Origin of the sequence: Amycolatopsis sp. NBC_01480, from assembly GCF_036227205.1 — a bacterium.
Taxonomy (GTDB): Bacteria; Actinomycetota; Actinomycetes; order Mycobacteriales; family Pseudonocardiaceae; genus Amycolatopsis.
Genome location: NZ_CP109442.1, coordinates 167426 through 224086 on the forward strand (window position 1 = coordinate 167426; position 56661 = coordinate 224086).

Consider the following 56661-nt stretch of genomic DNA (forward strand, 5'->3'; position numbering starts at 1 on the left):
GACGTGCAGTGAATTGATCACCGCGCCGGCCCCGGTCTGCATCCCGCAGCCCAGCGGCCCGGCCAGGGTGAGCGGCAGATCGTCCGGGAGCCGCACGGTGTTGCGCTCGTTGGCGATCGCATACCGCGCGAATGAGGACTGGCCGAAGAAATGCCCGTGTACACCGCTTCCGGCATACGCGTTGCTGCCGTCCAGGCGGGCGGCGCCGAACGAGAGCCCGAAGCCGTGCTCGCAGTTGGCCGGCGCGCCGGCCCGGCAGGAACGGCAATGGCCGCAGGACGGGAACGTCAGCCCGACGTGGTCGCCGGGCACGACGTCGCGCACCGCGGCACCGACCGACTCGACGATCCCGGCGCCCTCGTGCCCGAGGATCACCGGCAGCGGGACCGGGTACTCCTGGTTCCGGCTGTGCGCATCGGTCTGGCAGACGCCCGTCGCGACGATGCGGACCACCACCTCGTCGGCCCGCGGTCCGGACACACCCACCGTGCGGATGCGGAACGGCCCGCCTTTTTCCTCGACGACAGCGGCTTCGAAAGTCAATTCCGGGGAAACCACCGGCTCGTCACCTTCTTCCAGTCACCGGGATTACGACCGGATTCACCGGTCCAGACCTCGGCGACTGTACCCACGAGCCGGAAAAAGCGGTACACAGCAAAATAAACGCTGTCAATTACTGCGATTGACGATGCCAATGACTCGCGCGGTGATACTCAAGTGCGCGCGTTCAAACGCTCACTCATTGGCAATTTCGATAACTGCGATGAAAGATTCAGTGCGCCGCGACGCGAGCGAGGATTCGCTCGGCACGCAACAAGACCGGCCGGTCGACCATCTGTCCATTGAGGACGACAACGGACCCGTCGCCGGTAGAGGCGGCCAGGACGTCACGCGCCCACTGCACGTCGGCGTCCGAGGGGGTGAAGGCGCGGTTCACGGGGTCGACCTGGCGCGGGTGGATACACAGCTTTCCACTGAACCCCAGCGTGATCGCCGCCTCGATGTCCGCCGTCAGCGCACCTTCGTCGTCGAGGGTGGTGGTCACGCCGTCGATCGGGGCCGGTCGGCCCGCGGCCGCGGCGGCCAGGACGACGGCGGACCGCGCGTGGCGGAGTGCGTCCTGGGAGCGGTGGTCCACGCCCAGTTCCGCGGCGAGGTCCACGCTGCCGAAGGCGGCGCGGATCACTGCCGGCGCACCGCACAGGTCCACGCTCCGGGCAATGCCCAGCGCCGTTTCGAGCAACGGGATGATTGCCACGTCCGAGAGCTGCCCGAGCACGTCGGGATCCTCGGCCTTGGGCACCATCACCGCGGTCGCCAGCACACCGGCCACCGCAACGTCCTCGGTGAACCACGGCGTGTCCGCGGCGTTGATCCGCACCACCGCCTCGTGGCCGGCCTCCAGCCAGGCCAGCACGTTTTCGCGGGCCTCGGCCTTGAGTTCGGCGCCGACGGCGTCTTCCAGATCCAGCACGACGACGTCGGCACCGGCGGCTTCGGCCTTGGCGAATCGATCCGGGCGGTGGCCCGGGACGAACAGGAAAGACCGCGCCGCCGCTACATTCACGTTGCCTCGCTCCTCAGCGTCCCGGTGGCGGTCTGGCGGCCGTAACGGTCCCGCACCGCCGTTGTGACCGACTCCGGCCCCACTTCGGCCGACACGATCATGCCCTGCTGATCGAACAACGGCGAGACGAGCCGGTATTCGAACACGAGATCACCCGTGCAGCCGCGGGCGCGGGCGGCCTCGGCCATCGCGAGCGCCTGCAGCGGGCCGTGTGTGAGCAAACCCGGATATCCCTCGACACCCCGCGCGTAATCACGGTCGAAGTGGATGCGGTGGGCGTTGTAGGTCAAGGCGGAGAACCGGAACAACAGGGTCGGCGTGATCTCGATCGGCCATTCGCCGTCCGCCGGGGGAGTTTCCGCGCCGTCCGCCGGAGCGGTCACCGAGCCGGTCGCGGGGCGGTACACAATGTCCTGCTCCTCGTCGACGACGATGCGCCCGGACTGCAGGATCTGGTGCCCCACCGTGACGAAGGTCAGCGGTCCCGACCGGCCTTGTTTGTCCTGAGTGGACAGCACCGCCGAACGCCGGGTGGCGGGTTCGCCGCACCGCAGCGAGCCCCGGGCGCGCACGCGGCCGCCCGCCCACATCCGCCGACGGCCCGGCGCGGGCGGCTCCAGCACGGCGTTGCGCACCGGATGGCCGTCCGGGCCGAGGTCGGCCTGCGCGGGCCGGTCGAGCAGGTAGAACCAGTGCCACAGCAAGGGAAGGCCCTCGCCGGCGTCGAAATCAGGGACGGGTACGTCCAGCAGCGCGCCCAGCGCGCGGGCGGGCTCGGGCTGGATCAATTCGGTGTGCTCGATCATCGCTGGAACTCCGCCCGGATCGCCTCGGTGTGCTCGCCCAGCGCCGGGACCGCGCCCATCACCGGCTCCCAGCCGACGACCGGCGGGAGCAGGGCGTCAACGGTGCCGCCGGGGATGTCGACGCGGCGCCACCGCTGCCTCGCCGCGAGCTGGGGGTGCCGGGTGAACTCGGCGGGGGTGCGCAGCCGGGCGTTGGCGATGCCGGCCCGGTCCAGGAGGTCGACCACTTGCACGGCGTCGAGCGTCTTGAACACCGCCTCGATGATCGACGTGAGCTCGTCGACGTGCGCGACGCGCTCGTCATTGCTGCGAAACCGCTCGGCCAATTCCGGCTGGCCCAGGATGTCCCGGCACAGCACCGTCCACTCACGATCGTTCTGGACGCCGAAGAACACCGAGCCGTCCCGGGTCCGATGAGGACCGTAGGGGGCGATCGACGGATGCCGCGCGCCGGTCCGCCGCGGTTCTTCGCCGCCGTCACGGGAGAAGTAGGCCGGCTGGCTCATCCACTCCCCCAAGGCGTCGAGCATCGCCACCTGCAGGCTCGCCCCCTGCCCGGTGCGTTCGCGGTCGTACAACGCGGTGAGAATCCCGCTGTAGGCATACATTCCCGTGGCGATGTCCGCGATGGAGATGCCCGCCTTCGCCGGGGCGTCCGGCGTGCCGGTGGACGAAACCAGGCCGGTCTCGCATTGCACAAGCAGGTCGTACGCCTTCTTCGAGCGGTACGGCCCGGTCGAGCCGTAACCCGAGATCGAGCAATGCACCAGCTCGGGCCGCGCCGCCCGCAGCGTCTCGGCGTCCAAGCCCAGCCGTTCGACGGCGCCGGGCACGAGGTTCTGAACGACCACGTCCGCGCGGTCCAGCAACGCGTCGAGCAACCCGCGGTCGCGCTTGATGTCCAGCTCGACGCTTTCCTTGCCCCGGTTGAGCCACACGAAGTAGCTCGACTGGCCGTGCACGGTCCGGTCGTAGCCCCGCGCGAAATCACCGGCGCCCGGACGTTCGACCTTGATCACCCGGGCGCCGAGGTCCGCCAGCTGCCGGGTCGCGAACGGCGCGGCGACGGCCTGTTCGAGCGCGACGACCGTGATGCCGTCAAGCGGGTGGTGCATCACCGGGCTCGCAGGCTGTGCCGCTTGACCAGCTGCCGCGCGATCACCGTGCGCTGGATCTCGTTGGTGCCCTCGCCCACGATCATCAGCGGCGCGTCCCGGAAATACCGCTCGATGTCGAACTCGGTCGAATAGCCGTAACCGCCGTGGATGCGCATGGCGTTCAACGCGACCTCCATCGCGGTCTCGGACGCGAACAGTTTCGCCATCCCCGCCTCCATGTCCGCACGCTCGCCCGAGTCGTAGCGGCGGGCGGCGTAGTGCACGAGCTGCCGGGCGGCCTCGAGTTTCGTGGCCATGTCGGCGAGGTAGTTGCCGATCGACTGGTGCAACCAGATGGGCTTGCCGAAGGTCTCGCGTTCCTGCGCGTACCGCAGCGAATCCTCGAGCGCGGCCCGGCCGACGCCGAGGGCCCGGCAGGCCACCTGGATCCGGCCGATCTCCAGTCCGCGCATCATCTGCGCGAAGCCCTCGCCCTCCTCGCCGCCCAGCAGCGCGGACGCCGGCACCCGGAAGTCGTCGAACGCCAGCTCGCAGCTTTCGACGCCCTTGTAACCGAGTTTGGGCAAGTCGCGGGACACGTGGAAGCCGGGGCCCGGCTCGACGAGCAGGATGCTGATGCCCCGATGGACCGGCTGGGCGGCGGGATCTGTCTTGCACAGCAAGGCGATCAGCCCCGAACGGCGGGCGTTGGTGATCCACGTCTTCGACCCGTTCACCACGTACTCGCCGCCTTCGCGCCGGGCGGTGGTCCGCAGTGCCTGCAGGTCCGAACCGCCGCCGGGCTCGGTCAACGCCATCGTCGCGCGGAGTTCGCCGGTCGCCATCCGCGGCAGGTAGGCGTCCTGCTGCTCCCGCGTGCCGAAGGCCACCAGCAGCTTGGCCACGACCGTGTGGCCGCCCATCGCGCCGGCCAGGCTCATCCAGCCGCGCGCGAGCTCCTCGGTGACCGCCGCGTAACACTGCGCCGAAACCTGGGCCTGGCCCCACGGCTCCGGGATCGCCAGGCCGAACACGCCCATCGCCTTCATCCGGTCGATCAGCTGCTCCGGGTAGGTGTTCGCGTGGTCCAGGTCCTGCGCGACCGGCCGGACCTCCTTGTCCACGAACTCGCCCACCAGCGCGACGATCTCGGTTTCCTCCTGGGTCAATCCGTCCATCACGACGCTCCCTTCCCGATCTATCATGAAGTGGAATGACCCTTCGAGGGAAATAGCAATCTGTGATGCCCCCATGCTCGGGCGGGATGGGACCGATGGACCTCAAGCAGCTCAAGGCGCTGGTGACCGTGGTCGAGACCGGCAGCGTGACCCGGGCTGCCGAGCTGCTGCACCTGGTCCAGCCGGCGGTGACCCGGCAGATCCGGGCGCTCGAGCACGAACTCGGGGTGCCGCTGTTCGACCGGACGCACCAGGGCATGCGGCCGACGAAGGCCGGCGCGTCACTGGCCGACCGGGCCCGGCGGGCGCTGACCGAGCTCGACCGGGCCCGCGCCGAGCTGACGCCGGCCACCGGGGCGGTCACCGGGATCGTCACCGTCGGACTGCTCGAAAGCGCGGCGGAACTGCTGGCCGAACCGTTGGCCCGCGCGGTGCTGCGCGACCACTCCGGCATCGAGCTGCGCGTTCAAACGGCGTACTCCGGCCACCTGCAACAGTGGCTCGACGACGGCGATCTCGACCTGAGCCTGCTGTACAACCTGACCGGCTCGCCGTCGCTGAACGCGACGCCGCTCGTCCGCGAGCAACTGTGGGCGGTCGCCCCGGCCGACTGCGGCCTCGATCCGCAGGAGCCGGTGCGGTTCGCCGAGGTCGCCGCGCACCCGATCATCATGCCGTCGCCGGGCCACGGACTGCACGCGCTGATCACCGGCGCCGCCCGGCGCGCAGGCGCCGAACTCGACACGGCGATCCAGACCAACTCGATGAGCCTGCAGAAACAGCTCGTCCGCAGCGGCCAGGGCTGGACCATCCTGCCCGCCGTCGGCATCGCGGGGGACCTCGACGGCAGCACCCTCAGCGCGGCGCCGTTGTGCGCGCCGGAAGTCCGCCGTTCGATCGTGCTGGGCACCCCTCGGACGGGTCGGGTGCCACCCGCGGTCGAAGTCGTCGCCCGCGCGCTGGTCGACCAGATCCGCGCGGCCGTCCACGGTGGACGGTGGCCCTCCGCGGTGCTGCAAGACGAACAGTGACGCCGGGCTCTGCCCTAGGGTCGAGGCATGCGTGTTCTTTTCACCGGAATACCCGTGTACGGGCACCTGCTGCCGATGCTGCCGCTCGCGGTGGCGGCGCGGGCTGCCGGGGACGAAGTTGCTGTCACCACGGCGGATTCGATGGCCGGCGCCGTCGGGGATCTGGATTTCTTCGCGGCCGGCGCGACGAGTGCGGAGTTGCGCGCCGAGCACGAGCGGCGGTCCGGTGAGCCGAGCCGGAGTTCGCTGTCCGACGTCGCCTGGCTGGTCGGGTTGCTCGGCGGCACGCGCGTCGACCTGTCTTACGACGCGGTGCTCGCCGTGGCGAAGGAGTTCCGGCCGGACCTCGTCGTCGCGGATTTTGTCGACGTAGTGGCCCCGCTGGTCGCCGCGGCGGTGGGTGTGCCGTGGGCCAGACACAACGTCACGACTTCGATGCCGCCGGAATTCACCCGGGCCTGGCTCGACGAATTGGCCGCCCGGGCCGAGGCCATGGGGCTGACGCTGGCTCCCCGGGTGGCGTGCCTGGAACCGTTGCCGCCGGTGCTGCGCACGGGCGACGAGGTGGCGGCCGAGGACGAGATCGCGGTGCGCCCGCAGCCCTATCGGCCACCGGGTGCCGAGCCGCGCGCCCCGCTGGGTGACGGCCGGACCCGGGTGTTGCTGACTCTCGGCACAGAGGCGGACCCGGCCGTGCACCTGCGGCGCCTGCTGACCGGACTGTCCGAAGTGGACGCCGAAATCCTGGTCACCACCGACGCCGTACCGGCCGCCGCGCACGTTCGTTTCGTCGGCTTCACCCCGCTGGCCGACCTGCTCGAGGACGTCGACGCGGTCATCACCGCGGGCGGTGCCGGCACCGTCGCCGGGACGCTGAGCCGCGGCCTGCCGATGGTCATCGTGCCCATGGTCTACGACCAATCCCTCGTCGCCGACCGCACCGCCGTGACCGGCGCCGCGCTCGTCGTACCGCCGGAGGACGCGGAAAGGGTCCTCGGCAAGGCCCTCACCACCGTGCTCGACGACCCGGGCTATCGGGCCGCCGCACGTGCGGTCGCGGCGCGGATCGGTGAGCTGCCTTCGCCGGGCGCCGCGTGGACGGAGCTTCGGCGCCGGGTGGCCGACTGAGCCGGATCCGGGCTGTGCCTCGGCGCCACGACCTGCTCCCCTCACCGGCCGAGCCGACGGTCTTCCGCTTCGATCGCCGAGCCAGTCACCGAACCGAAGGTGATCCACCCCGAGCAGCCCAGCCGAACACCGCCCACCCGGCAGCCAAGCCGGAGGCGACCCACCCCCAGCAGCCTGCCGAACGCCACCCACCGGGGCAGCCAAGCCGGAAGCGACCCACCCCCAGCAGCCAGCCGAACGCCACCCACCGGGGCAGCCAAGCCGGAAGCGACCCACCCCCAGCAGCCAGCCGAACGCCACCCACCGGGGCAGCCAAGCCGGAGGCCCCCACCGCGAGGTCAAGGCAGCGGTCAAGCCAGCGATCCCCGCCCCGCTGACCGAGCCGAAGACCGCCACCCCACTGGCCAAACCAGTGGCAGAGCCCAAGGTCGTCCGCTCGATGACCGTGGCCGAGTCGACAGCCGTCGACCTCGCTGACCGAGCCGGTGACGGAGTCTGAGATCGCCGCCGTCCGCCGAGCCAGTGGCCAAGCCGCAGGTCACCCACCTCAAGGTCGTGTCTGTGGCAGAGCCGGAGAGCGTCAACCTCGCTGGCCGAACCGAAGGCCGTGGCCGTCGCGTTGAGGTGGCCGCTCAGTCGCCGGCGGCGTCCACCGCCGCGCAGATCGGTTCGAGGCCAGCGATCAGCTCGTCGAGTTCGGCCACGCTGAGGACGTCGTACGCCGGTGCCGCCAGTTCGTCGGTCAGGGTCTCGATTCGTTCCCTGGTCGCGCGGCCGGTGTCGGTGAAGCCGCCGGCGGCGTTGACCAGGCCGCGGTCGCGCAGACCGTCGATGACGGCGGCCAGCTGGGGCTTGGGCAGGTGGTGGATCCGGCCGAACTCCTCGGGCCGCATTCCGTGGGCGAGCGCGCACAGGACGTGGGCCTCGGTGCCGCCGATGCCGTGGGCGGCCAGGGCGATGTTGTGGCCGTCCCCGCGGTGCTCGCGCAGCAGCGTCGCCGCGTGCCAGAGGCGGGCGACCGGCTCCTCGGGAACGGCGAGCGCCCGGAGGCCGGCGTACAGGGCCCGGCCCTCGATCGGTGCGCTGACCGCGGCGCGAGTGGCGAGGTCGGCGGCCCGCGCCAGGCCGGACGAGTCGGCGAGGTCCCCGATCATCTGACGCAGGGCGGCGGCGCTCCCCCGTTCACGCACGGCGATCGCCTCCTCCGGGGTGGTCTTGCCCCAGACCCACGGGATGTGGCGCGCGACCTCACCGTCGGCGAAGTTGTAGAAGACCGCGTGCACCACCTCGGCCGGGGCCAGCCCCAGCGGCGCCGCGCGGCCCGCGAAGTACCCGTCCCAGTAGTTGCGCATGCCGAGGGCCAGGAATCCCTCGTTCGGGATGCCGGAGAAGGTGACGGTGCCGATCGACTCGGTGAACTCGGACATCCGGTGGGTCTTCGCCTGGGGGTGCGACATCGGTCGGCCTCCTGTGGTCGTGGCCGCGCCCTCGTGGGCGGCCCCTCACCCTGGCTACGAACGACGCGGCCCGGATCCGACAACTCCATCAGAAAATCTCCCGGAGGGGTGGACCGCGCCTTTCCTGCGCCCGCCGTCAGCTGGTCCGGTAGCGGGTGGCGAGTTCCGGGCTCTGCCCGGCGAAAGCGGCCAGATCGGCGTGGAAGACGGCGTCGAGGAGGCTCGCGTCCTCGACGCCGGGAGCGCAGACGACCTCGCCGAGTTCCAGCCCTCGCAGCGCGGCGGTGACGAGATCGCCGGCACTCATCCGCGGGACGGCGCTCAGGTCCATCCCCTGGCGCTCGTGGAATTCGGTGGCGACCACACCGGGACACACGACCTGGACCTGGACGCCGGTGCCTTCGAGTTCGGCGCTGAGGGTCTGCGACATCGCGACCAGGTGCGCGAGAGTCCCGGCGTAAACGGCGCGGCGGGGCATCTGCGAATGCGACGCGGGCCCGCTGAACGCGATCATGCCCGCCACGTTGATGATGGCGCCCCGGCCCCGCTCCACCATGCCGCCGACCGCGGCGCGGGCGAGCAGCGTCGGCGCGAGGACCTTGACGTTGACCAGTTCGCGGGCCTTTTCGGCGGGCAGCTCGGCGAGCGGCATGTAATGGGCGACGCCCGCGTTGTTGACCAGCAGGTCCAGCGGCTCGCCGGAGCAGACCTCGGCGACGGTGTTGATGCCCGCGTCGGTGGAGAGGTCGGCGGCCAGGGTGCGGACCTTGACCTGGGTGTGGGCGGCGGCGAACTCGGCCAGCCGCTCCTGCCGCCGGCCGACGACCACCAGGTCGTAACCGTCGTCGGCCAGTCGTTCGGCGAAGGCTTTGCCGATTCCGGAGGTGGCCCCGGTGACCAGTGCCAGCTTGCTCATGCGGAGTGTTCCCTTTCGATGGCCGGGGATGAATGTCCACTATGGATTGTTACTGGGAGAGAATCACTTCTGCGCGCGCCGATCCCGCTCACCGGCGGTCAAGTCGCGGGGCTCGGCCGGGGCCAGCAGGGCGGAACCGAGCAGCGCCAGCTTGTCGGCCGAATCGGTGCCGGGGTCCGGGTGGTAGACCGCGAGCATCAGCCCCGGCGCCTCACTGACCGCCAGCTTCTCCCGGTTCAGAGTGAGGGCACCGACCTGAGGATGGTCGAACCGCATGCTCGCCCCGCGCCGGCTCGCCACGTCGTGGCGTGCCCACAGTTGCCGGAACCGCGGGCTGGCAAGGGAAAGCTCCCCCACCAGCTCGATGAACCGGGGATCGTCGATGGTGGTGCCGACGGACTGGCGGAACCCGGCGACCAGGCCCTGCGACGCCAGCTCCCAGTCCACGAACAGGGCCTGCTCGGCCGGATCGAGGAACACGTCACGCAGCCGGTTCGCTCCCGCCACCAGGCGCGGCGAGAGCGCCGCGGCCAGCGGGTTGGCGGCGAGAACGTCGAGATAACGGCCCTCGACGAACGCGGGCAGCGAGACCGCCGTCAGGAACTTGACGATGCCCGGCGGGACCTTCTCCTTGCGGGGCCGCCGCGGACGGGCCGGTTTGGGGCCGGCGAGGCCGATCAGGTAAGCCGTGGTGTCGTCGTCGAGCTGCAGCACGCGGGCGATGGACTCGAGAACCTGCCGCGAAGGATTGCGGTCGCGGCCCTGTTCCAGGCGCAGGTAATAGTCGGCGCTGATCCCGGCCAGCATGCCGACCTCTTCGCGCCGCAAGCCCGGCACCCGCCGCACCCCGAGCACGGGAATGCCCGCCTGCTCCGGGGTGAGCAGCTCACGGCGGGCGCGGAGGTAATCGCCCAGCAGATTCGGCTCGTCGGTCATATTCTCACGATAATCCGCGTGACCGGCGCTCGCCTGGTCCTCTCACCCCCAGGATCACCGGGGCACTGGCACGGGGCGCTGGCGGCCGGAAGGATTACCGGCAGCGCATCACGGAGAGAGGGACGCAATGGCGTGTTGCACGTGGCCCGTGACGGCGGCGTCAAGCGGGTTGTCCTGACCTCGGCGTTCCACGCGGTCGCTTATGGCTACGCGCATACGGACCACGAATTCACCGAGGACGATTGGACTGTCCTCGATGGACCCGGCGTCACTCCGTCCACCAAGAGAAAAACGCTCGCCGAGCGCGCCGTATGGGACTTCATCGCCGCCGAGGGCGGTGCGACGGAACTCGCCACGATCCTGCCCGTCGCGGTCATGGGACCGGCGATGGGTGTGGATCCCGATCGTCGACGTCCGCTGCACACATTCACGCCCGTTGCCGCCGGGCAGCGTTTCCTCGTTTCGAGCGGGCCGGCGATTTCGCTCAAGCAGATCGGCGCCGTCCTGAAAGGAAATCTCGGCGACGCGGCGCAGCGCGTGCCGAGCCGGTCCATTCCGGACATCGCGGTCCGGATCGCTTCGGTGTTCCTCAAGGAATTCCGTTCGGTGGTCCCGGATCTCGGCTTCGCGCGGAAGCCGAGCAGCGAGAAGGCCCGCCGCGTGCTGGGCTGGCAGCCGCGCAAACCCGAGGAGGCCATCATCGCGACCGCCGAAAGCCTGGTGAGAAAGCAGCTCGTCAAGGCGTAACCGGCTGGGTTCGGCCGGGGCCGGTGCGGTTGACTGTGCCGGTGGAACTGCGTCAGCTGCGTTACTTCGTGACGGTCGCCGAGGAGCTGCACTTCGGCCGGGCCGCCGGGCGCCTGCACATCGTGCAGTCCGCGGTGAGCCAGCAGATTCGCCGGCTGGAGCGGGAACTGGGGGCCGAGCTGTTCGACCGCACGCCGCGCACGGTGCGGCTGACGCCGGCCGGGCGGTTGCTGCTGCCCGAGGCCCACGCGGTGCTGGCCGCGGCGGACCGGGCCAGGGCCGTGATCGCGGACGCGGCCGGGGCCAACGGCGCGACCCTGCGGCTGGGCACCAGCGACGGGCTGGGCGATCACCTGGACCAGGTCCTGGCCGCGTTGGCCGGGTACAGCGTGGAACTGGTGTCGGCGCCGACCCGGGCCCGGCTGGATCAGGTGCGGGCGCACGAGCTCGACGCGACGTTCGTCCGGGGCATCACCGAGAGCCCCGGGCTGCGGCTGATCCCGTTGTGGCTGGACCAGCTCACCGTCGCGCTGCCGATCGACCACCCGCTGGCCGACGCCGCTTCGGTCGATCTGGCCGAGCTGGCCGGTCTGCCGCTGCGGCTGGCCGGGCATTCCCGCAACGCGCCGCTGCACGACCTGGTGCTGTCGGCCTGCCGGGAGGCCGGGTTCACGCCGGTGTTCGGCCCGCCGTTCACGACGATGCAGGACACCCTGGCCGCGGTCGGCTCCGGTCCGGCGAGCTGGACCGTGGCCTACGAGTCCCACGCGCGCCGGCTGCCCTCACCGCGGGTCGCCTTCCGCCGGACCACGCGGCCGATCCGGATGCCCACCCTGCTCGCGGTCTCGGCGAGCAGCCCGCCGTGGTGCCTGGACGAGCTGCTGCGCGCCTGCGATCACGATCGCTGATCGCTGCGATCCCGGACTGCGCCTTGGTCGCGGCGGGTTCTTCGGCTGGACTGGTGCCAGTCCGAAAACCCCGTGACACCAAGGAGAACGCCAATGCCGATCGTCACCGTCCAGCAGGGTCCGCGCACCGTCGAGCTCAAGCGCGAGCTGGTGCAGCGGATCACGGACGCGTTCGTGGAATCCCTCGCCGTGCCGGCCGAGTCGGTGCAGGTGTGGATCCAGGAAGTCCCGACCGACAGCTGGGGCATCGCGGGCAAGCTGACCGCGGACAAGTGAGGTTTCGCCGCGCCACGGCGAACGCGATCCGCCGTGGCGCGGCGAAGCTCAACCGGCCTCGATGGTCAGCTCGACCTGGCTCACGTGGGTGGCGACCTCGGGCTCGGGATCAGCGGCCAGCGGCAGGTCGACGACCACGCAGGCGGACCGGCCGTTCGAGTCGTTCAAGGTGCCGAGGCGGGTGCCTCGGGTGAGGCCGACCATCACCGACGCGCAGCGGGCCGGGGCGTCCGCCGACGAGGGCACCACGGCCGGCCAGTAGCCGTCTTCCGCGATCCAGGACACCGGCTCCCCCGCGTACCGCACGTCCGTCAGCAGGCCGGGGTGGTGTTCGACGAAACGCTGCACCGCGCGTCGCGAAGGGGCGGGCTGCTCGGGGCGCACGCCGAGGGCCAGGTCGACCATCGCCGGTTCCAAGGCGCGGCCGGTGGCCAGGTGCCACATCATCATGATCGCGTCGCCGGGGAGGCGGGCGGCGATCTCCATCAGCACCGGGCGCCCGTCCTGCAGGCGGAATTCCGCGTGCGTGATCCCGCTGCCGAACCTCAGCGCCTTCAGGATCGCGGTGTTCGCCTCGACCAGCGCGGCCGACTCGGCGAGCGGCACGTTCGCGGGGCTGGTGTGGCCGATTTCGGTGAAGTACGGGCCGCTGTCCTCGTTGGTCAGCTTGCCGGTCACGCCGCTCCACACCACCTCGCCGCGGTGGACCAGCGCCTCAACCGAAAACTCCCGCCCGGTCACGAGTTCCTCGACCAGGATCGTCTCGTCCGGCTCGTAGACGGACAACGCGGCACGCAGCTCGGCCTCGTTCGCGACCCGGAAGACGCCCGAGCTGAACATCCGGCCTGCCGGCTTGACCACGCACGGGTACACGTCGGACTTCGCGGAATCCCGTGCGTGCGGGGCGAAAGCGCGCGACGCCGGGCTGTGGTCACGCAGGATGACGCGCTGCATCACCTTGTCGCGGCACACCCGGGCCGCCCACGCGCCGGGCCCGGGCAGGCCCAGCGCCTCGGCCAAAGTCCCGGCGGGATCGACGAAAACCTCGCCGCTGCAGATCACCCCGCGCACGTCGAAGTCCTCGACCCAGTCCTGCACCGAGGCCAGCACGCCGTCGATGGCGGGGCCGGGCAGCTTGCGGACGGCCGCGATCCGCGACAGCGGGTGCGCCGGGTCGCCGATGTACGCGGTCAGCTTCGCCAGGTCGGTCGACGGCCCGACGATGACCAGCGGCGTCAGCCCGCGCCCGGCGATATCGGTGATCAGGCTGTGCTGGCGGGCCAGCGCCGCGATGTCGCTCATCACGATCAGCGCGGGGCGGCGGTCGCCCTCGAGATTCACCACAGGTCCTCCAGTCGATTTTCGTGCGGTGCGGTCCGGCTCGGTTGTTCCGCCCCAAAACCCGCTGCCGCCCATCGGCGGTGGCGGCCGGGGTCGGCCGGTGAGCTACGGCGCCGGCGGAACGCGGCCCTCACGGCGGAGTCAGCTCGCGCGTCGGCTCGGCGGGCGCAGCGGGACCGGCAGACGCCGCGGGTTCGGCGGCCGCAGCGGGTTCGGCGCGCCGGCTGAGCCGGGTGCCGATGCGGAACTGCGCGGCGGCCGCCACCGCGCCGACGACCAGGCAGCCGATCCAGAGCGGGGCCGCGCCCCAGGCATTGATCACCGCTCCGCCGACCAGCGGCGCCACCACCAGCGAGCCCGTCCAGGCGACCTGGAACAGGCCCTGGTACCGGCCGCGCAGGTGCTCCGGCGAAATCCGCGCCACGATGGCGAAACTGGTCGGGGTGTTGCCGATCTCGCCCAGGGTCCACACGACGATGGACGCCCCGTAGATCCACGGCGAGTGGCCGAGCAGCAGGACCGAGTAGCCCAGCCCGATCAGCGCCGACGAGCCGGCCAGCACCCGTGATTCCGGGAAACGCTTGTACAGCCGGGTGAGCGGCAGCTGCGCCACCGCGATCACGATCCCGTTGAGCGCGGCCACCTGGCCGAACGTGCTGGGCGAGAACCCGTCCCGGCCCATCGCGATCGGCAGGCCGCTTTCGGACTGGTAGAGGATCGTGAGCACCAGGAACTCGGCGATGACAAACGCCACGAAAGCGCGATCTCGCAGGACGGCGCCGAACCCGCCGCCGCTGTTGCCGTCCGCGTCAGCCGGCGCGGGTGTCCGGCCGCGGCCGGGCACCCGGAGCGCGACGAGCAGGGCGCTGATCAGCATGGTGGCGCCGTTGAGCCAGAACAGCGCGGTGTAGCCGGTGAACACGACCAGGCCGACCGAGAGCATCGCGACGGAGTACCCGAGGTTGATCGCCCAGAAGTTGAGCGAGTACGCCCGGGCCTGGTCCTTGCTGGGCACCACCTCGGCGATCAGCGCGTTGTGCGCCGGCCGCGTCGCGTTGTTCACCACGCCGACGACAAAAGCCCCGACCAGCAGGGTCCACGGCGAACGGGCGTACGCGAGCAGGACCATCGCGACCGCAGTGGCGGCCTGGGCGCCGACCAGCGTCGGCCGGTGGCCGAGCCAGTCGGCCAGGATGCCGCCGAACGGCCCGGCCACCAGCGACCCGATCCCGATCGCCGCCACGACCGCACCGGCGAACGCCGCGTTGTAGTGCAGCTCGTCGGTGACGTAGAACGCGAGCAGCGGCATCACGAAACCGCACACGCGGTTGATCAGCTGCGCGGCCCAGAGCCACCAGAAACCGGACGGCAGGCCGCCGAACGTCGCTCCGGCCGACGATCGCGCCTTGGCCAGCGGCCTGAATCGCATACGTTCCCCTCCGTGGTGAAGCTGTTGACCCCAGAAGCGTTTTTCGGGCTACAGCTTAAGCGGAGCGGTACGGCGCGTCATCATCGCGCGCATGAGCAACCGCTGGAATTCACCCGGCAGCAGCATTCGTCCGGTGAGCGCCAGATACTGCTGGCTCAGGTCCGGGTTCGCGCTGATAGTCTTGAACATTCGCAGCCGCGACGCGGCATTTTTGTCGACCAGGGAATCCACGCATATTCCTTCGGCGTGCGGCAGCAGGACCTCTTCGAGCTGCTGCCGGTATTCGGCCAATCCGGCGACCAGCCCGGTCTTGTCGAGTGACCGGCCGGTGAACGAGCGCGCCAGCAAATCGGCCGAGACCAGCGCGAACCCGCAGCCGACGCCGCTCATCGGGTCCAGCGACAGCGCCGCGTCCCCGACGAACGGGATCGAGCCGGCCACTGCCTGGCGGATCTGGCTCGGGTAGTCGCTGTAGCCCAGCAAGCCGTCCTCGAGCACCGCGTCGCCCATCGACGGCGCGTCCGGCAGGCTGTCGAAATATTCCAAAAACTGCGGCAGCCGGCCTTCTGTGCTGCCCCAGCCCTCGACCCGCGACTTCTCCGCGAAGAGCACGAGCTGGGTCCGGCCGTCGACCAGCGGGTAAACGCAGGCCAGGTCCCGTTCGTTCATGATGAACACCGAACGGCGGTCCGGCCGGGTCGTGATTCCGGAGAAATAACCGAACAGGGCCGCGCGCTCGTTCGGCCGCGATTCGGCCGGGTTGCCGAGTTCCTTGGCCAGCCGCGAACGGCGCCCGTCCGCGGCCACCACCAGCCGGGCCCGGAAGACGCGGGACCCGGTTTCGTCGCGGGTGTGCAGGCTCCAGCCGAAATCGTCTTCTTCGATTTTCTCCACGCTGGTGCCGTCGGCGAACTCGACGCCCTGCTCGCGCGCGGCCGTTCGCAGGGCCGGGTCGAGCACCCGCCGTTCCAGGTTCAGCGCGAACAGATCCTGGTCGCCGGGAAGATAATTGCCCGGCCCCTCCACGAGCCCGCCCGGCGTGACGAAAACCGCCTTGGTGGGCACCGAGTAATCGGCTTCGTAGAGGTGGGCCAGCCCCAGCTCGGCCAGGACCGGCACCGCGTGCGGCTGGATGAAATGCGTGCAGAGCCGCTTGTAGAACCGGTCGTCCATGGTCTTCTTGTCGAAGACGGCGACCCGGTGCCCCAGCTGGCGGAAGCGGATCGCGGCCGTGCAGCCGGCGATGCTCCCGCCCACCACGGCGACGTCCAGCTGCGAATCGTCGGAAATCGGGGTACTCACTGCTCGTCCACCTTCTCCTCAGCCGGCACAGCCGCAGTCGACCTGGTCGTGGGCCTCGCGGTGCGCGGCGTGCCCCTCGGTCGGGTAGCCGTCGCGCTTCCACCAGTCCAGGCCGCCGATCAGCTCCTTGACCCGGAAGCCCGAGGTGGCGAACTTGATCGCGGTCTTGGTGGAGGCGTTGCAGCCGATACCGTCGCAGTAGGCGACGTACAGCGGTTCCTTGGAGTGCCCGTCCAGCAGCTCCTCGGAGATCGAGCGGTGCGGGATGCTGATCGCGCCGGCGATGTGCTCGTGCGCGTACGCCTCGGCACTGCGGCCGTCGACGACCACCAGCTCCTGGCCTTGGTCGAGCGCGGTCTTCAGATCCGCGGAGTCGATCTCGTAGGCGAGTTTCTCCTGGTAGAAGTCCAGCTGCGAACGTAACTCCCGGGACATGTCACTTCCGTTCGGGGTCGGGGCTTCGGCGGCGGCGAAGCGTTCGGCGAGCGCGTAGAGGTCGCCCAGCGTGCTGGGGGTGACCAGCGAGTCCGCGTGCTCGCCCAGGTCGACGCCCCAGTCCTCCATGAGCGCGACCAGGACGCCGATGGTCAGCAGCGAGTCGAGGCCGAGGGTGTTCAGCGGCGTGTCGTCGGGCAGTGGCTCGAGGTCCACCGGAGTGCCCAGCGCCGCCTCGAGGTTCTCGGCGATCTGGTCTTTCACCGCTACGGGCATTACTCCCCCTTCGCTACGGGCTCGGCGGCCCCGTCGGCCGCCAGGACGAAATGACTGGAGGCCGACTGCTGCGCCGCGACCGTGAGCCGATCGATCAGGGCAGATGCGTCGAACTCCGTGACCGGCGACCACGCGATCAGTGCTGGTCGCAGGTACTGGGGCAGATCGGGCAGGAGCGCCTCGACCTCGGCCACGGCCTGATGCTCTTGGGCCACAACAACAAGAGCGAGGACGTCACGACGGTTGCGCGGGACGATGGCCGCCACAGCCCGTTCGACGCCGGGGCACGCCAAGGCGACCCGCCGAAGCTCAGCCAGGTGTGTACGACGGCCCGCCAGCGACACGATCTCCGGGTCGTCGTGCCGGTGGAACACGATCTCGCCGTCCGGGTCGTAGCTGCAGATGTCACCGGTCCGGAAGTAACGCGTCCCGTCCGCCTCCACCACGAGACGGGCGGTCTCCCCGGGGTGGTCGAAGTAGCCGAGCATGACCTGGTCGCCGCCGACCCAGAGTTCGCCCTGTGCCCCGGGTTCGTGGAGTTCGGCCCCGTCCTGCACGATCTTCGCGCGCATGCCCCGCAGCGGCCGTCCGACGGGGTACGCGCGGTCCGGATCCCCTTGCGGGACCTCGTAATTCAGGCAGAAGACGGTGGCCTCCGGCGGGCCGAACGCGTGCACGATCCGGGCCTGGGGCAGCTGGTGCTTCCACATGGCCAGGACGCCGGGAGCACAAACCTCGGCTCCGGTCAGCACGACCTCGATGGCGGGCAGCTTGGCCCGGGTGAGCTGCCGCCCGTCCCCGGTGATCATGGCCAGCAGCATCGAGACCGCGACCAGGTGCGTGATGCGCTCGCGGCCGAGCACCGCGCGCATGATCGCGCCGGCGGGCAGCCCGCGGAACTGGTGCACAAAAGCACCCAGCGACAACGGAAGCAGTGTGTCCAAGAAGGACACATCAACGTGGAACGGCGCCAGGCTCAGCACCCGGGACGCCGACGCGTAACGGAGAACCTCGTTCTGGTTGCGGAAATAGGCGAAGAGCGCGGCTGGACTGTTCTCGACGCCTTGGGGCTCGCCCGTCGGGCTGGAGGCGAAGATGATGTACGCGGGCTGCTCCGGCTGATGGGCCACGGTGGTGTGGTCCACAACTGGCCCGGCGAGGATCGCGGCCAGCTGAGTCCCGTCCAGCTGGACGGCGGGAACATCCAGGTCCCGGTCGTCCAGCGTGATCACGACCGACGGCCGCAGGCGCGTGAGCAGTCCCCGCAGCCGGGCTGCCGGCTCGGCCGCGTCGAGCGGGACGTAAACGCCGCCGCGTTTCCAGATGGCGACGGCCAGCAGCGGCATGACCGCCCGTTTCTCGGCCAGGACGGCCACGCGGTCCCCCGCGCCGACCCCCTGCCCGGCCAGCCAGGCCGCCACTGCCCGGGCGCCGCATTCGAGCTGGGCGAAGGTGTAATCGGTGTCGCCGTCGGCGATCGCGGTGCGGTCCGGCCATTTGCGGGCCGGGGCCACCAGCAGATCACCGAGGGCGGGCGGCGGGCCGCCCTGGTCCACGGGATCGATCGACCACGGCGGTAGTGCCGCCGCCTCGGTGTTGACCGCTGCTCTCAACCCTGCCACTCCGCTCGTCTGCTCAAGATCGGTTCACTGGCCCGGCCTCGGCCGTCACGCCGAGCCGGAACGCGGTCCCGGCGATCTCGGCCACCGCGCGCCGGGCCGAAGCCAGCTTCCCGGCGTACAGGCAGAAATCGTGCGGGAGATCCGGGAACTGCCGGTGCCGCACCGTGATCGGCGCTTCGGCCAGCTGCCGCACCCAGGCGATGCCTTCGTCACGCAGCACGTCGCAGCCCGCCGTCACGAGCGCGCAGTCCGGCAGCCGGGCCAGCTCGATTTCCGGTAACACGAACGGATCGAAGGCGCGGCCGGTGAAAAACGGCCTGAGGATCGAGGTGAAACCCCGCATCGCGGCCCGGTCGAGGAAGTAACCCTCCCCGAACGTCCGGTAGGACTCACGCTCGGTGTGCAGGTCCAGGACCGGGTAGATCAGCACGAGGCGCGAGAAGACGCCGGGCAGCACCCGCAGGCTCAGGTAGAGCGACAGCAGTCCGCCGACGCTGTCCCCGGCGAGGACGAGTTCCCGGTCCCCCAGCTCTTCGCACCGCGCCGCGAGGTGTTTTCCCAGCTGCGCCACCGACTCTTCGACGTCGTACTCTGGCGCCTTCAGGTAGTCGAAGGCCTCCACCGGCGCGTGCAAGGCGGTCGCCAACGTGCGCAGGAACGGCCGGAAGGTGTCGGTCGAGTAGTAGACCATTCCGCCGCCGTGGATGTAGAAGACGTGCGGGGCGGCCTCGGCTTCCTGCGCCGGCCGGACGAGCACCGAATGCGCGCCCGCCTCGACCGACGCGCCGTCGTCCGGCTCAGCGCCGCCGAAGCGCGAAATCCACCGCTCGGCGTTCGCCCGGTCCACCGTGAGCGAACCGGTGGACGCCGGCACCGCCATCAGCTTCCGGGCGGCGGCCAGCCGCGCGAACTCGGCGTTCAGCAGCCGCTCAGCCATCGCTGGGCTCGGCTTTTCCTTCGGGCGTCAGGACAAAGTGGTTCGCGCTCGAATCCTGGGCCGCCTCGGCGAGCCTTCGCATCAGCCGGCTCTCGTCCGTCTTCCCGGTTGAGGACACGGTCAGCTCGGGTGACCAGGCGACCAGGCCCGGGCGCATGTACTCGGGCAGCAGGTCGGCCAGCAGCCGCTCGACGTCGGCCAGCACCGCCTGGTCCGGCGCCATCACCACGAGGGCGATCACGTCGCGGCCGCGGCGCGGGACCAGCGCGACCGCCGCCCGGCCGACGCCCGGGCAGCCCAGCGCGAGCTGCCGGATCTCGCCCAGGTGGATGCGGCGGCCGGCGAGCTTCACCTCGTCGTCGTTGCGGCCGTGGAACACGAGGTCGCCGTTTTCGTCGTAACTGCACAGGTCGCCCGTGCGGTAGTAACGGACTCCGTCGACCTCGACCACGCGGCGGGCGGTCTCCTCCGGCTGGCCGAAGTAACCCAGCATCACCTGCTCGCCGCCGATCCACAGCTCGCCGACCTGGCCGGGCTCGCGGACCTCGGCCCCGTTCGTCACCAGGCGTGCCGCCACCCCGCGCAGGGGCTTGCCGATCGGGTACGAGCTGGTGCGCTCCGGTTCGGCTCGCTTGATCTCATGGGCGACGCAGACGATCGTCGCCTCGGTCGGTCCGTAGACGTTGATCACCCGCACCTCGGGCAGCTGGGTCTTCCAGGTGGTGATCACGCCGGGGTCGCAGACCTCCGCGCCGGTCATCACCATCTCCAGCCCGGGGAACTTCTCCCGGGTGACCTGCCGCCCGCCTTCGGTGATCATGGTCAGCAGCGTGGACACCGCGATCAGGTGCGTGATCCGCTCGCGGGTGATGACCGCGCGCATGACCGCGCCGGCGTGCACGCCGCGGAACTGGTGGACGTACGCGCCCAGCGAAAGCGGCAGCAGCGTGTCCTCGATCGACACGTCGAAGTGGAACGGCGACAGGCTGAAAACCCTTGAGGCGGGCGTGAACCGGAGCACTTCGTTGTGGTTCCCGAAGTACGCGACCAGGCTGGCGACACTGATCTCGACGCCCTTCGGCGTTCCCGTCGACCCCGAGGTGAAGATGATGTACGCCGTGTCCTCGGGCTCGTGCGCCACGGCCGGCCGCTCCGGGGCGGGACCCGCAAGGATCGCGTCAAGCTGCGTCCGGCCCGCCCAGCCGACGTCGGTCACCACCGGATCCCGGTCGTCCAGCGCGAGCACGGCCCGCGGTTCCAGCCGGTCGAGCAGGGCGGTCAGCCGGGCGGCCGGTTGCGCGGCGTCGAGCGGGACGTAAACGGCGCCGCACTTCCAGATCCCGATGGCGAGGCCGGGCATCAGCGCGCTTTTCCCGGCCAGGATCGCCACCCGGTCACCGCGGCGGACGCCCGCTTCGGTCAGCCAGGCCGCGAGTGCCCGGGCTTGCTGCTCCAGCTCGGCGAACGTGAGCCCGCCGCGCCCGTCGTGGACCGCCGGGCGGTCCGGCCAGTTGCTCGCCGCGGCCTGGACGAGGTCGCCGAGCGCGGGCGCCGGGGCGGCCCGGTCGGCGGGGTCGAGCGACCACGGCGGCAACAAGGCCGGTGACGCCGCCGGAACCACGCTCTCCGCCACGAAAATCTCCGTCACGAAAGGTCCAGCCCCTCGATTTCGTAGGTGAACCGGGCCTTGGCTTTGGCCGTCGCGCCCATGCGCCGGTAGAAGCCGATGCCCAGTTCGTTGTCCGGCGGCGTCTGCCATTCGGCCCAGTCGCAGCGGTGGGCGGCGGCGAATTCCCGCAGCCGCTCGAAGAACGCGCGGCCGAGCCCCATCCGGCGATAGGGCTCGCGCAGGTAGAGGCAATCCAGGTAGGCGAACGGCTTCGCGCTCCAGGTGGCGAAGTCGACGGTGACGGTCATGAAGCCACAGGGCTCCCCGTTGTCGGTCGCCATCCAGCCGTGCAGCGCGGGCTGCTCCGAGAACATCGCCGTATGCCAGCGCCCGACCTGGCCGTCCTCGCGGAAATCCGCCTTTTCGTACACCGCGTGCTCGCGGCACAGCTCCAGCAGCGCGTCCAGCTGACCGGGTTCGATCGGCTGCACTTTGATGTCGTGGTTCATACCCATCCCGAGAAAGTCATGCCGAGGTACGCGTCGAGCGAATCCTGGTCGAGCTTGCCGCGCGCGAGCACCGTCTTGACCCAGGCGTCGCGCTCGAACTTCAGCACCTCGAGCTCCCAGACGCAGGCGATCACGGCCCGTTCGGCCAGGGGCTCGAACGCCGCGCCCCCGGCCGAGCCGCGCACCCAGTGCTTGAGCATGTTGGCGTCGAACCACTGGCTGACCAGCAGGTAGTCGCCGTCTCCGCCGCGGTGCAGGATCACGAAGCCGGCCGGGTGGTCCTCGGGTTCCGGCGGTTCGAGCAGCACCGAGGCGACCTGCTGTCGCAGCCACTCCGGCGACGGCGGGGTGTCGGCGTCCACCGGGTCCGCGAAGATGCCGTACGCCTTCAGGGCCCGGCCGCGCACGTCCAGCGGCGGGAGTGCCTTGACCAGGCGCGGCGAGTACGTCAGCGAGTTCACCGGACGGCGCCCCCGCCGGCCGGCCGTGCAGTGTTGCTCATGCGCTCGTTCGCCTCCGAAATGCCCGGATCGTCGAAACGCGATTAATCGCGTTTGATTTCCCGAAGATCATTCTGCTACCCGCGGCGGATCCGCCGACGATCTTTTTTCCATCGCCCCTCAGCCCGCACAAAGTTCCCACCCCTGAACCATTGGCCGTCGCCCATCCTTGCCAGGCCCGGCCGGGCATGTCAAGCCCCGTCCGGTGATCGGAATTCACTCCACAATCACTTCGATAAATGTCGTTACGTCACCGGACGAATACCCGCAACCACCCGGCCCAACCCCTAGACTGTCCGAGTGAACCCCAATCCGTCCGCTTGAAAGGATCAAGTGTGCCTGGCTAGCCTGGCGAAGCAGGCAGGGGGAAGGTGTGCTTTCTGATGTTCGATTATCGGGCTCCGGACGTGATCGACAGTCCGGCCATTCGGTCCATCGCGGTGCAGGACAATGGTGCATACCGTAATAGCACTGGATATTATCTTACCTTCTTTCGCGACTTCCCGCGAACTTCATTGGTGGCCACCGACGGGAAGCGGCCGATCGGCTTCGTCATCGGGTACCGCCGTCCGGCCGAACCCGGCGACTACGTGATCGCCCAGCACGCCCTGCTCCCGGACTTCGACACGGTCGAGGCCAGGACGTCGCTGCTGACCACGGCGATCCGCGGGCAGGTCCGCGCCGGCGCCCGGCGCGTGGAGCTGGCCGTACCCGACCGCGACCGGACCACCCTGGCCGCCCTCGAGCGGGTCGCCGAAGAGCAGGGCGCACGGGTGGAAACCGCCGGACGGCCGGCGACGACCGCCGGGCCACCCGATTGTTCACTTTTTCTACTGGGGCCGTTCACGCCCGCAGCCAACTGATCACGAACCAGGATTCCACCCGAGCACGCCGGCGCCGCAGTGCGTGCTGCCCTTTTTTCGGCATCAATCCGATTGGTGACAAAGACAGTGGATGTAGACGTCCTTGGTATTGGATTCGGTCCGGCCAACATCGCGACCGCGATAGCGATCGAGGAACTCGGCGTCGATGTCTCGGCGGTCTTCCTCGAACGCCGCCCGGGCCCCAGCTGGCAATCCGCGATGATGCTGGACGGGAGCGACATCCAGCACAACGCGGTCCGGGACCTCGCGTTGCCGCGAAACCCACGCAGCCGCTACACGTTCCTCAACTATCTCTTCGAGCACGAGCGGCTGTTCGAGTACCTCAACGTCGGGCTGCCGTTCCCGCTGCGCAAGGACTACGCGCGTTACGTGATCTGGGCGGCCGAGCAGTTCGCCGGCCAGGTCCGTTACGGCAGCTCGGTCACGACCCTGGACACGGTCACCGAAGCGGGCGAAGACCTCGTCGAAGCGACGCTGGCCGACGGTTCGGTGATCCGGGCGCGCGCCGCCGTCGTCGCGCCGGGCCGGGCCCCGCGCATTCCCGCCGTTTTCCAGGGCGTCGATGACCCGCGGGTGTTCCACCTGACCGACTACCTCAACCGGGTCGGCGAGCTGGCCAGGATCGAGCGGCCCCGGGTGGCCGTGATCGGCGGGAGTCAGAGCGCGGTGGAGCTCACCATCGACCTGAACAAACGGCTGCAGTACGTGCCGGGTGCCGAGGTGCACAACATCATGCGCGGCTTCGGGTACCGGCAGAAGGACCTCAGCCCGTTCACCAACGAGGTCTTCTACCCCAGCTTCATCGACTACTTCTACGACAGCAGCGAGCAGTCCAAGCGAGAGCTCTCCGAGGAGCTGCGCTTCACCAACTACTCGGCCGCCGACAGCGACGTGATCCAGGCGCTGTACACCACGATGTACGAGCAGGGCCTCGACGGCGACAACCGGATCAAGCTGGTGCGCAACACGGCGATCGAGTCCTGCGCGGTCGAGCCGGACGGGATCACGCTGCGGCTGCGCGAGGTGCACCGCGGCACCGTCGACCAGGAGCGCTTCGACGCGATCGTGCTCGCCACCGGCTTCGTCGACCTGACCGACGTGCAGGGCGAGCAGTTCCTGCCCACGGTGCTGTCCGGGATCGCGCCGAAGGTGGGACGCACCGAGTCCGGGCACGCCATGGTCGGGCGCGAGTACGAGCTCGGCGCCGCGCCGGGCGGCACGCTGCCCCCGATCTACCTCAACGGGCTCTGCGAGACGACCCACGGCCTCGGCGACGCCGGCTCGTTCAGCCTGCTTTCGCTGCGCGCGACGACCATCGCCGAAAGCCTCGCGAAGGTCTTCACCTCGCTCAAAACGACCGCGGCGGGGGCATGAGCACCTCACTCGGCGCCGGCCTGCGGCCGGACGTGCGCACCGCGATCCCCGGCCCCAAATCGGCGGAACTGCTGGCACGGCAGGAGGAGCGCGAGTCCAACGCCCGCTCGTACCCGCGGCGGCTGCCGGTCGCGCTCGAACGGGGCCTGGGCGCCTACGTGGAAGACGTGGACGGCAACGTCTTCCTCGACTTCCTGGCCGGCGCCGGCGTGCTCGCCCTCGGGCACAGCCATCCCGAGGTAGTCGCCGCAGTCGAGGAACAGCTGGGCAAGCTGGTGCACGGCCTGGACCTGCCGACGCCGATCAAGGACCGGTTCACCGAAGCGCACCTGGCGCTGCTGCCCGAATCCATGCGGTCCACCACCAAAATCCACTTCTGCGGGCCGACCGGCGCCAACGCGGTGGAGGCGGCGCTCAAGCTGTGCAAGTCCCACACCGGGCGCTCGGACATCATCTCGTTCCAGGGCGGCTTCCACGGCTCGACGCACGGCGCGATGGCCGTCACCGGGCTGGTCGGGCCGAAGGCGGCGGTGCCCGGCGGGATGCCGGGCGCGCACTTCTTCCCGTACTCCCACTGTTTCCGGTGCCCGCTGGGGCTGACGCCCACCAGCTGTGACACGAATTGCGCCACATATCTGGAAAACAGCCTCCGCGACACCCACGGCGGGATCCCGAAGCCGGCCGCTGTGCTGCTGGAGCTGGTGCAGGGCGAAGGCGGCGTGATCCCGGCGACGCAGGCGTTCGCCACCAGGGTCGCCCGGCTGGCGCGCGAGCTGGACGTGCCGCTGATCGTCGACGAGATCCAGACCGGCTACGGCCGCACCGGCTCGTGGTTCGCCTTCGAGCGGTACGGGCTGGAGCCGGACGTGGTGCTCGCGTCCAAGGCGGCGGGCGGCATCGGCCTGCCGATTTCGGTGATGTTCTACCACCGGCGGCTCGACACCTGGAGCGCCGGCGCGCACATCGGCACCTTCCGCGGGCACCAGCTCGCCTTCGCCGCCAGCGTGGCCGCGCTCGAGGTGATGCGACGGGACGACGTGCTGGGCAACGTCGCCGCCCGCGCCGAGCAGCTGCGCGCGGGCCTGGACTCGCTCGCGCTGAGGCATCCGGAAATCGGGGACGTGCGGGGCGTCGGGCTGATGCTCGGGATGGAGATCGTCGACCCGCTGACCGGTGCGCCCGACCCGGCGCGAGCGGCGGCGATCCAGCAGGCCGCACTGCGGCTGGGGCTGATCGTCGAACTCGGCGGACGCGGCGACGCGGTCGTGCGGCTGCTGCCGCCGCTCACGATCGACCACGAAACCGCCGGGCTCGCGCTGGAGATCCTGACCGAAGCCGTAGCCGGCTGACCGCCGAGAGGAAACACCCGATGCTGATCGACAACCGGGCGGACCTGACCTTCCAACCGGACTACAACGTGCACGCCCAGCGGCTCACCCGGCTGCAGGACGAACCCTACGAAGGCGGCGCCTGGGTCCGGGTGGCCCCCGGCGACACGATGACCGAGCACGTGAACCCCGGCGGCGAGACCGAGATCTTCTACTTCCTCGAAGGCACCGGCCGGATGACGGTCGGGGACGACACCACGACCGTGGGCCGCGGCGACACCGTGCTCATCCCGCCGGACACGAAACACGTGCTGGTCAACGAAAGCGACGCACCGCTGCTGGCGCTGGCCCTGTGGTGGGGCGGGGAAACCCACGTCCGGACCGCGGTCTCGTGACCACAGCCGACGTGGTGGTGGCCGGCGGCGGGGTGATCGGCGCGAGCATCGCGTTCCACCTCGCCGGCCAGGGCATCCGCGTGGTGGTCTGCGATCAGGGGAATGGCTCGACTCCCCGGTCGGCGGGCCAGGTGCGGCTGACCCACAGCGACCCCGCCGACCTGCGGCTCGCCGCGCTCAGCCTGCCGGTGTTCGAGCAGTGGGCGGAACGGGTCGGCGGCGACTGCGGCTTCCGGGCCACCGGGTTCGCGCTGCTGGTCGACGAGGACTACCGCTCGGTGGCCGCGACTTCGGTGAAGGAGCTGGACGTCCTCGGCATCGAGGCGCGGCTGCTCGAACCCGGCGAGTACGCGCGGCAGCGGCCGGGCCTGCGGTACGACGGCGTCGCCGCGGTACTGGTCGAACCGCGCTCCGGCTACGCGGATCCCGTGGCGACCACCCAGTCGTTGCTGGACCGAGCGGTTGATCTTGGGGCGCAGGTGCGCACCGGCACGCGGGTGGAGAGCCTGGTCGTTTCCGGCGATTCGGTGCGGGGCGTGCGGACCGCGACCGGGGAGATCTCGGCGGCGGAGGTGGTCCTGGCCACCAACGCCTGGGGCGCCGGGCTGCTCGCCGCGACCGGCGTGACCGTCCCGCTTTCCACCGGGCGCGTCGGCTGGGCCGCGGTGGACGGTGTCGGCCTGCCGGGGGTGGACGTCACGATCGACGACACGATCGGCACGTACTTCCGGCCCTGGGGCGACCACGGAGTGCTGTACCGCGTGCCGATGAACGAACGCGGCGGCTCGCCGGACACGCCGTCCGGCCCGGTGCGCACCGACCACGCTCGAACCCTTGTGGCGCAACGCATTCCGGCGCTTGCGGACCGTGACGTCACGGCGACGGGGTCGGCATGGGAGTCCTACACCCCGGACGGCAAACCCGTGCTCGGCCGGGCCGGGCCCGGCGGGGTCTACCTGGCGCTGGGGCCCTCGGGCGGCGGCTTCAAGGCGGCGCCCGCGATCGGCCGCGCGGTGGCCGCCGAGCTGAGTGGCGACGGGCCGGCCGGCGAACTCGATCCGTACCGGTTCGCCCGCTTCTCCGGGGACGAGCACCGGCCGGTCGCCCGACGCTATCGGCACATGTGACGCAGAAAGGAGGGCCGCGGTGAAGAGATTCCCCGGCCGGGCAGCGCTGGCGCGAGCCCGCGAAGACATCGAGGTGGTCCGGGCGAAGGACCCGGCCGTGACCTCGACCTGGGAGGTGCTGCTGTACCCGCACCTGCACGCGCTGTGGCTGCACCGGCTCGCGTACCGGCTCTACCGGCGGCGGCGGTTCGCGCCGGCGCGGGCGATCGCGTTGTTCGCCAGGGCCGTCTCGGGCATCGACATCCATCCCGGCGCCCGAATCGGCCGCCGGTTCTTCATCGACCACGGCGCCGGGGTGGTGATCGGGGAAACGGCAGAGATCGGCGACGACGTGATGCTCTACCACCTGGTCACCCTCGGCTCGGTGGGCTGGTGGCGGGACTTCGCCCGGACCAAGGGCGCCAAACGCCACCCGACGCTCGGCGACGGCGTGGTGCTCGGCACCGCCGCCACGATCCTGGGCCCGGTGGTGGTCGGCTCGGGCAGCATCGTCGGCGCGCACGCCGTGGTCCTGCGGTCGCTGCCGGAACAGTCGCGGGTGGCGCCCGGACATGTGGTCCGCCGCGAGGCCGTGGCCGGGGACGAAAAGGTCCCGGCCGAGGAAACCTGGTACTCCGCCGACGAGATCGACGCGCACGAGGAGGCACGGAAGTGACCACGAGGACCGGCCGGGTGCTGATCACCTGCGCACCCCCGAACCCCAACGGCGACCTGCACCTCGGGCACCTGTCCGGGCCGTTCTTCGGCGCGGACGTGCTGCGGCGGTACCTGATCGCCCGCGGCGCCTCGGTCAGCTACGTCAGCTACACCGACGACCACTCGTGCTACATCCCGCGCCGCGGCGCGGAAATCGGCTACCCGGCGCACGAAACGGCGCTGCGGTACACCCGCCGGATCGAGCAGTCGCTCGCGCTGGCGGGCATGCTCCCCGACTACTACGAGCACCCGCACCGCGAGCCCGTGCACAACGAGGTCGTGCGGCGCGAGTTCGGCAAGCTCTGGGCCGCTGGCATGATCGAGGAACAGGAGCTGCCCACGGCGTACTGCGAGCCCTGCGGCGCCTACCGCTACGAGGCCCAGCTGCGCGGCCTGTGCCGGTTCTGCGAATCGCCGTCCGACGGCACGTATTGCGAGGAATGCGGGCTGCCGCAAGATGTCGAGGGGCTGCACGAGGCGAAGTGCACCACCTGCGGCACCCTGGCGACCACCCGGCTGTCCCGGCGGCTGGTGTTCCCGCTCGCCCGCTGGGCCGGTCAGCTTTCGGCGCTGTACGACGAACGGCCGTGGCGCCGCCGGGTGCTGGACTACTGCGAGAAGCTGGTCGCGGCCGGGCTCCCGGACGTCCCGATCAGCCGCATCGACTCGTACGGCATCGAGGTGCCGCTGCCCGGCTGGGAGGGGCACATCCTCGACACCTGGTTCAGCGGGATTTTCGGTTACATGGCGGCGACTGAGGCGTACGCGGCCGCGCTCGGCACGCCCGAACTCGCCGAGGAGCTGTGGACCGACCCGGACACCACGCTGGTGCATTTCATCGGGTTCGACTGCTCGTTCTCCCACGCGGCGCTGTGGCCCGCGCTGCTGCTGGCGCTGGGCCGGCCGGTGCTGCCGGAGCACGTGATCTCGAACGAGTTCTACGCACTCGAAGGCGGTAAGTTCTCCACCAGCCGTGGCTGGGCCATCTGGGCCTCGGACTTTCTGCGCGAAGTGCCGGCCGACGCGGCGCGGTTCCACCTCGCGCTGACCAACCCGGAAACCGAGCGGACCGACTTCCGCCGCACCGAGTTCGACCACACCCTGCACACGGTGCTCGGCTCCCAACTCGACGGCTGGACCGGCGCGGTGCTCGCCGGCCTGGCCGCCGAATGCGACTCGACCGTGCCCGCTTCGCGCGCGCCCGAACCCCGGGCCCGTGCGGCCGCCCTCACGGAGAAAGTGGCCGCAGCACTGGAACCCGACGTGTTCCTGCCCCGCTCGGCGGCGTCCGCCATCGCCGAAACGGTGGCCTGGGCTGCTGAGGATCTCCGGACTGCCGCGCCCGAGCTTTCCGTGGTGCTCGCCGGTCACGCCGAACTGCTGGCCACGCTCGCCGCCGTGGCCGCGCCCCTGCTGCCGGACTGGTCCCGGCGAGTGGCCGGGCTCTTCGCCCTGCCCACCATCGGACTGGACGAACTCCCGGCCTGGCCGTCGGACGGCGTGGCGGTGCTGGCAGCCGGTCAGCGCGTCGGGACGGGGTACCAGAAGATCTTCGCTGCCCGGTCCGACGTCGGTGGCTGAGCCCACGCCCCGCGGCGCCGCCGCGTCGCTGGCCCTGGCCGCCGGCGTGGTCGGGGTCGGTGCCCTGTTCCTGCCGTGGCTCGCCGTGGCGCGCGACGGCTGGGTTTCGGTTGGGGCGTGGGGGTTTCATGTCGTTGTCGGCGGGCTGTTGGTGGTCGCGCTTGGCGCTCGGGAGGACTCGGGCGAGCGGGCTGGCGGTCTCGCTCGTGCCCGGCAGAGCTCTGGCGAGCGGGCTGGCTCCGTACCGCTCGCCGCTGCGCGGCAGGACTCGGCCGAGCAGGCCAGCAGCGGATCGGTCGGCCATGTTCGACAGGACTCGGCCGAGCAGGCTGACTCCGGCCTGCTCGACGTGGCCCGGCGGGCGGTGCCGCGCTACTACCTGCTCGGCGTGAGTGTGGGGCAGGCTGTGGTCGCGTCGCTGGCGGGCGGTTTCCTGGCCACCGCTGTCGGCGCGCCCGGCTCCTGGCCGGTGTTCGCGCTCGTCGTGCTGGTGCCCGCCGCCGTAGCCGGTGCTGCCGAGTGGCGGGGTCCGGCATGGACCTCATATGCGATGTTCGCCGTGATCGTGGTGGTGGCAGGGATCGCGGCCGCCAGTGGTGGGGTCGCGGCGGGTCCGGATTCGGTCGCGGGTGTGGGGCGGGCGGCGTTCCTCGTGTTGTTCGCGTTTGTCGGCTGGGAGGGTGCCGCTCGGCTACGCGGCGCGCGGATCGGCTGGCTGCTGGGCGGTGTGGCACTGGTCGGAGTGGTATACGTCGGCTTGGCCCTGTTCGCCGCGAGCACCAGCACCGGGGCGAGTGCGGGACTGCCGTTCTCGCTCGCCCCGTTCGGCCACGACGCACTCGGCCGTTCCGTCGCCGCGCTGGCCGGAGTGGTCTGCGCTGTAGCCTGCGCCCGCAACTTCGCGCTGGTAAAAACTCTTGGCGGCCAGCAATTTACCCATCTCAAAAGTCCACTATGGATGGTCGTGCCAGCCGCCATCGCCGCAGCCGGAGTGCTCCTGCTGACCGCCCACCTGGTCCGTCTCGAAGACCTGCTGAGCGTCCCCAACGCCATGGCGCTCGCCGTCTTCGCCACCGCAGCCGCAGGCGTACTCACCACCGGCAGAACCGCCGCCCGGCTCGCCGCCGGGGCCGCGCTGCTCGGTTACGCGTTGCTGATCCCGTTCGCCGGCCTCGCTCTCGCGTGGCCGGCCGCAGTGCTGCTCGCCACCGCGTTCGCCCGCTACGCAAGGAGGAATTCCGGTGCCCCTCATCAGCTCCGGCGCTTATGACCGGTTCAGCGCCACCGCCGGCGGCCCGGCCGCGACCGAGTACGGACTGGACAGCGTGCAGCCGTTCGCGGTGCTGCGCGAGGTCACCCGGCCGTTGCAGCCGGTTCCGCTGACCTTCGCCGCCACCGGCGCGCCGGTCGGGCTTGATCTGGCCGACGTCCACCTGTCCCGGCAGTGCCGCGCGATGATGCGCCGGACCGCCGATCCCGAGCTGCCCATGCACGTGCTGGCGTGGTGGTGGGACCTCGGCGGCGGCGGTCCCCACGTCGTCGGCGCGCGCGATGAAGCCGAGGAAAAGCTGTGGTCGCTGGAGGTCGACGCGGAGGGCACCCGAACCTCGCACGCCGATCTCCGGCTCGTGCCGCCCCGCGAACTCGTCGCGGGTGTTGCGGTGCGGGTGATCCTGTGGCAGACGCCGGGGGTCCCCGCGGCCCAGGTCACCGAAGAGGTCGAGGAGGCCATGCGGCACACCAAGCTCAACGGGATGCTCGACCTGTTGCGCGGCCTGTCGGGCACCTCGATGCACACCGTCGGCCTCGTGCGGGAAGCCGCGGGGGCGCTCGGCGGGGAGATCGCCCCGGTGCTGCGCGGGCTCTGCACCGACTACCTGGACTTCTACGAAGGCCTGTACCCGGTCGCGGACCTCACCGAGCCCGAGTGGGCGGTCCGGGGTTTCCACAGTGGACTGCGGATCCGCCGCACCAGCTGAGCACCCCACGGAGCAGTGATGCGCTTTTCCAAACTCCGCGCCGAAGGCCACAGCCACATCGTGGTCAACACCATCGACTGCCCCCACGACGACTGGAAACGGCTGGCGGCGATGTTCTGCGCCGAGTCGTCCGGCGTATCCGGCGACGGGTTCGCCGTGCTCTCCCACCGCGGCCGCGCGGCCTTCGACCTGCTGTGTTTCGAACCGGACGGCACCCCCGCCGAAACCGACGCGCCCCCGGCCGCCTGCGCGGCCCTGTCGATCCGCCGCCGCTACGGCTACCAACGCGCGCTGCTGCACAGCAACGGACGCGCGTACTCGACGCAGGTAACCGGGGAAACCGTGTCCCTCCAGCCGTGGCCGGCGGGGGAAAGCGCATCGCTGCGGAAAGTCCGGGTCACCTACCTGCTCGAAGGCGAGCTGATCGGCTGACCGTCGGCCCCTCGCTTGCCGCACAACCTCAGAGCTTCGCGACATCCATGATCGCCGTGGCGAACGACTGCGGCGCCTCCTGCGGCACGTTGTGCCCGATGCCGTCGAGGATCCGGTGCTCGTACTTGCCGGTGAAGCGGGCGCGGTAGGCCTTGCCGTCCTTGGCGGCCCCGTCGAAGTCGCTGGACAGGGTGATCGACGGGACGCCGATGGTCGCGCCGGCGGCGAGTTTCTGTTCGTACGCCTCGTAGTGCGGCTCCCCCGGCGCGAGGCTCAGCCGCCAGCGGTAGTTGTGGATGACGATGGCGACGTGGTCCGGGTTGTCGAACGCGGCGGCGCTGCGGTCGTACGTCGCGTCGTCGAAGTTCCACGCCGGGGACGCCGTTTTCCAGATCAGCTTGTTGAAGTCGTGACGGTTCGCCGCGTAGCCCGCGCGGCCGCGTTCGGTCGCGAAGTAGTATTGGTACCACCAGCCCAGCTCGGCGGCCGGGGCCAGCGGCTGCTGGTTCGCCTTGAGGTCGGTGACGATGTACCCGCTGACCGGGACGAGGGCCTGGCACCGCTCGGGCCACAGCGCCGCGATGACAGCGGCGGTCCTTGAACCCCAGTCGTACCCACCGAGAATCGCCTTGCCGATCTTGAGCGTGTCCATCAGGGCCACCACGTCGAGCGCGACGGCCGTCTGCTGTCCATTGCGGACCGTGGCCGCCGACTTGAAGACCGTCGGGCCGTACCCGCGCAGGAACGGAACGATCACCCGGAAGCCCGCGGCGGCAAGCAGCGGCGCGACATCCGCGTAGCTGTACGGGTCGTACGGCCAGCCGTGCAGCAGCACCACCGGCTGCCCGCCTGCCGGGCCGAACTCGGCGTACGCCATGGACACCGCGCCGGCGTCGGCCTGCTTGATCGGGCCCAGCGAGGTGTTCTTGCCCGAGCCCGCGCGCAGCCCGGCACCAACCGGCGCGACGGCCGCGGGAGCCGACGACGAGCAGGCGGCCAGTGAGGTCGCCGCCACGCCGGCCGCGAACGCCTGGGTGAATCGTCTCCTGCTGATCATCTGATGCTCCTGTGCGAAAAGACCGTGGGACGGCCTCGACGCTAAGGAGCCCGGCCCGCCGCCCGCGCCCGTCGGATGACGCACCCGGTGTAAGTCAGTCCCGGCGGGCCTGCAACGCACCGGCCAGTTCGGCGCGGGAGGTCACGCCGAGCTTCGGGAAGATCCGGTGCAGGTGGGTGCCGACGGTCCGGTGCGAGAGGTAGAGCCGCTGCCCGATCTCCCGGTTCGTCAGCCCTTCGGCGGCCAGCTGCGCGATGCCCAGCTCGTGCGGGGTCAGCTTCTCCCGCGCGTCCGGGCCCCGGTTCGGGCTCGATTCGCCGGCGCTGCGCAACTCCCGCCGGGCGCGCTCGGCCCAGGCGTTCAGGCCGAGCGCGTCGAAGGTCTCCCGGGCCGTACGCAGGTGGGCGCGAGACTCGACGACCCGGCGCTGCCGCCGCAGCCATTCGCCGAATGCCAGGTGGACGCGCCCGCGTTCGGCCGGCCAGCCGCTCAGGTCCGCCCGCAATGCCGCCGTGAACCGGTCTTCGGCGGATTCGACCGGCGCGAGCACGGCCCGCGCGTACCGCAGCCCGATGTGCAGCGCCGGTGACGGCGTCGCGGCGGCCAGCGGCTCCAGTTCGGCCAGGATTTCCCGCATCGCGTCCGCTTCCCCGGCCCGAACGGCGGCCTCGGTCAGCTCCGCGACGCAGTACGCGCGCAGGGCCAGCTGATACGCCGGGTCGGCGGGATCGAACAGCCGGCGCAGGTCGGCGAACGCGTCCTCGAACCGGCCCTCGCCCAGCGCCAGCAGCCCGCGCGCGAGCTGGACGGTGGCCAGCACCGGCCGGGCCCCGGCCGCGAGCCCGGCGCGTTCGGCCTCGTCGGCCAGCGCGTTCGCCTGCTTGGGCTCACCGCGCAGGGCGGCGATCTCGGCCTGCACGGCCAGCGCCAGCCCGCCCATGAACGGCTGGCCCGTCTCCCGCGCGAGGCGGACGGCCTCCGCGGCGGCCGGCGCCGCCCCGGCCAGGTCGCCGAGCCGGGCCCGGCTCCACGCCTGGACGGCCAGCGCCCGCGGCAGCAGCCCGAGCCGGCCCTGGGCGCGCAGGCCCGGCGCCGCGGCCATCGCGAAGCGCGCGGCCAGGTCGAACGCGCCCACCTGCAAGGACGCGCTGGCCAGGTATCGGTCGACCTCCGGATCGGCCCCGGCCACCCGGGCGAAGGCCCGCAGCCGCTCGAGCACGACCGCACCCCGTTCGAAGGGCGCGACGTACGCGGCGACGGCGACCAGGCGTGGATCGTCGTCCGGGACGGGCAGCCGGTCGGCCACGCCGAGCAGCGTCCGGCGCGCATCCGGACCGGGCTCAGCCCAGAAGCAGCGCATCGCGGCGCCCCACAGGACCCGCATGGCCGCGCCGTCCTGCCCGTCGTCGGCGACCGACGCGGCGAGCGCGGCCAGCTCCCCGATCCGGGCGGGGTCCTCGCGGACACCGTCCTCGAAGCCGCTGAGCACCTGGCTCGCGAAAGCGTTGCGGCGGGCGGAAAGCGGCCCGCCCCGGGCGTCGCGTACCAGTCGCTCGGCCGTCTCCCTGCGGCCGGACTCGACCGCCAGTCCGGCCGCCCGCAACAGCCGGTCCGCCCGTGCGCCCGGGTCTTCGCTGAGCCGCGCCGCCTGCTCCAGCGCCGCGATCGCGGCCGCGGCCCCGCCCCGGTGCCGGGCCCGCTCGGCGGCCGATTCCAGCGCTGTGGCAACGGTTTCGTCCGGGCCGGCGGTCGCCCTCGCCTGGTGCCAGGCCTGCCGGTCCGGCTGGTCTCGCAGCGTCTCGGCCAGCGCGAGCTGTGCCCGCCGCCGCTCGCCGAGCGCCGCGGCCGCCGGAATGGCCGAGCGCATCAGCGGGTGCCGGAAGCTCACGCAGCCGGCCCCGAGCTCGACCAGACGGGCGTCGACGGCGGGGGTCAGCACCTCGGGCTCGATCGGCGTGCCGAGCAGGATCGCCGTCGCCGCAAGGTTTTCGGCGATCGAGCCGGCCTCGTTGAGCGCGGCGACCAGCAGGACGGCCCGGGTGGCCGCCGGCAGCGCCGCGACCCGGGCGGTGAACGCGCGGGCCAGCCGCTCGGTCAGCGGCAGGACCGGGTCGAGAGCGTCGAGGTCCGCGACGGCCGAGGGCAGTTCGGTCAGGGCGAGCGGGAGACCCGCGGCCTCGGCGAGCAGCCGGGCCCGGACCGCCGGGTCGAGCCGGGGCGCCACCGAGTCCAGCAGTTCCGCGGCGACGTCACCGCGGAGGCGGTCGAGCGGCATCGGCGACAGACCGGCGTCGAGCAGCGGTGATTCAGCACCGTCGCGAAGGGTGGCGATCAGGACAACCGGCTCGGCCTCGATCCGCCGGGCCACGAAGGCCAGGACGTCGGCGCTGGCGCGGTCCAGCCAGTGCACGTCCTCGGCGACGACCAGCACCGGTTTCCCGGCGGCCTCGTCGGTCAGCAGGGTCAGCGCGGCGAGCCCGACCAGGTAGGCGCTGGGCTCCGGCCCGTCCGCGAGCCCGAGCGCGGTCCCGACGGCGGCCCGCTGCGGCGCGGGCAGCCCGGCCACACCCGCGCGGACGGGGTGGAGCAGCTGGTGCAGCCCGGCGTAGGCGAGATCCTGCTCGGCCTCGGCGCCGGTCGTCCGCAGCACCCGCAGGCCCGCGACCGAGGCGGCCGCGGCGGCCGCGGCGACGAGGGCCGACTTCCCGATCCCGGCTTCACCCCGGATGAGGACGCCGCCGCGCCCTTCGGGGCCGTCGACGAGCTCGGTCAGGTCCTTCAGCTCGGCGTCCCGCCCGTACAGCTTCATGATCGGCGACGATACCGGCCGGACGACGTACGGCGGCGACGTCGTCCGACGGTCGCGAAGACTCCACCCCTGCGGCTTGGCTTCAAGGGAAAGCGACCCTCCACAAAGGAAATCGATGAGACACCCACGAAAACTCCTGACGGCGCTCCCGCTCGCGGCGCTGCTGGTGACCGCCGTCGTCCAGCTCGCCCCCGGCGCGTCGGCGGCCGGGCCCGCCTGCGCCGCTGTCCCCGTCTCCGCCCCGGCCGGCGCGAAGATCGAGTCGGTGCTGGCCGAGGCGAAGACCGGGGAGCCCGCGTATTGCGCGATGACCGTCACGCTCACCCACCCGGGGGCCGGCGACCACGTCAAGGTCGAGGTCGCGCTGCCAATGACCGGGTGGACCGGGCGGCTCCAGGCCGTCGGCGGGAGTGCGTACGCCGCCGGTGACTTCGGCGCGCCGCTGGTCCAGGCGGTCAAGGACGGCTACAGCGCGGTGACGACCGACGCCGGGGTGCTGTCCGAACTGGACACCTCGTGGGCGCTGACCGCGCCCGGGCAGGTCAACCGGCCGCTGCTGACGAACTTCGCCACCCGCTCGGTGCACGAGGCCGCGCTGATCGGCAAGGACGTCACACAGCGGTTCTACCAGCGGCCGGTGACGTACTCGTACTGGAACGGCTGCTCGACCGGCGGCCGCCAGGGTTATGCCGAGGCGCAGGACTACGCGGCCGACTTCGACGGGATCCTGGCCGACGCGCCGGCCGTGCACTGGGCCCAGTTCGCGGTGGCGACCCTCTGGCCGCAGACCGTGATGAACGCCGAGCACGACTTCCCGAGCAGCTGCGTGTTCACCGCGTTCCGGCAGGCCGCGATCAAGGCGTGCGACGCGCAGGACGGCGTCACGAACGGCGTCGTCGACCGGCCGGACGAGTGCGGCTACGACCCGCGTGGCCTGATCGGCGCGAAGGTCGTCTGCGAGGGCCGGGAAATCACCGTCACGGCAGCGGACGCCGAGGTGATGCGCAAGATCTGGGCCGGCCCGACCGACGAGCGTGGCCGGAAACTGTGGGACGGGCTCCCGAAGGGCGCGGACTCCAGCTGGCTGGCGGGCACCGGCGACAGCCCGTACGCGACTGGTTTCCCGGTCGCCGTCCAGTGGGTGCAGTCGTTCCTGGCGAAGGACCCCGGTTTCGACGTCTCGAAGCTCACTTACGCCCAGTTCGCTGCGGTGTTCCGCCAGTCGGTGCGGGAGTACGACGACGTGATCGGCACGGCCGACCCGGACCTCTCGGCGTTCCGGCGGGCTGGCGGCAAGCTGTTGAGTTGGGTCGGCACGGACGACCAGCTCATCCCGCCGCGCGGGACCCTGGCCTACCGCACGGCGGTCGAGCGCACGATGGGCGGCGCCCAGCGGGTGAACGACTTCTACCGGCTCTTCCTCGCTCCTGGCGTGGAGCATTGCGGCGGCGGAGTGGGCGCGGTGCCGTCGAATCCGCTGGGTGCGTTGGTCGATTGGGTTGAGCACGGCAAGGCGCCGGCGACGCTGGCGGCTGTGACTACGGATGGGAAGCAGGCTCGGGATCTGTGCGCGTATCCGCGGGTCTCGCGCTATACGGGACGCGGTGATCCGGCGGTTGCTTCCAGTTACCGCTGCCGCTGAGTCTGTGCCGTGCGTGGCGGCCTGGCACGCACGGCACTTCCCGGCGACCTACGGCAACGACGTCGCCCGACGGGCGCGAAGACGATCATCGTCGGCCTAGCTTCGCCTTCATGGTTCACTTCATCCGCACCGCTGTCCTCGGCGTCGTCGCCTCGACGGCGATCGCCTGTTCCGCGAGCGCCCCGGCTGCCTCTTCTGCCGCTGTGCCCACGCCGGCCGCGGATTGGCCGCCCGCCCCGGTCGTACCGCTGCCGTCAAAGCCGCCGCCTGCCCTCGTCGTCGACGCGCCGTTGCCGGACCAGCTGGCGATGGGCCTGGTCGTCGTCCGGTACCGGGCGGAGAACCTGCGGATCGTCCCGGTCTACGGCCCGGCTGCCCTGGACGTCTCCCCCCGGATCGGCCACATCCACGTCACCGTCGACGACGCGCCCTGGCACTGGGCCGACGCCAGCGGCGAACCGCTCGTCATCCAGTCCCTCCCGCCCGGCCCGCACAAGATCCGGATCGGCCTCGCCGACCCGACGCACAAGATCCTGGACAGCAAGACCATCAGCTTCGTGGTCCCCGCGGGCGGCCACCACTGAGTGGATGCAAGGGCATTACCGTTTACGTCGACGGGTCACGGTCCGTCCAGCCGCAAGCCCTCGCCACCGCGACCGCCAGCTGAGGAGACCCATGGCCGCCCCGCAGTACGCGTTCGACACCAAACACGACCGCTACCCGCTCGCCGTGCACGTCTTCCTTGTCCGGCAAGGGAAAATCCTCCTCATGCGGCGGGCTGGGAGCGGCTACGGAGACGGCCGGCTTGGCCTGCCGGCCGGGCACGTCGACCTCGGCGAGACCCCGACCGCCTGTGCCGTCCGCGAAATCGCCGAGGAGCTCGGCATCGTCCTGAACCCCGAGGACCTGCAGCCCGGAGGGACGATGTTCCGCAACTCCCAGGAACCACGCGTGGACCTCTTCTTCCACACCCGGTCGTGGGCCGGCACCCCGGAGATCCGCGAACCGCACAAGTGCACCGAACTCCTCTGGGCCGACCCGGCGCACCTTCCCGCGGACACGCTGGACTTCATCGCGGTGGCGTGGAACGACGCCCAGAACGGCCGCGGGCTACGGGAATTCGGCTTCACACCAAAAGCTCGTGAGTGTTCATGACGGTGAGAACCGTCCTGAACACTCACAAGGCGCTACCCGCTGGTCGTGGCCCGCTCGGCGGCGGCGATCACGTTGCGGAACAACATGGCCACAGTGGTGGGTCCGACGCCGCCGACTCGCGGCGTGATGGCGCTCGCCACTTCGGCGCACCGTTCATCGACGTCGGGCAGCAGCCGGCGGCCTTCGTACCGCACGCCGCCACCGATCACGACGGCTCCGGGTTTGACGTGCTCCGGCTGGATGATGCCGGGGACTCCGGCGGCGGCGATGAGGATATCCGCGCGCCTGGTGTGGTTCGCCCAGTCGGGCACACCACTGTGGACGACGGTGACCGCGGCGTTCGCCGTCGGGCGTTTCTGCGCGAGCAGCAGGGCGAGCGGGCGGCCGAGGGTGGCACCCCGCCCCAGGATCACGACGTCGCGCCCGGCCACGGGAACCTCGTGAAAGGCAAGGAGCCGCTCGATGCCCGCGGGCGTACAGGGAAGCGGCCCCGGCAGCCCGATCGCGAGCCGCCCCACGTTGACCGGGTGCATCCCGTCGACGTCCTTGTCCGGGTCCACAAGCGACAGTGCGGCGTCGTAGTCGAAGTGTCCTGGCACCGGGTACTGGATCAGGATCCCGTGCACGCCGGGGTCCGCGTTGTAGGCCAGGATCGCTTCCGCCAGCTCCTCCTGCTTTCCGGCCGCCGCGATGTGGGTGTGCGGTGAGCGGATGCCGAGCTCCGTGGCCTGCCGCTGCTTGATCCGGATGTAGCCCGCGCTCGCGTCGTCGTCACCGACCAGAATCGTGGCCAGGCTCGGCACGACGCCCCGCTCACGAAGGGCGGTGACTCTGGTCCGGACCTCGCCGAGGACGGCTTCGGCGACGGGCTTTCCAGGCAGCAGCCGGGCGGAGGGCATCAGGTGTTCACCTCGGGATCGGGCCGGTGACCGTTTCGTCAGGCCGGGGCGGAGTGGGCGCGGAGCGGAACATCGGTGACACACCGGCGGTTTCCCACGCGGCGAGCACCCGGAGCGCGGCGATCGTACCGGGAACGTCGTGGACCCGTAGGCAATCAGCACCGGCGAGAGCGGCGAGGACCGAGACGGCGGCGGTGGCGCCGTCCCGGTGCTCGGGTGGTGGCACCGCGTCGCCGTCCGCCAGCAGCCGACCGAGGAACGACTTGCGGGACGCCCCGATCAGCAGGGGCCGGCCGAGCTCGCGCAGCTCGTCGAGCCGGGCCAGAAGCTGCCAGTTGTGCGTGGGCGTCTTCGCGAAACCGAGGCCGGGATCGAGGATCACGCGGTCGGGATCGACACCGGCGGCCACGAGTGCGTCGAGGCGATGGAGAAGCTCGGTGCGCACGTCGGCGACGACGTCGCCGTAGCCGGCGAACCGGTGCATGTCCCGGCTGGGCGCCCGCCAGTGCGTGAGCACGTAAGGCACTCGCGCCGCGGCGACGCATCGGGCCATGTCCGGATCCCCGAGGCCGCCGCTGACGTCGTTGACGAGGACCGCGCCGGCTTCGAGTGCCGCTTCGGCCACCCGGGCCCGCATCGTGTCGATGCTGACGGGCACGCCGCGGGCGGCGAGTCCGCGGACCACCGGGAGCACGCGGCGCAGTTCCTCTCGAACCGGCACCGGCCGTGCGCCCGGCCGGGTCGACTCGCCGCCGATGTCGACTACGTCCGCGCCTTGGCCGGCGAGCACGAGCCCGTGTTCGACGGCTCGGGCGGGGACGAGGTACCGGCCGCCGTCGGAGAAGGAATCGGGGGTCACGTTGAGGACACCCATGACCAGGCAGCGATTGCGGATGGGCAGTCCGGTCACCGGCCGCGGTACCGGCTCGGCACCGCGGTTCCCGGCCGAGGGCGGGAAATCCCCTCCAGACCGTGCCATGGCGGATTCTCCTTGCCGGGTAACAGCTCAGGCCAGGCCGGCTTGGTCCGACGGAGTGGTGGCGTGGCGCTGCCAGTCGGCGGCGAGGTCGATCTGGTTGAAGCTGAACAGGTGCAGCCCCTCGATGCCGAGCGCCTGGTGCTGTGCCTCGTCGCCGAGCCGGGACAGCAGCTGCTCCGGCCGGTAGGCATTGCCGCGCACCAGGTTCTTGACCATGCCGTGCTGTTTGGTCAGGTACCGGACCGACGAGCCGACGCCGATCCGCATCGAGAGCTCGATCAGCTTGCGGATCTGGACCGGCCCCGCGACGCCGACGCGTAGTGGCAGGGTGAGGCCGTCGGCCCGCCTTCGCGTCAGCCAGCGCAGGAGCGCGGGAGCGTCGAAACACAGCTGGCTCACCATGTAGCCGGCGTGGCGCTGCTTGCGGTGCAGGTCCGCGTCCAGCACCTCTTCGCCGATCGACGGGTGGCCTTCGGGATAGCAGCCGACGCCGATCCGGGTGATCGGGTGCTCGATGGCCGCCAGTGCCTCGAGCAGGTCGGCGGCGCACGAATAGGGCCCGGCCGGGTCCTCGACGTCCCCGCCGATGACGAACAGGTCCCGGACCCCGGCCTGCCCCAGCCTGCCGACCAGCTCGTGCAGCGCGGCCTCGCTCTCGACCTGGCGGGCAGCGAGGTGCGGGACGGCCCGGTAGCCGAGGCCGGCGACCGTCTCGGCGGTTTCGATCGTCCGCTCGAGGCCGAGCTTCGGCGAGCAGGTGATGGTGAACGTGGTGCCCGCGGGAGTGGCGAGCATTTTCTCGACGGCTCCCCGCATGGGGATGACTTCGATGTCGGTGGATCGGGCGAGCGTGCCGACGGCGTCGCTGGGCACGGTGTTCCTCCTTGTCATGGGGTGCCCCGGGAACGGGGGGTTCAGGTGAAGACGACGGTGCGGTGTTCGTCGAGCAGCACGCGGTTCGTGGTGTGCCAGTGGACGGCGCGGGCGAGGGCGAGGCATTCGGTGTCCCGGCCCCGCGCGGAGACCTCGTCGGCCGACATCGAGTGGTCGATCCGGGCGAGTTCCTGCTCGATGATCGGCCCCTCGTCGAGGTCGGTCGTGACGTAGTGCGCGGTGGCGCCGACGAGCTTGACGCCGCGGTCGTAGGCCTGGTGGTAGGGCCGGGCTCCCTTGAAGCTGGGCAGCATCGAGTGGTGGATGTTGATCGCCCGGCCCTCGAGCTGCTTGCACAGGTCCTCGGACAGGACCTGCATGTAGCGGGCCAGCACGACCAGATCCACGTCGAGGTCCTCGACGAGCTCCAGCAGCCTGCGTTCGGCGGCCGGCTTGGTCTCGGCCGTGACCGGGATGTGGTGGAAGGGCACGTCGTTGTGCTCGGCGAGCGGCCTCAGGTCGGGATGGTTGGACACGACCGCGACGACGTCGATGCCGAGCGCTCCGGTGCTCGCCCGGTACAGCAGGTCGTTGAGGCAGTGCCCGAACTTGCTGACCATGATCAGCACGCGCTGGCGGGCGCGCGCATCGGTGAGGCGCCAGGCCATGCCGAAGGAGTCGGCGATGCGGCCGAAATCCCCGCGCAGGACTTCCGGGTCGGGCAACGCGTCGCCGGCGGCCTCGAACTGCACGCGCATGAAGAAGCGGCCTGTGCGCCGATCGCCGTACTGCTGGCTTTCCACGACGTTGCCGCCATGGTCGAACACGAAGGTCGAGACGGTCTGGATGATGCCCGCGCGGTCGGGGCAGGACAGCGTCAGCACGAGATGCGCCGCGTCGTCCGCCCGCGCTCGCGCGGGACTGGGTACGGAGGTCAAGGACATGGGCGCTCCCAGGAGGCGATCACGCGAGCGGAGTGGTGCTGACGGTCGCGCGGATCTCGGTCTGCACGTGGTTTTCGACGTCGGGCTTGGCCGAGCCGCCGTCCGGTTCGCCCCACACGACGGTGACCTCGGCACCGTCGACCGCGTCCGCTTCGTCGATCATGGCCAGCGACGACCAGCCACCGACGTTGACGGTGTAGCCGGTCCGGTTGGAGATGCCGACGACGCGATCGCCTGCGCGGACGGTGTCGTACTGGAAGGTCGCGTAGACGGCGTACGGCACTTGCAGGTACTTCGTCCGTGCCTTGCCGCCGAAGAGTCCGCCGGCCAGCAGCCGGGTGACGTCTTCGTCGTGCCAGCGCAGCCAGACCTTGCGCCGGTGCGGCCGGCCGGCCATCCGCTCGAGTGCCGACCGGCCGAGGAAGTCGTGGTCGAACTTGACGACGTTGCCGTAGCCGAGCTCCCAGGGCGTGGGGTAGTAGTCCTCGATGTCGGCGGAGTCGAAGCTGCCGCCGAGGCAGGCCCGCCCGGCGAACGACGCGTCCGCGCTCAGCCATTCGCGGAACGCCCGGGTGGATTCGCCGGAGTAGATCGCCGGGACGGGCAGGCCGATCCAGCCTGACTCCAGCGCCGTCGTGGAGTAGGCGATCGCCCCACCTTCGCGCAGGCCGAACTCCTCGCCCGCGCGCAGGAGCGCCTCCAGGACGGCGGGCCCCTCGGCGAGTGGCCCGAACAGTTCGAGGCCGGTCATCTCCATGCCGGGGGTGCCGGTCATGGTGTGGTTCAGCGCGCGCACCACGTGCCCGGCGACGGTGAACCGGCCCATGCGGAAGAACTTGATGCGGTCGATGGGCCCGCCGTGGGCCTTTTCCGCGATCTTCAGCGCCGCCGGTCCCTGCAGCTGGTAGCGGTACAGGAGCCGCCGGCCCTGGTTCAGCGGTGTGCTCTCGTCCCGGGTCACCTCGACCCGGTAGCCGCCCGTTTCGGCCTGGAAGGTGATCCAGTCGTGCACCGACGCTCCCCCGACCAGGCTGACCTTGTCGTCCGCCATGCCGAAGAGGATCGCGTCGCCCACGAAGTAGCCGTCCTCGCGAACGGCGACGTACTGCTTGGCCCGGTCGGTGCCGAACGTGGCGAAGCTGTTGACGCCGAAGTCGCTCATCAGCCGGTGTGCGTCCGGGCCGGTGAACGTGACGTCGAGCATGTGGTGGGACTGGTCGAACAGGACCGCGGTTTCTTTCCACGACGCCTGTTCGTCGCGCCAGTTCGAATACTCGCTCTTGATCGGGAACGGGTGTGCTCCGCCCGGGGTGTGCCTCAGCATCGGCACCGGCCCGCCGGATCGCCGGATCTTGGTTTCGAGGCTCTCTGACATGCGAATTCCCTTCTGCGGCCGTCGAAGACCGCCGTGTGCTCGGAGGCTCTGTGCGTGGGCTGTCCCGGAGCGGCGGTCAGCCGGCCGGTGCGGCGGCCAGCCAGCGCTCGGCGTCGATCGCCGCCGAGCAGCCGGAACCGGCAGCGGTGATCGCCTGGCGGTAGCTGCGGTCGACCAGGTCACCGCAAGCGAACACGCCGTCGGCGGTGGTGCGGGTGGACGGGGATCCGACGGTCACGTAGCCGTCCGGGTCGGTCGCGACGACGCCGCGGACCAGCTCGCTGCGCGGATCGTGCCCGATCGCGACGAACATCCCGGTGACGCCGAGAGCGGATTCCCGTCCGGTCTTGGTGTCGCGCAAGGTCAGGTGCGTGACCTTGCCGTCGCTTTCGCCGTGGACGGCGGCGACCGCGGCCCCGGTGTGCCAGCGGATCTTCGCGTCGGCACGGGCTCGCTCGAGCATGATGCGCGAGGCCCGGAATTCATCGCTGCGGTGCACGATCGTGACCGAGCGGGCGAATCGGGTGAGGAAGGTGGCCTCTTCCATCGCGGAGTCACCGCCGCCGATCACCGCGATGTCCTGGTCCCGGAAGAAGAACCCGTCACAGGTCGCGCAGGACGACACGCCGTGGCCCAGAAGCTCCTGCTCGCCGGGAACACCGAGATAGCGCGCCGCCGCCCCCATGGCGAGGACCACCGCGCGGGCGTGATGGGTGACGCCGCCCGCGGAGACGGACTTGACCGGCCCGGTCAGGTCGACGGACTCGACGTCCTCGGCGCGCAATTCGGCTCCGAAGTGCGCCGCCTGCTTGCGGAGCTGCTCCATGAGCGCGGGACCGGAGACCCCCTCGGGGAAACCCGGGAAGTTCTCGACCTCCGTCGTGGTCATCAGCGCGCCACCGAACTGGGTGCCCTCGAACACGAGCGGGCGGAGCTGGGCGCGGGCGGCGTACACCGCCGCGGTGTATCCCGCCGGGCCGGAGCCGATGATGATGAGGTCATGGAACAAGGGCATGGCAAATCTCCTCGGCGGCGATGCGAATGGAACGCCGGAGTGACGATGGAATTGATGTCCTGAAAGGACAGATGAAAACGAATCAGCGGGCGCGGTAACTTGCGTGTTCCTTCACCAGGAAGGTTATCGGCCGCGCCGGTACCGGCCGAGTCGTTGCCCGAAGCCGGAGGTGCCGGTTAACGAACCGCGGTACCGGACCGCAGCGTCGTGGCCGGACGGACCCCGAAGCGCTCGCTGTAACTGGTCGCGAACCGGCCGGCGTGCCAGAAGCCCCAGCGGCACGAGACTTCGGTGACGGTGGTGCCGTCTCCGGGATTGGCCCGCTGAAGCTCCTCGTGCGCGCGAATCAACCGCTGCTCACGAATGAACTCCCGCGGAGTCTTGCCCAGTTCCTTCCGGAAGCCCAGCTCGAGCGCCCGGACCGTGACACCCACCGCGTGGGCCAGCTCGGGGATCGTCCAGGTGGCCTGTTCCTCGGCCGAAACCAGGTCGATCGCCTCGCGGACGCTGCGGCGGCCCGGCCGCACTCGCTCCCCCAGGAGCCGGGCCCGGTAGTTGTGGTCCAGGCCCAGCAGCACCGTGAAGAGGATCTGCTCTTCGAGCCGGCGGGTGACCACGGCCGGCAGGGGTGAATCCGGGTCCTTCGCGTCGTAGCTGGCCGCCAGCAGTTCGGCGGTCCCCGCCAGCGACAGGCGAGCCGGGCCGGTGACCGGGCCGGACCGGAAGCGCAGGTCCGTGGGCGGCGGCTCCAGGAGCAGGTTCCCCAGCGCGTGCTCGACCGCGTGCGAGTCGATGCGCAGCGTGAGTACCGAGGCCTGGTCGCTCCACCGCGCGTGCATGGCGTCGCGCGAGCTGGTGACCCCCGCCGTCTCCCCGGCCACGAGGTCGAACTCGCTGCCCTGGTGGCGCAGCTGCACGTGGCCGTCGATCGGGAGCACGACCGCCAGGTAGTCACCGCGCGAAGTACCGAGCCGGTCCACGACGACATCGGTGCCGTAGCTCATGTACAGGAGCCAGGCGGAGTGGACCCGGACCGCGCGGCAGGTGGCCTCGAACCGCTGGTCCTGATCGCTGACGACCAGCTGGTTCGTCGACAGAATCGCCGCCGACAGGGCCAGCGCCTCCACCGGGTCTTTCGTGCTGTAGCGCTCGTAGGCGTGCAACGGGCCGTCGTGGTGGCTGCTCCCCGGGGCGACGAGGCTGTCGTGTTCGAGCATTCCGCTCTCCTCCCGAACTCCTTTGTGCCCTGTTCGCCCCGAGTTTGACGACGGAAGTCGGAAAACCGATCTTACCATTGTTGCTTCGGCCGGAAAGGAATCACGGGACGGCCTTCGCGGATGCGCGCGTCGACGGCGCCGAGCGGGCCGCCTTCCAGGCGGACCCGGTCGCCAGGACCGAGGTAAGGGTAGGCGTCGGCGCCGTGCACCCGGGACAGCTCGAGGATGCATCCAGTGCCCACGGTGCCGCTGGCGATGACGTCGCCGGGCACGAGCCGGGTGCCGCGAGAGGCGTAGCAGATCATCTCGCCGAACGACCAGTACAAGTCGGCCAGATTGCCGCTGCTGTAGGTCACGCCGTTGACCGACCCGGTCAGCTCGACGTCGTAAGCGCGGCCCGAGGCCAGTGCCTCGAACTCGTCGGTCGTGACCAGCCAGGGGCCGAAGCTGCTCGCCGAGTCCTTGCCCTTGGCCGGCCCGAGGCCCACCCGCATCTCGGCGGCCTGCAGGTCGCGGTTGCTCCAGTCGCAGAACAGCGTGAACCCGGCGATGTGGCCGACCGCCTCGTCCGGCGACAGGTCGGCGCCGGCCCGCCCGATGACGGCGGCCACCTCGATCTCGTAGTCGAGCGCGGCGCTGCCCGGCGCGATCTCCACGTCCGCGTGCGCGCCGCGCACTGCCGCCGGATTGGTGAAGTAGAACACCGGCAGCTCGTACCAGAGCGGGTCCACCGGCTGCCCGAGCGCGACGCTCGAGGTCACCACGTGTTCCTCGAACGCCATGAAGTCCCTGATCGACGGCGGCACCGGCACCGGCGCCAGCAGTTCCACCGCCGCCGGGTCGGTGCCCGGTTCCCGGGCCGCCGCCATCTCCGCGGCGCGGAGGCGGGAGCCGTCGTCACCGAGCAGGTCGATCAGCCTCGATGCGCCGGGAACCCGATGAAGCTGCCCGCCCTGCCAGATCCCCACTCGCTCGGCGCCGTCAGGCCCCCGGTAGCTGCTGATCCGCATGACTGTACTCCCTCTGCTGATCAGGCTCGTGAGTGTTCATGACGGTTAGAACCGTCATAGACACTCACGAGTCGTTGGGGCGCAGCGCTAGAGCAGGTGCGCGCCCGCGTCCACGACGAGGTTCTCGCCGTTGACGCTCGAACAGGTCAGCAGGAACAGCACCGCCGCGACGATGTCCTGCGGAGTGGGCAGCCGCTTGGCCGGCGTGCGCAGGCGCTGCGCCTCGAAGAACTCGGCGCGGATCGGGTCGGCGTTGTCGATGGCCTCCGTGCCCGCGACCGTGCCGGGCGTGATGGCGTTCACCCGCACCGGGGCGATCTCGACCGCCAGCGAGTTGACCAGGCCGGGAATGGCGGAGTTGGCCATCGACATGGTCGTGGACCCCGGCGAGGGCCGCCACATGGACAGGCCGCTGAACAGCACGACGGAGCCGTCCGGGTCGAGCTTGGGCAATGCGTGCGCGACGGCGTTCGCGTAGCCGACCGTCTTGATCAGCATCATCCGCGCGGCGGCGTCCGCCCGGAAGCCGGCCGCGGTGTTGTGGTCCCGCTCGATGGCGGTGAGCACCAGATGGTCGACCACGTCGAGGTCGCTGAACAGCCGGCCGATGGAGCCGGCGTCCAGCAAGTCGCAGGCGAGCCCGCGAGCCGACGGGCCGAGTTCGGCGGCACGGGCGGCCGCGACGTCCGCGTCCCGCCCGGTGACCGTCACCCGCGCGCCCTGTTCCGCCGCGGTCCGGGCCAGTGCGAACCCCAGGCCACGCGCTCCGCCGATGACGAGCAGGTGTGCGTCTTTCTTGAGCATCGTGCCCATCCTTTTCTTCTACGCCGCCGATACGGCGGACGGCAGCAACACGGTCTCGAGTGCGGCGGCCAAGGCGTCCAATTCGGCCGAGGTGCCTGCGGCGCCGAAGAGGTACCGATCGGGCCTGATGATCACGGCGGCTGAGCCCAGACTCGTTACCCAGTCCCGAATCTCCTCGGAGAACTCGTCGAGGACCCGGGCGCCGAGCGACTTCAGCAACGCCTTCGTCCGATCGCTGGTCCCGGAAAGGACCGCCGGATCTCCCACCACGGCGAAGCGGTAGCCCACGACATCGTCGAGGAGCCGGCCACTCGCGGTTCTCGGCTGGGCGCTCAGCGTTCCGGCGAGTTCGTTCGTCTCGTCCCGGACGCCCGGGCCGAGCCGCGGGCGCAGTGCCTCGGCCCGGAACACGGGCGGGTCCTCCTCCGCCGCCACCAGAGCCTCGATCTTGTTCGCCAGCTGCGCGGACAGCTTTGTGTACGCGTCCACATGCGGCCGGCGCTCGGTCTCGTAGGTGTCCAGCAGCCCGATCGGCGAGTCGCCGCGGACTACCCGGCCGAGCTTCCAGGCGAGATTCGTGGCGTCCCGGATGCCGGAACACATCCCCTGGCCGAGGTGGGGCGGCATGGTGTGGGCGGAGTCCCCGGCGATCAGGACCCGGCCGGCGCGCCACGGGCTGGCCGTGAGCGACCGCCACTCGTAGACGTCACAGCGGAGCAGCCGGTACTGGTCCGGGCTGAACCACGGCGAAAGCAGTTCGTACGCCTTCTCGGTCCGCTCGAAGGCCGCCGCGTCGTCATCCGGGCGAAGCATCAGTTCGAGCCGCAAGCGAGGCGCGGCGATCGGCGTGAACGTCAGCGGATTGCGGATCGCGCCCTGGATGAAGGCATCGCGGCCGGTGAGATTTTCGTTGGTGACAAAGGGAGTGATGTCGATGATCAGGGAGCGGTGGGTCGCGTGGTGATCGATCTGCGCGCAGCCCATGAACCCGCGCACACTCGAGTTGGCGCCGTCGCACCCCACCACGAACCGCGCCCGGATCCGGCGGTCCTGCGCGGTGGCGATCTCGCGGACGTGCACCAGCACGCCGTCGCCGGCGTCCTCCAGCGCGGTGACCTCCCAGCCGAAGTACGTGCTCGCCTTGGCGTAGCTGTGGACCTTGCCGCGCAACACGGCCTCGAAGTCGGGCTGGTGGAACATGTAGTCCGACTGCCAGCCCTGCTCGGTGCGTCCCCGGTTCATCGCCATCTGCATCACGATGCGCCACTTCGAGTCGTAGTGGCGGTAGATGCCCATCAGCGAGAAGTCCTTCTCGAGGTGCTGCACACCGAGCGTCTGGAACGCTCTCATCGTCTCGTCGTCGACGTGAGTCGCGCGGGGACGGGCCATCGGCATCCGGCCGCGGTCGATGACCGCGACCCGGAGGCCCTCCGTCTCCAGGAGTCGCGCGAGCGCCAGACCTGTTGTCCCGCAACCGATTACGGCGACATCAACCGCACTGTTCATAGCACCCTCGAGTCTGGTGTGGATGGATGGGGACGCGGCACACTGCTCAGCCGAGGCTGAACTTGTCGGCGAGCAGGCTGAAGCTGAGCCGGACGGTCCCCTCGTTCAGTTGCCAGCCGTGCACGGTGTTCACCCGGAGGCCTTCGCGGTGGAAGGGTTCGGTGTCGGAGATGGCCACCGCGGCGGCCAGGGAGGATGCCCTGATGATGGCGGTGCCGCTGCCGTCCCACTGGTCACCGGCGGCGTTGGCGCCGGACAGGAACAACACACCGTTCTCCTCCTGCTCTTCCAGCCAGAGGATGTGTTCCCGGAGGTGGGGGGCCAGATAGTCCAGCGGTGCGTCCACGGAATGCGTCATGTCCATCCGGATCATGTAGAACTGCACCTGACGCAGGTTTTGCAAGTGCTCTTCGAGGGTGCGCGAGTCCGGCCCGGGGCCGGGCCGGTTTTCGGTTCCACTGGTGGTCATCTCGGATTCTCCTCAGCGGACAGCGTCTGGTTCGTAAACCTCGACGTGGGTTTTCAAGGTCTTGGCGGCGACTGCCTCCAGGACGGAGCCGCCGCCGGTTTCGGCCACGGTCACGAAAAGCCGGCCTTCCGGGTCCAGGCAGCACGCGACCGGCTGACCCTCACCCGTGCCGATCCGGTCCAGCCGACCGGATTCGTCGACGAGGGCGACCGCGTGGGCGCTGAGTGTGCAGACCCAGACGCCTTGCGCGGCGGCGCAGATCCCGTCGGGCCGCGCTTCAGGGTGCACCAGCGCGGCGAGGTCGGCGAACAGCCGCCGATCGGTGAGCTGTCCGTCCACACCGACGGTGAAGGCGGTCAGCCGCTGGGCCCAGGTTTCGGCGACGACCAGGGTGCGGCCGTCGTCGATGATCGCCAGCCCGTTCGGGAACTCGACGTCTTCCGCCGCCACCGTCGCCCGGCCGTCCGGAGCGACCCGGATCAGGCGGCCCGGCCGCGGCTGTTCACCGAGGTGGGCGGCGTAGCCGACATCGCCGACATAAAGACCGCCGTGGCGGTCGCCGACCATGTCTCCCAAGGGGCCCGCGGCGACGTCGGACAGGTCGGCGTACGCCCCGAAGCCGGCTCCGTCCCAGAGCCCGACTCTCTTTTCGCGCATGATCGCGCCGGCCAGGCGGCCGCCGGGCAGGAACCACAATCCGTTCGATTGCGCGGTCAGCGGGGTGAAGGCCCAGGTGCCGCCGCTGTCGGTCCAGATCCCGCCCTTCTGCGGGTCCGAGACCCACAGCGCGCCGTCATTCCACCGTGGGCCTTCGCCCAGGGTCAGTCCGTCGCGGTACCGGCTCATGGCGTTCCGTGCGCCCCGGTCATGTGGGCGGCGAGGTCCTCCGGGCGGATGAAGGACGGCGGAAGCGGCGGCCCCCAGCTGTAGGCGGCCTTGTCGTCCTCCCAGACCTGCGGGGACCACAGCGCGTCGTCGACGATGCAGTCGAGGTCGGAGTAGTACTCGGAGAACGTCCCCGCGGGGTCCCTGAGGTACCAGAAGAAGTTGGAGCCGATGAAATGGCGTCCCAGCCCCCACGCGTGGCGCTCGGGGTTGTCTTCGAGCATCGCCATCGCACCTCGCCCGACTTCGTCGACGTCGTCGACCTGCCAGGCGGTGTGGTGCAGGAAGTTGACCGGCGCCCCCTGGACCAGCACGTTGTGATGGTCAGACGAGCACCTCATGAACGCCGCGGTGTCGCGGACCTCGTCGGACACCTTCAGCCCGAAGCCGTCGGTGAAGAACCTCTGACTGGTGGCCTGATCGACGGAGCCGATCACGACGTGACCGAGTTTGCGCGGCCGCACCTTGCCTTCACGCAGGATCGCGGGCGCGCGGGCTTCCGGCCGCTCGATGAGTCCCGGCTGGTTGTGCGGGGCCTCCGGGGACGGGTGCTGAACCAGCCGCCGGGTCACCTTGGCCGTGACCTCGACCCCGGTGACCGGCTCGAGCGCCGTCACGGAGTCCGGGGAGAGCTGGGAAACGGCGACGTCGATCCGGCGGAGCCGGCCGGCGATCCAGCCGATGTCGTCGGGGTCGTCGACCCCGATCTCCATGCGCAGCAACTGCCGGTGCGGTGCCGGCACCAGCCGGAGCTGCTTGCCGCCGTCGGCCGTCGACAGCCAGCCGCCGTCCTCGCCGGCGAGCCCGAAGTCCTCGTAGTAGCCGCGGACCGCTGTCGCATCGGGCACCCCGATGGTCAGCGCGTTCAAGTTGTGCAGTGGCATGAGCTGTTCCCTTCGATTCAGGCAGTCCGCGAGACGTGCCGGGGACCTTCGGCGAACGTGTTGCGAAGGCGGCCGATGCCGGAGATCCACGTCTCGAGGACGTCGCCGGGCGCGAGGTAACGCCGCGGTGCCCGGGAATGCCCCACGCCGGACGGCGTACCGGTGAAGATGAGGTCGCCGGGGACCAGCGGGAGGATCGCGGAGAGCCGCTCGACGAGGGAGGCGACCGGGAAGATGAGGTCGCCGGTGCGGGCGCGCTGGACGACCTCGCCGTTGACGCTGCAGCCGATCTCCAGATCGTCGCGATCGGTGAGCTCGCCGGGTGTGACGATCTCGGGTCCGATGGGGCCGAAGCCCGGGAAGGACTTGCCGATGCTGAACTGGGGCGGGACGCCGACGAGCTGACGAGTCCGTTCGGACAGGTCCTGCCCGACCGTGACACCCGCGACGTGGTCCCAGGCCCGGGCCGCCTCGACGTGGACCGCCCGCCGGCCGATGACGACCACCAGTTCCGCCTCCCAGTCCACTGTGGACGTCGGTAGCCGCACCTCGTCGTTCGGGCCCGCCAGTGAAGTCGGGAACTTGGTGAACACGGCCGGTTCGGGCGGCAGCGGCAGTCCTCCCTCGGCGGCGTGGTCGGCGTAGTTCATCCCGATCGCGAACACCTGTGAGGGGCGCGGCACGGGCGCCCTGAGACGGCTCGGGTCGCCGGGCTCGGCTCGGGGCCCGCGAAGCTCGCCCGCCCAGGCGATGAACTCGTCCCAGCGGGAGAACACGGCCTGCGGGTCCGCGGAGAACCGTCCGTCGCTGGCGACCTCGACGTCGGTGACGCCGTCCGGGTACTTGAGCACGAGCCGGCCGTCAAGATTGGTGATACGCATGCGGCGCACTTCCCTTTTGCTCGATGCGGTCAGCAGGCGCACCGGATGGCGAACTCGTGCTCGTTCCCGCCGCCCAGGACCTGCGCGTGGGCCGCCGCATTCGTCCGGACGGCGCCGCGGATCTCGTTGTCGAGGCGGTAAACGTCCGCGACGAGGGCTTCCCAGTCCCGGTTGCCGTCCGCGGCCCACTGGAAGGGCAGCCGGTTCAGTGCCCAGTCCGGCCCGGCCTGCTCGGCGTGCTGCAGCGCGGCCTTGACGATCTCCCGTTGCTGCGCCTTCTCCCGGGGCCGGCCGGCCGTGCACCCCAGCGGGAAATCGAGGAACGAGGCACGAGGCGGCTTCAGGTAAGTGGCGTGTTTGTACAGCGTGGTGATGCTGGTGGTCGGCAGGCCCCGCCGTTCGAGCGCGCGGGCGAGCACCCCGAAGGCCACGTGGCACTGCGGGCAGAACGGCACCACCAGCACCAGGTCGACGCCCATGGCTTCGAACTCCTCGACGATCCGGGGAGCCACCTCGGTCGCCAGCTCGTCGAACTGGCTGATCGAGCCGGTCATCGACACGGCGTTGTCCGCGTACCGGCCGATGACTCCGTCTCGTTCCAGGTCGAGCATGGTGTCCCTCGGGTAGGCCACGTTGGGGTCGGCGAGGGCGAAGGCGCGGATCGGGGTCATGTGCCCGAACAGCACCTCGTCGAGGTCACGCTCCCTGGGCAGCAGCCGGTAGGACAGGTCGCTGTGCTGCCGGAGCCGCGGCTGGTCCGGGAAGTAGGCGCCGGAGGACACCAGCAGCCCGACCGTGGCCTCCCGCAACGGGACCCGCAGCGGGGTCAGGGCCGGGGAATCGAAGTCGGGCAGCGGTTCGGGCTCTATCCCCAGCACGTTCCGGAGCAGGTCGTCCGGGTCGAACACCGGGAAACCAGGATCGGCCAAGCGGGAAGTCGTCTGATCGACGTCGGTCACGTCATCACCTCGGAAGGAGCGGCTGAATACGTTCCGGGAGGGCGGGAAATCGCACCTCGGAAAGGGACGCTATCGCCCCGTCCCGCACCGGCCGAGCCGTTGAGCGAAGCCGGAGGTGCCAGTTAACGAACCCCGGTACCAGCCCGTACCGCAGCGCCGTGTCGACTTCGGCGCTTCGTCCGAAAGGAACCGCAGCCGCCCTTGAGCGGCTTCACGCTATTTCGCAATCAGGTACATCAATTTCCCGCTGACGCTTGTTTCACGTCTCTTCGGATACGCAAATAATTCGAAAGGCCCGGAACCTCCGTAGTGCGACTCCTGCTCCACTGTGGACCGCGAGCCCCGTCCGTGTCCAAGCCCTCTTGCAGCTCCTGTGATACCCGCAGGACATCAGCGTGGTTCTTTCAGGCCTTGACGAAACAGGCGCGGTGGATGTCTCATGGATCACGCCGCCGCCACGGGCCCCGTCCGGTTTCACGATCGCGTGGAGAGCTCGTCCTCCGCGGCAAGGAGCGTCATGCCCTCGACCCCAGGCAGTCCCTGCCTCCTGACGGCCGCCGCGGTGGCCGTCGCCCTCGGCACGTCCCTGGTGTCCCCCGCCTTCGCGACTGCGCAGCTCACCACCCCGGACCGAGCCACCTCGTTCGACCGGCCAGGCGGCCCGTTCCCCGGCCCCCTGCCCTCCCCGACGCTGACCGCGACCAAGATCAAGGACGGGTTCAACTTCCTGGAAGGCCCCACCTGGGACGCGGCGACGCAGACGTTGCTGCTGACGAACATCCACGACGGCACCGGCCCGCACAAGGTCCAGCCGTCCGACATCCTGCGCTACACCCCGGGGGACGGCACGTTCACCACTTTCCTGTCCGGCTCGGGTAGCAACGGCCTGGCCCTGAGCCGGGACGGCAAGTCCGTCCTGGCGGCGACGCACGACCAGCGCAGCGTGTCGTCCTACGACCTGGCGACGAAACAGCGCACGACTCTCGCGGCGACCTACCAAGGCCACCTGTTCAACTCGCCGAACGACCTCACCCAGTCCGCGGACGGCACGGTGTACTTCACCGACCCCGACTTCCAGCGCGCGGACCGCCCGGACGAGATGTCGGGCTGCACCGGCGTCTACCGGATCAGCGACGGCGCCGTCTCCCTGATCGACGACACCATCCGCGAGCCCAACGGAATCGAACTGTCCCCGGACGGCAAGACCCTGTACGTGGGCGGAAACGCCACCGGCAACATCTACCGCTACCCGGTAAACCCCGACGGCAGCACCGGCCCCCGCACGGACTTCACCTCGCTGGACGGCACCGACGGCGGCACGATCGACTGCGCGGGAAACGTTTACCAAATCACTTACGGCGACGGAAAGGTGCACGTCTTCTCCCCCTCCGGTCAGACGCTGGGAACGATCTCGGCCGGGCCTGACGCAACCAACGTGACCTTCGGCGGGGCGGATCGCCGGACGCTCTACATAACGTCTGGCGTCCCGTCCAGTGGTGGTGACAGTGGGAACTTCGGGCTCTACCGCATCCGGTTGGACGTGCCAGGCTGGCCGTACTGAGCCAACCCCACTCCGCTGTCCGGATTCACCAGGAGATTTACGTTGATCGAGCAGTATGCCAAGGTGCGAATATTGACAAACCGGTTTCATGCGGATGGTGTGCGCGCAGGCGATACCGGTTACGCCATCGAATGCTATCCGAAAGGACGCTACGAAGTGGAAATTTCCAAGTCCGATGGCGTGACGATCGCACAATTTGTTGCCGAAGAGGCCGAGCTTCAGCAAAATGATCACCGAACGCCCAAGAAAGACAGGAAGTAGACGTGAGTCAAGCGATGGCATGGTTACGTTCGTGGTGACGGTGAAGCCCTGAAATTCCGCCCGCTGTTCGTCGCGCGATCGGGCTTCACCGGCGTGAACGGCCGGCCGGCGAACAACCAGGAGAACTGGCCCGAGCCGGTCGAACCGGAGGATCTGGACAAAGGCGGGATCATCCAGGTCGACGACGCCGGCACCGCGCGGCGGCTCGTCAAGGAGTTACTCGACCAGGTCGAGCTCCCACTGTTCGCGAAGGCCGGGCTTCCCTGCGCCGAGATCATCGCCACCGCCACCGCCAACGCCGCCGAAAAGGTCGGCAAACGGGACAGCATGGGCACAATCGCCGTGGACTCGGCCGCCGACGCGGTCCTGCTCGACGCCGATCCACTCAGCGACATCACCCGCCTCACCGGCCCGGGCCACCGCCGGGCCGTCATCAACGCCGGGCACCTCGTCCGCCGCTGAGCGTGGTTCGTCACTGCGGGGCAACCAACCCGTGGCCGGCGCGTCAGGCCCTCAAGAAGACGATGTGTACCGAAGTCGAGAGGGGTCTGCTGTGGACGGTCGTGATGGGGACCGGTTCGGGCCCGCACCCGGACGACGGCGGCCGGTTCCCCCGCCGCCTGTCCAGCGGGGTTCCGCGCGCCGGATGGGAGCGCGCCGCAGTGGCGCCGTGGTGGCCGGGGTCCTGTCGCTGCTGGTGCTGTGCCTGACCGGTTACGGCTGGACGCAGTACAACAACCTGGTCGCCGGACTGCACACCTCGGACGCGCTCGGCGGCGACACGAAATCGGCCAACGGGGACACCAACATCCTCATCATGGGCCTGGACAGCCGGCTCGACGAGAACGGCAACGCGCTGCCGCAGGACATCTACGACGCGCTGCACGCCGGCGACCAGCAGGACGGCGGCAACAACGCCAACGTCCTGATGCTGCTGCACGTCCCCGGTGACGGCAGCAAGGCGACCTCGCTGTCCATCCCCCGGGACGACTACGTCGACATCCCCGGCTGCCCGGACGGGCAGTGCAAGGGCAAGATCAAGCAGGCCTACGGGCTGGCGTTCGACCAGAAGGCCAAGCAGCTGGTCAACGAGGGCGGCGACAAGAGCCAGCGCGAGCAGCAGGAGCGCGAAGCCGGTCGCAAGGCCGAAATCGACACCGTGCGCCAGTTCCTCGGCGGAGTCCCGGTGGACCACTTCGCCGAAGTCACCCTTGTCGCGTTCTTCCAGATCGCGCAGGTCGTGCAGCCGGTAACCGTTTGCCTCAACGAAGACACCCAGGACAGCTACTCCGGCGCCGACTTCCACCAGGGCCGGCAGCAGATCAACGCCGCGCAGGCGGTGGCGTTCGTGCGCCAGCGCCGCGATGTGGTCCACCCGCAGCTGAACTTCACCGACCTGGACCGCGAGGTCCGCCAGCAGGCCTTCATCTCTTCCCTGGCCTATCAGCTGAAGCAGGGCGGGGTGTTCACCAATCCGTCGCAGTTGCAAGGCATCCTGAACGTCGCCAAGCAGAACATGGCCGTCGACGCCGGTCTGGACCTGATGTCGTTCGCCGGCCAGGCCGCGAACCTGACCGGCGGCAACATCAGCTTCGTCACGCTCCCGATCGTCAAGTTCGGCAAGAACACCTCCGGCGAAGACGTCAACATCGTCGACGTCGCCCAGGTGCAGG

At 70.4% G+C, this 56661-nt stretch carries 56 protein-coding genes (2 of these 56 only partly in view); 22 read left to right on the plus strand and 34 right to left on the minus strand.

Annotated elements, in window-relative coordinates; all coding sequences use genetic code 11:
* From OG371_RS00835 to OG371_RS00855, 5 genes are all read right to left on the minus strand, one after another.
* Positions 1–558: the 5' portion of an NAD(P)-dependent alcohol dehydrogenase gene (locus tag OG371_RS00835; RefSeq protein WP_329064485.1), read on the minus strand. Its footprint begins 555 nt before the window's first position; only the first 558 of its 1113 coding nucleotides appear in the window; the start codon lies at positions 556–558; its stop codon lies off the left edge, out of view.
* 214 nt (positions 559–772) lie between these two features.
* Positions 773–1567 (minus strand): HpcH/HpaI aldolase/citrate lyase family protein, encoded by a 795-nt coding sequence (locus tag OG371_RS00840; RefSeq protein WP_329064487.1) that lies wholly within the window; start codon positions 1565–1567, stop codon positions 773–775.
* Positions 1564–2373, minus strand: coding sequence for an FAS1-like dehydratase domain-containing protein (locus tag OG371_RS00845; protein ID WP_329064489.1), 810 nt, complete (start codon positions 2371–2373; stop codon positions 1564–1566). The genes OG371_RS00840 and OG371_RS00845 overlap by 4 nt, the downstream gene beginning before the upstream one ends.
* Positions 2370–3488, minus strand: a complete 1119-nt coding sequence (locus OG371_RS00850) for a CaiB/BaiF CoA transferase family protein (RefSeq protein ID WP_329064491.1) — start codon at positions 3486–3488, stop codon at positions 2370–2372. The genes OG371_RS00845 and OG371_RS00850 overlap by 4 nt, the downstream gene beginning before the upstream one ends.
* Positions 3488–4648: an acyl-CoA dehydrogenase family protein gene (locus tag OG371_RS00855; protein WP_329064493.1), complete on the minus strand. Its 1161-nt coding sequence runs from the start codon at positions 4646–4648 to the stop codon at positions 3488–3490. The genes OG371_RS00850 and OG371_RS00855 overlap by 1 nt, the downstream gene beginning before the upstream one ends.
* Positions 4649–4734: 86 nt before the next feature.
* On the opposite strand from OG371_RS00855, the gene OG371_RS00860 reads away from it, so the two are divergent.
* Positions 4735–5679, plus strand: a complete 945-nt coding sequence (locus OG371_RS00860) for a LysR family transcriptional regulator (protein ID WP_329064496.1) — start codon at positions 4735–4737, stop codon at positions 5677–5679.
* 27 nt (positions 5680–5706) lie between these two features.
* The gene (locus OG371_RS00865) at positions 5707–6807 is read left to right on the plus strand and encodes a glycosyltransferase (RefSeq protein ID WP_329064498.1); all 1101 of its coding nucleotides are present in this window, start codon (positions 5707–5709) and stop codon (positions 6805–6807) included.
* Between the two features lie 632 nt (positions 6808–7439).
* On the opposite strand, the gene OG371_RS00870 is transcribed toward OG371_RS00865, so the two are convergent.
* From OG371_RS00870 to OG371_RS00880, 3 genes are all read right to left on the minus strand, one after another.
* On the minus strand, positions 7440–8264 hold the full coding sequence (locus OG371_RS00870; RefSeq protein WP_329064500.1) for a MarR family winged helix-turn-helix transcriptional regulator: 825 nt from the start codon (positions 8262–8264) through the stop codon (positions 7440–7442).
* Positions 8265–8400: 136 nt separating this feature from the next.
* Entirely contained in the window at positions 8401–9180 is a 780-nt protein-coding gene (locus OG371_RS00875) for an SDR family NAD(P)-dependent oxidoreductase (RefSeq protein WP_329064502.1), read from the minus strand.
* 63 nt (positions 9181–9243) lie between these two features.
* Positions 9244–10116, minus strand: coding sequence for a helix-turn-helix domain-containing protein (locus OG371_RS00880; protein WP_329064504.1), 873 nt, complete (start codon positions 10114–10116; stop codon positions 9244–9246).
* Positions 10117–10257: 141 nt separating this feature from the next.
* Here OG371_RS00880 and OG371_RS00885 point away from each other — a divergent pair, with 141 nt between their 5' ends.
* From OG371_RS00885 to dmpI, 3 genes are all read left to right on the plus strand, one after another.
* Entirely contained in the window at positions 10258–10863 is a 606-nt protein-coding gene (locus OG371_RS00885) for a hypothetical protein (protein ID WP_329064506.1), read from the plus strand.
* Positions 10864–10904: 41 nt separating this feature from the next.
* On the plus strand, positions 10905–11771 hold the full coding sequence (locus tag OG371_RS00890) for a LysR family transcriptional regulator (RefSeq protein ID WP_329064508.1): 867 nt from the start codon (positions 10905–10907) through the stop codon (positions 11769–11771).
* Between the two features lie 72 nt (positions 11772–11843).
* On the plus strand, positions 11844–12047 hold the full coding sequence (dmpI, locus tag OG371_RS00895) for a 4-oxalocrotonate tautomerase DmpI (protein ID WP_329064510.1): 204 nt from the start codon (positions 11844–11846) through the stop codon (positions 12045–12047).
* Positions 12048–12095: 48 nt separating this feature from the next.
* Here dmpI and OG371_RS00900 read toward each other — a convergent pair whose 3' ends face one another.
* The 9 genes from OG371_RS00900 to OG371_RS00940 form a co-directional block, all read right to left on the minus strand.
* A complete protein-coding gene (locus tag OG371_RS00900) occupies positions 12096–13388 on the minus strand; it encodes an ATP-grasp domain-containing protein (protein WP_329064512.1) in 1293 nt (430 codons plus the stop codon).
* Between the two features lie 130 nt (positions 13389–13518).
* Positions 13519–14817, minus strand: coding sequence for an MDR family MFS transporter (locus tag OG371_RS00905; RefSeq protein WP_329064514.1), 1299 nt, complete (start codon positions 14815–14817; stop codon positions 13519–13521).
* 48 nt (positions 14818–14865) lie between these two features.
* A complete protein-coding gene (locus tag OG371_RS00910) occupies positions 14866–16119 on the minus strand; it encodes an NAD(P)/FAD-dependent oxidoreductase (RefSeq protein WP_329064516.1) in 1254 nt (417 codons plus the stop codon).
* A gap of 18 nt (positions 16120–16137) precedes the next feature.
* Positions 16138–16830 (minus strand): rhodanese-like domain-containing protein, encoded by a 693-nt coding sequence (locus tag OG371_RS00915; protein WP_329064518.1) that lies wholly within the window; start codon positions 16828–16830, stop codon positions 16138–16140.
* Complete coding sequence (locus OG371_RS00920) at positions 16830–18443, minus strand: AMP-binding protein (protein ID WP_329064520.1); 1614 nt, start codon at positions 18441–18443, stop codon at positions 16830–16832. Before OG371_RS00920 ends, OG371_RS00915 begins: the two co-directional genes overlap by 1 nt.
* 22 nt (positions 18444–18465) lie before the next feature.
* Entirely contained in the window at positions 18466–19389 is a 924-nt protein-coding gene (locus OG371_RS00925) for an alpha/beta hydrolase (RefSeq protein WP_329064522.1), read from the minus strand.
* Positions 19382–21037 (minus strand): amino acid adenylation domain-containing protein, encoded by a 1656-nt coding sequence (locus tag OG371_RS00930; protein ID WP_329064524.1) that lies wholly within the window; start codon positions 21035–21037, stop codon positions 19382–19384. Before OG371_RS00930 ends, OG371_RS00925 begins: the two co-directional genes overlap by 8 nt.
* Positions 21034–21507, minus strand: a complete 474-nt coding sequence (locus OG371_RS00935) for a GNAT family N-acetyltransferase (protein ID WP_329064526.1) — start codon at positions 21505–21507, stop codon at positions 21034–21036. The genes OG371_RS00930 and OG371_RS00935 overlap by 4 nt, the downstream gene beginning before the upstream one ends.
* Entirely contained in the window at positions 21504–21968 is a 465-nt protein-coding gene (locus OG371_RS00940; protein WP_329064528.1) for a hypothetical protein, read from the minus strand. Before OG371_RS00940 ends, OG371_RS00935 begins: the two co-directional genes overlap by 4 nt.
* A gap of 422 nt (positions 21969–22390) precedes the next feature.
* On the opposite strand from OG371_RS00940, the gene OG371_RS00945 reads away from it, so the two are divergent.
* From OG371_RS00945 to OG371_RS00990, 10 genes are all read left to right on the plus strand, one after another.
* Entirely contained in the window at positions 22391–22870 is a 480-nt protein-coding gene (locus OG371_RS00945) for a hypothetical protein (RefSeq protein WP_329064530.1), read from the plus strand.
* Positions 22871–22945: 75 nt separating this feature from the next.
* A complete protein-coding gene (locus tag OG371_RS00950; RefSeq protein WP_329064532.1) occupies positions 22946–24265 on the plus strand; it encodes a lysine N(6)-hydroxylase/L-ornithine N(5)-oxygenase family protein in 1320 nt (439 codons plus the stop codon).
* The gene (locus tag OG371_RS00955; protein ID WP_329064534.1) at positions 24262–25614 is read left to right on the plus strand and encodes a diaminobutyrate--2-oxoglutarate transaminase family protein; all 1353 of its coding nucleotides are present in this window, start codon (positions 24262–24264) and stop codon (positions 25612–25614) included. The genes OG371_RS00950 and OG371_RS00955 overlap by 4 nt, the downstream gene beginning before the upstream one ends.
* A 20-nt stretch (positions 25615–25634) precedes the next feature.
* Positions 25635–25988 carry a cupin domain-containing protein gene (locus tag OG371_RS00960; RefSeq protein WP_329064536.1) on the plus strand — a complete coding sequence of 118 codons (354 nt, stop codon included), beginning with the start codon at positions 25635–25637 and terminating at the stop codon, positions 25986–25988.
* Entirely contained in the window at positions 25985–27115 is a 1131-nt protein-coding gene (locus OG371_RS00965; protein WP_329064538.1) for an NAD(P)/FAD-dependent oxidoreductase, read from the plus strand. Before OG371_RS00960 ends, OG371_RS00965 begins: the two co-directional genes overlap by 4 nt.
* Before the next feature lie 19 nt (positions 27116–27134).
* The gene (gene epsC / locus OG371_RS00970) at positions 27135–27770 is read left to right on the plus strand and encodes a serine O-acetyltransferase EpsC (RefSeq protein WP_329064539.1); all 636 of its coding nucleotides are present in this window, start codon (positions 27135–27137) and stop codon (positions 27768–27770) included.
* Positions 27767–29392 (plus strand): class I tRNA ligase family protein, encoded by a 1626-nt coding sequence (locus OG371_RS00975; RefSeq protein WP_329064541.1) that lies wholly within the window; start codon positions 27767–27769, stop codon positions 29390–29392. The genes epsC and OG371_RS00975 overlap by 4 nt, the downstream gene beginning before the upstream one ends.
* The gene (locus tag OG371_RS00980; RefSeq protein WP_329064543.1) at positions 29385–30662 is read left to right on the plus strand and encodes a hypothetical protein; all 1278 of its coding nucleotides are present in this window, start codon (positions 29385–29387) and stop codon (positions 30660–30662) included. The genes OG371_RS00975 and OG371_RS00980 overlap by 8 nt, the downstream gene beginning before the upstream one ends.
* The gene (locus OG371_RS00985) at positions 30634–31371 is read left to right on the plus strand and encodes a hypothetical protein (RefSeq protein WP_329064546.1); all 738 of its coding nucleotides are present in this window, start codon (positions 30634–30636) and stop codon (positions 31369–31371) included. Before OG371_RS00980 ends, OG371_RS00985 begins: the two co-directional genes overlap by 29 nt.
* Before the next feature lie 18 nt (positions 31372–31389).
* Entirely contained in the window at positions 31390–31803 is a 414-nt protein-coding gene (locus OG371_RS00990; RefSeq protein ID WP_329064549.1) for a hypothetical protein, read from the plus strand.
* Positions 31804–31831: 28 nt separating this feature from the next.
* On the opposite strand, the gene OG371_RS00995 is transcribed toward OG371_RS00990, so the two are convergent.
* Both OG371_RS00995 and OG371_RS01000 read right to left on the minus strand, forming a co-directional pair.
* Positions 31832–32860, minus strand: a complete 1029-nt coding sequence (locus OG371_RS00995) for an alpha/beta fold hydrolase (protein ID WP_329064551.1) — start codon at positions 32858–32860, stop codon at positions 31832–31834.
* 94 nt (positions 32861–32954) lie between these two features.
* On the minus strand, positions 32955–35669 hold the full coding sequence (locus OG371_RS01000) for a helix-turn-helix transcriptional regulator (protein ID WP_329064553.1): 2715 nt from the start codon (positions 35667–35669) through the stop codon (positions 32955–32957).
* Positions 35670–35784: 115 nt separating this feature from the next.
* On the opposite strand from OG371_RS01000, the gene OG371_RS01005 reads away from it, so the two are divergent.
* From OG371_RS01005 to OG371_RS01015, 3 genes are all read left to right on the plus strand, one after another.
* On the plus strand, positions 35785–37311 hold the full coding sequence (locus OG371_RS01005) for a tannase/feruloyl esterase family alpha/beta hydrolase (protein WP_329064555.1): 1527 nt from the start codon (positions 35785–35787) through the stop codon (positions 37309–37311).
* Positions 37312–37421: 110 nt separating this feature from the next.
* The gene (locus OG371_RS01010; RefSeq protein ID WP_329064558.1) at positions 37422–37895 is read left to right on the plus strand and encodes a DUF6130 family protein; all 474 of its coding nucleotides are present in this window, start codon (positions 37422–37424) and stop codon (positions 37893–37895) included.
* A 91-nt stretch (positions 37896–37986) separates the two neighbouring features.
* A complete protein-coding gene (locus OG371_RS01015) occupies positions 37987–38466 on the plus strand; it encodes an NUDIX hydrolase (protein WP_329064560.1) in 480 nt (159 codons plus the stop codon).
* Between the two features lie 32 nt (positions 38467–38498).
* Here OG371_RS01015 and OG371_RS01020 read toward each other — a convergent pair whose 3' ends face one another.
* The 15 genes from OG371_RS01020 to OG371_RS01090 all read right to left on the minus strand — a co-directional run bounded on the left by OG371_RS01020 (position 38499) and on the right by OG371_RS01090 (position 53166).
* On the minus strand, positions 38499–39365 hold the full coding sequence (locus OG371_RS01020) for a bifunctional 5,10-methylenetetrahydrofolate dehydrogenase/5,10-methenyltetrahydrofolate cyclohydrolase (RefSeq protein WP_329064562.1): 867 nt from the start codon (positions 39363–39365) through the stop codon (positions 38499–38501).
* 7 nt (positions 39366–39372) lie between these two features.
* Positions 39373–40239 carry a dihydropteroate synthase gene (gene folP / locus OG371_RS01025; protein ID WP_329072861.1) on the minus strand — a complete coding sequence of 289 codons (867 nt, stop codon included), beginning with the start codon at positions 40237–40239 and terminating at the stop codon, positions 39373–39375.
* A gap of 132 nt (positions 40240–40371) precedes the next feature.
* Positions 40372–41217, minus strand: a complete 846-nt coding sequence (locus tag OG371_RS01030; protein ID WP_329064564.1) for a methylenetetrahydrofolate reductase — start codon at positions 41215–41217, stop codon at positions 40372–40374.
* A gap of 41 nt (positions 41218–41258) precedes the next feature.
* On the minus strand, positions 41259–42161 hold the full coding sequence (gene purU, locus OG371_RS01035) for a formyltetrahydrofolate deformylase (RefSeq protein WP_329064566.1): 903 nt from the start codon (positions 42159–42161) through the stop codon (positions 41259–41261).
* 19 nt (positions 42162–42180) lie between these two features.
* Complete coding sequence (locus OG371_RS01040; RefSeq protein WP_329064569.1) at positions 42181–43536, minus strand: aminomethyl transferase family protein; 1356 nt, start codon at positions 43534–43536, stop codon at positions 42181–42183.
* 76 nt (positions 43537–43612) lie between these two features.
* Positions 43613–44551: a thioredoxin-disulfide reductase gene (trxB, locus tag OG371_RS01045; RefSeq protein WP_329064571.1), complete on the minus strand. Its 939-nt coding sequence runs from the start codon at positions 44549–44551 to the stop codon at positions 43613–43615.
* 176 nt (positions 44552–44727) lie between these two features.
* Entirely contained in the window at positions 44728–45768 is a 1041-nt protein-coding gene (locus OG371_RS01050; protein ID WP_329064574.1) for an AraC family transcriptional regulator, read from the minus strand.
* A gap of 71 nt (positions 45769–45839) precedes the next feature.
* Positions 45840–46778 (minus strand): fumarylacetoacetate hydrolase family protein, encoded by a 939-nt coding sequence (locus OG371_RS01055; protein WP_329064576.1) that lies wholly within the window; start codon positions 46776–46778, stop codon positions 45840–45842.
* Between the two features lie 87 nt (positions 46779–46865).
* Positions 46866–47582 (minus strand): SDR family oxidoreductase, encoded by a 717-nt coding sequence (locus tag OG371_RS01060; protein WP_329064579.1) that lies wholly within the window; start codon positions 47580–47582, stop codon positions 46866–46868.
* 18 nt (positions 47583–47600) lie between these two features.
* Positions 47601–49088, minus strand: coding sequence for a bifunctional 3-(3-hydroxy-phenyl)propionate/3-hydroxycinnamic acid hydroxylase (locus OG371_RS01065; RefSeq protein WP_329064581.1), 1488 nt, complete (start codon positions 49086–49088; stop codon positions 47601–47603).
* A gap of 46 nt (positions 49089–49134) precedes the next feature.
* Entirely contained in the window at positions 49135–49557 is a 423-nt protein-coding gene (locus tag OG371_RS01070) for a YciI family protein (RefSeq protein ID WP_329064583.1), read from the minus strand.
* 12 nt (positions 49558–49569) lie between these two features.
* Positions 49570–50403, minus strand: a complete 834-nt coding sequence (locus tag OG371_RS01075; RefSeq protein ID WP_329064586.1) for an SMP-30/gluconolactonase/LRE family protein — start codon at positions 50401–50403, stop codon at positions 49570–49572.
* Entirely contained in the window at positions 50400–51326 is a 927-nt protein-coding gene (locus OG371_RS01080; protein ID WP_329064588.1) for a VOC family protein, read from the minus strand. The genes OG371_RS01075 and OG371_RS01080 overlap by 4 nt, the downstream gene beginning before the upstream one ends.
* Positions 51327–51343: 17 nt before the next feature.
* Positions 51344–52207, minus strand: coding sequence for a fumarylacetoacetate hydrolase family protein (locus OG371_RS01085; RefSeq protein WP_329064589.1), 864 nt, complete (start codon positions 52205–52207; stop codon positions 51344–51346).
* Between the two features lie 29 nt (positions 52208–52236).
* Complete coding sequence (locus OG371_RS01090) at positions 52237–53166, minus strand: glycine/sarcosine/betaine reductase selenoprotein B family protein (protein ID WP_329064591.1); 930 nt, start codon at positions 53164–53166, stop codon at positions 52237–52239.
* A 517-nt stretch (positions 53167–53683) separates the two neighbouring features.
* On the opposite strand from OG371_RS01090, the gene OG371_RS01095 reads away from it, so the two are divergent.
* The 4 genes from OG371_RS01095 to OG371_RS01110 all read left to right on the plus strand — a co-directional run.
* A complete protein-coding gene (locus tag OG371_RS01095; protein ID WP_329064593.1) occupies positions 53684–54727 on the plus strand; it encodes an SMP-30/gluconolactonase/LRE family protein in 1044 nt (347 codons plus the stop codon).
* 42 nt (positions 54728–54769) lie between these two features.
* Positions 54770–54988, plus strand: coding sequence for a DUF4926 domain-containing protein (locus OG371_RS01100; protein WP_329064594.1), 219 nt, complete (start codon positions 54770–54772; stop codon positions 54986–54988).
* A 93-nt stretch (positions 54989–55081) separates the two neighbouring features.
* Positions 55082–55450 carry an amidohydrolase family protein gene (locus tag OG371_RS01105; RefSeq protein ID WP_329064596.1) on the plus strand — a complete coding sequence of 123 codons (369 nt, stop codon included), beginning with the start codon at positions 55082–55084 and terminating at the stop codon, positions 55448–55450.
* A 184-nt stretch (positions 55451–55634) separates the two neighbouring features.
* Positions 55635–56661 carry the 5' portion of an LCP family protein gene (locus OG371_RS01110; RefSeq protein WP_329064598.1) on the plus strand. The gene runs 539 nt beyond the window's last position, so only the first 1027 of its 1566 coding nucleotides appear in the window; it begins with the start codon at positions 55635–55637; the stop codon falls past the right edge of the window.

What these genes read in the sequence shown, in the direction of transcription:
- OG371_RS00845 (WP_329064489.1), bottom strand. Translation starts at nt 2,373, where the DNA reads ATGATCGAGCACACCGAATTGATCCAGCCCGAGCCCGCCCGCGCGCTG.
- OG371_RS00850 (WP_329064491.1), bottom strand. Translation starts at nt 3,488, where the DNA reads ATGCACCACCCGCTTGACGGCATCACGGTCGTCGCGCTCGAACAGGCC.
- OG371_RS00855 (WP_329064493.1), bottom strand. Translation starts at nt 4,648, where the DNA reads ATGGACGGATTGACCCAGGAGGAAACCGAGATCGTCGCGCTGGTGGGC.
- OG371_RS00860 (WP_329064496.1), top strand. Translation starts at nt 4,735, where the DNA reads ATGGGACCGATGGACCTCAAGCAGCTCAAGGCGCTGGTGACCGTGGTC.
- OG371_RS00865 (WP_329064498.1), top strand. Translation starts at nt 5,707, where the DNA reads ATGCGTGTTCTTTTCACCGGAATACCCGTGTACGGGCACCTGCTGCCG.
- OG371_RS00870 (WP_329064500.1), bottom strand. Translation starts at nt 8,264, where the DNA reads ATGTCGCACCCCCAGGCGAAGACCCACCGGATGTCCGAGTTCACCGAG.
- OG371_RS00875 (WP_329064502.1), bottom strand. Translation starts at nt 9,180, where the DNA reads ATGAGCAAGCTGGCACTGGTCACCGGGGCCACCTCCGGAATCGGCAAA.
- OG371_RS00880 (WP_329064504.1), bottom strand. Translation starts at nt 10,116, where the DNA reads ATGACCGACGAGCCGAATCTGCTGGGCGATTACCTCCGCGCCCGCCGT.
- OG371_RS00905 (WP_329064514.1), bottom strand. Translation starts at nt 14,817, where the DNA reads ATGCGATTCAGGCCGCTGGCCAAGGCGCGATCGTCGGCCGGAGCGACG.
- OG371_RS00915 (WP_329064518.1), bottom strand. Translation starts at nt 16,830, where the DNA reads ATGCCCGTAGCGGTGAAAGACCAGATCGCCGAGAACCTCGAGGCGGCG.
- OG371_RS00925 (WP_329064522.1), bottom strand. Translation starts at nt 19,389, where the DNA reads ATGGCTGAGCGGCTGCTGAACGCCGAGTTCGCGCGGCTGGCCGCCGCC.
- OG371_RS00935 (WP_329064526.1), bottom strand. Translation starts at nt 21,507, where the DNA reads ATGAACCACGACATCAAAGTGCAGCCGATCGAACCCGGTCAGCTGGAC.
- OG371_RS00945 (WP_329064530.1), top strand. Translation starts at nt 22,391, where the DNA reads ATGTTCGATTATCGGGCTCCGGACGTGATCGACAGTCCGGCCATTCGG.
- OG371_RS00955 (WP_329064534.1), top strand. Translation starts at nt 24,262, where the DNA reads ATGAGCACCTCACTCGGCGCCGGCCTGCGGCCGGACGTGCGCACCGCG.
- OG371_RS00960 (WP_329064536.1), top strand. Translation starts at nt 25,635, where the DNA reads ATGCTGATCGACAACCGGGCGGACCTGACCTTCCAACCGGACTACAAC.
- OG371_RS00990 (WP_329064549.1), top strand. Translation starts at nt 31,390, where the DNA reads ATGCGCTTTTCCAAACTCCGCGCCGAAGGCCACAGCCACATCGTGGTC.
- OG371_RS00995 (WP_329064551.1), bottom strand. Translation starts at nt 32,860, where the DNA reads ATGATCAGCAGGAGACGATTCACCCAGGCGTTCGCGGCCGGCGTGGCG.
- OG371_RS01000 (WP_329064553.1), bottom strand. Translation starts at nt 35,669, where the DNA reads ATGAAGCTGTACGGGCGGGACGCCGAGCTGAAGGACCTGACCGAGCTC.
- OG371_RS01005 (WP_329064555.1), top strand. Translation starts at nt 35,785, where the DNA reads ATGAGACACCCACGAAAACTCCTGACGGCGCTCCCGCTCGCGGCGCTG.
- OG371_RS01010 (WP_329064558.1), top strand. Translation starts at nt 37,422, where the DNA reads ATGGTTCACTTCATCCGCACCGCTGTCCTCGGCGTCGTCGCCTCGACG.
- OG371_RS01015 (WP_329064560.1), top strand. Translation starts at nt 37,987, where the DNA reads ATGGCCGCCCCGCAGTACGCGTTCGACACCAAACACGACCGCTACCCG.
- OG371_RS01020 (WP_329064562.1), bottom strand. Translation starts at nt 39,365, where the DNA reads ATGCCCTCCGCCCGGCTGCTGCCTGGAAAGCCCGTCGCCGAAGCCGTC.
- folP (WP_329072861.1), bottom strand. Translation starts at nt 40,239, where the DNA reads ATGGGTGTCCTCAACGTGACCCCCGATTCCTTCTCCGACGGCGGCCGG.
- purU (WP_329064566.1), bottom strand. Translation starts at nt 42,161, where the DNA reads ATGTCCTTGACCTCCGTACCCAGTCCCGCGCGAGCGCGGGCGGACGAC.
- OG371_RS01040 (WP_329064569.1), bottom strand. Translation starts at nt 43,536, where the DNA reads ATGTCAGAGAGCCTCGAAACCAAGATCCGGCGATCCGGCGGGCCGGTG.
- trxB (WP_329064571.1), bottom strand. Translation starts at nt 44,551, where the DNA reads ATGCCCTTGTTCCATGACCTCATCATCATCGGCTCCGGCCCGGCGGGA.
- OG371_RS01050 (WP_329064574.1), bottom strand. Translation starts at nt 45,768, where the DNA reads ATGCTCGAACACGACAGCCTCGTCGCCCCGGGGAGCAGCCACCACGAC.
- OG371_RS01055 (WP_329064576.1), bottom strand. Translation starts at nt 46,778, where the DNA reads ATGCGGATCAGCAGCTACCGGGGGCCTGACGGCGCCGAGCGAGTGGGG.
- OG371_RS01060 (WP_329064579.1), bottom strand. Translation starts at nt 47,582, where the DNA reads ATGCTCAAGAAAGACGCACACCTGCTCGTCATCGGCGGAGCGCGTGGC.
- OG371_RS01065 (WP_329064581.1), bottom strand. Translation starts at nt 49,088, where the DNA reads ATGAACAGTGCGGTTGATGTCGCCGTAATCGGTTGCGGGACAACAGGT.
- OG371_RS01070 (WP_329064583.1), bottom strand. Translation starts at nt 49,557, where the DNA reads ATGACCACCAGTGGAACCGAAAACCGGCCCGGCCCCGGGCCGGACTCG.
- OG371_RS01075 (WP_329064586.1), bottom strand. Translation starts at nt 50,403, where the DNA reads ATGAGCCGGTACCGCGACGGACTGACCCTGGGCGAAGGCCCACGGTGG.
- OG371_RS01080 (WP_329064588.1), bottom strand. Translation starts at nt 51,326, where the DNA reads ATGCCACTGCACAACTTGAACGCGCTGACCATCGGGGTGCCCGATGCG.
- OG371_RS01085 (WP_329064589.1), bottom strand. Translation starts at nt 52,207, where the DNA reads ATGCGTATCACCAATCTTGACGGCCGGCTCGTGCTCAAGTACCCGGAC.
- OG371_RS01095 (WP_329064593.1), top strand. Translation starts at nt 53,684, where the DNA reads ATGCCCTCGACCCCAGGCAGTCCCTGCCTCCTGACGGCCGCCGCGGTG.